Source organism: Streptomyces sp. NPDC006430 (assembly GCF_040612395.1).
Classification (GTDB): Bacteria; Actinomycetota; Actinomycetes; order Streptomycetales; family Streptomycetaceae; genus Streptomyces.
In genome coordinates this window covers 56,613-114,283 of record NZ_JBEXQA010000007.1, presented here as the reverse complement: position 1 = coordinate 114,283, position 57,671 = coordinate 56,613, and the positions used below count along the sequence as shown (strand labels likewise).

General features: G+C 70.3%; 42 protein-coding genes, 3 pseudogenes and 1 riboswitch (2 of these 46 cut by a window edge). Of the genes and pseudogenes, 27 read left to right on the top strand and 18 right to left on the bottom strand.

Annotated elements, in window-relative coordinates; genetic code table 11:
• The 11 genes from ABZZ20_RS13315 to ABZZ20_RS13265 all read left to right on the top strand — a co-directional run.
• Positions 1-412, top strand: partial view of an aldehyde dehydrogenase family protein gene (locus ABZZ20_RS13315; RefSeq protein WP_356869531.1) — the 3' end only. The gene continues 1,073 nt to the left of window position 1, outside the view; 412 of the gene's 1,485 nt are visible here — the last part of the coding sequence; its start codon lies off the left edge, out of view; it ends in the stop codon at positions 410-412.
• Between the two features lie 32 nt (positions 413-444).
• On the top strand, positions 445-1,059 hold the full coding sequence (locus ABZZ20_RS13310) for an NAD(P)-binding domain-containing protein (RefSeq protein WP_356869530.1): 615 nt from the start codon (positions 445-447) through the stop codon (positions 1,057-1,059).
• Complete coding sequence (locus ABZZ20_RS13305; RefSeq protein WP_356869529.1) at positions 1,044-1,604, top strand: (2Fe-2S)-binding protein; 561 nt, start codon at positions 1,044-1,046, stop codon at positions 1,602-1,604. Before ABZZ20_RS13310 ends, ABZZ20_RS13305 begins: the two co-directional genes overlap by 16 nt.
• A 5-nt stretch (positions 1,605-1,609) precedes the next feature.
• On the top strand, positions 1,610-4,015 hold the full coding sequence (locus ABZZ20_RS13300; RefSeq protein ID WP_356869528.1) for a xanthine dehydrogenase family protein molybdopterin-binding subunit: 2,406 nt from the start codon (positions 1,610-1,612) through the stop codon (positions 4,013-4,015).
• Entirely contained in the window at positions 4,012-4,836 is an 825-nt protein-coding gene (locus ABZZ20_RS13295) for an FAD binding domain-containing protein (protein WP_356869527.1), read from the top strand. The genes ABZZ20_RS13300 and ABZZ20_RS13295 overlap by 4 nt, the downstream gene beginning before the upstream one ends.
• Positions 4,837-4,861: 25 nt before the next feature.
• Entirely contained in the window at positions 4,862-6,139 is a 1,278-nt protein-coding gene (locus tag ABZZ20_RS13290; protein ID WP_356869526.1) for an MFS transporter, read from the top strand.
• The gene (locus ABZZ20_RS13285; protein ID WP_356869525.1) at positions 6,136-7,632 is read left to right on the top strand and encodes an ATP-binding protein; all 1,497 of its coding nucleotides are present in this window, start codon (positions 6,136-6,138) and stop codon (positions 7,630-7,632) included. The genes ABZZ20_RS13290 and ABZZ20_RS13285 overlap by 4 nt, the downstream gene beginning before the upstream one ends.
• 47 nt (positions 7,633-7,679) lie before the next feature.
• On the top strand, positions 7,680-8,021 hold the full coding sequence (locus tag ABZZ20_RS13280) for a nuclear transport factor 2 family protein (RefSeq protein ID WP_030656331.1): 342 nt from the start codon (positions 7,680-7,682) through the stop codon (positions 8,019-8,021).
• A 111-nt stretch (positions 8,022-8,132) separates the two neighbouring features.
• On the top strand, positions 8,133-8,780 hold the full coding sequence (locus ABZZ20_RS13275; protein WP_356869524.1) for a TMEM175 family protein: 648 nt from the start codon (positions 8,133-8,135) through the stop codon (positions 8,778-8,780).
• Positions 8,781-8,851: 71 nt separating this feature from the next.
• Positions 8,852-10,180, top strand: coding sequence for a transposase (locus ABZZ20_RS13270; protein ID WP_356869523.1), 1,329 nt, complete (start codon positions 8,852-8,854; stop codon positions 10,178-10,180).
• Complete coding sequence (locus tag ABZZ20_RS13265; RefSeq protein WP_356869522.1) at positions 10,180-11,337, top strand: XdhC family protein; 1,158 nt, start codon at positions 10,180-10,182, stop codon at positions 11,335-11,337. The genes ABZZ20_RS13270 and ABZZ20_RS13265 overlap by 1 nt, the downstream gene beginning before the upstream one ends.
• Positions 11,338-11,448: 111 nt before the next feature.
• On the opposite strand, the gene ABZZ20_RS13260 is transcribed toward ABZZ20_RS13265, so the two are convergent.
• Positions 11,449-11,814 carry a hypothetical protein gene (locus ABZZ20_RS13260; RefSeq protein WP_356869521.1) on the bottom strand — a complete coding sequence of 122 codons (366 nt, stop codon included), beginning with the start codon at positions 11,812-11,814 and terminating at the stop codon, positions 11,449-11,451.
• A gap of 236 nt (positions 11,815-12,050) precedes the next feature.
• Between ABZZ20_RS13260 and ABZZ20_RS13255 the strand changes: the two genes are divergently transcribed.
• Positions 12,051-13,493, top strand: a complete 1,443-nt coding sequence (locus ABZZ20_RS13255) for a GuaB1 family IMP dehydrogenase-related protein (RefSeq protein WP_356869520.1) — start codon at positions 12,051-12,053, stop codon at positions 13,491-13,493.
• 178 nt (positions 13,494-13,671) lie between these two features.
• On the opposite strand, the gene ABZZ20_RS13250 is transcribed toward ABZZ20_RS13255, so the two are convergent.
• The 6 genes from ABZZ20_RS13250 to ABZZ20_RS13225 form a co-directional block, all read right to left on the bottom strand.
• Positions 13,672-14,910, bottom strand: coding sequence for a histidine kinase (locus tag ABZZ20_RS13250; RefSeq protein ID WP_356869519.1), 1,239 nt, complete (start codon positions 14,908-14,910; stop codon positions 13,672-13,674).
• Positions 14,907-16,712, bottom strand: coding sequence for a cation acetate symporter (locus ABZZ20_RS13245; protein WP_356869518.1), 1,806 nt, complete (start codon positions 16,710-16,712; stop codon positions 14,907-14,909). The genes ABZZ20_RS13250 and ABZZ20_RS13245 overlap by 4 nt, the downstream gene beginning before the upstream one ends.
• 118 nt (positions 16,713-16,830) lie before the next feature.
• Positions 16,831-17,106: a hypothetical protein gene (locus tag ABZZ20_RS13240; protein WP_356869517.1), complete on the bottom strand. Its 276-nt coding sequence runs from the start codon at positions 17,104-17,106 to the stop codon at positions 16,831-16,833.
• Positions 17,107-17,300: 194 nt separating this feature from the next.
• Positions 17,301-18,122 (bottom strand): LytTR family DNA-binding domain-containing protein, encoded by an 822-nt coding sequence (locus ABZZ20_RS13235; protein ID WP_356869516.1) that lies wholly within the window; start codon positions 18,120-18,122, stop codon positions 17,301-17,303.
• A gap of 125 nt (positions 18,123-18,247) precedes the next feature.
• The gene (locus ABZZ20_RS13230; RefSeq protein WP_356869515.1) at positions 18,248-19,255 is read right to left on the bottom strand and encodes an SCO0930 family lipoprotein; all 1,008 of its coding nucleotides are present in this window, start codon (positions 19,253-19,255) and stop codon (positions 18,248-18,250) included.
• A gap of 109 nt (positions 19,256-19,364) precedes the next feature.
• Complete coding sequence (locus tag ABZZ20_RS13225) at positions 19,365-20,378, bottom strand: GDSL-type esterase/lipase family protein (protein WP_356869514.1); 1,014 nt, start codon at positions 20,376-20,378, stop codon at positions 19,365-19,367.
• A gap of 497 nt (positions 20,379-20,875) precedes the next feature.
• Between ABZZ20_RS13225 and ABZZ20_RS13220 the strand changes: the two genes are divergently transcribed.
• A complete protein-coding gene (locus ABZZ20_RS13220) occupies positions 20,876-22,333 on the top strand; it encodes an amino acid transporter (RefSeq protein WP_356869513.1) in 1,458 nt (485 codons plus the stop codon).
• A 10-nt stretch (positions 22,334-22,343) separates the two neighbouring features.
• Positions 22,344-22,799 carry an Lrp/AsnC family transcriptional regulator gene (locus tag ABZZ20_RS13215; protein ID WP_007262967.1) on the top strand — a complete coding sequence of 152 codons (456 nt, stop codon included), beginning with the start codon at positions 22,344-22,346 and terminating at the stop codon, positions 22,797-22,799.
• 460 nt (positions 22,800-23,259) lie between these two features.
• On the opposite strand, the gene ABZZ20_RS13210 is transcribed toward ABZZ20_RS13215, so the two are convergent.
• Positions 23,260-23,574 carry a WhiB family transcriptional regulator gene (locus tag ABZZ20_RS13210; RefSeq protein WP_356869512.1) on the bottom strand — a complete coding sequence of 105 codons (315 nt, stop codon included), beginning with the start codon at positions 23,572-23,574 and terminating at the stop codon, positions 23,260-23,262.
• Positions 23,575-23,758: 184 nt separating this feature from the next.
• Between ABZZ20_RS13210 and ABZZ20_RS13205 the strand changes: the two genes are divergently transcribed.
• Positions 23,759-24,913, top strand: coding sequence for an acyltransferase (locus tag ABZZ20_RS13205; RefSeq protein ID WP_356869511.1), 1,155 nt, complete (start codon positions 23,759-23,761; stop codon positions 24,911-24,913).
• A gap of 75 nt (positions 24,914-24,988) precedes the next feature.
• A pseudogene (locus tag ABZZ20_RS13200) lies at positions 24,989-25,200 on the top strand (tyrosine-type recombinase/integrase); the annotation flags it as partial.
• 85 nt (positions 25,201-25,285) lie between these two features.
• Here ABZZ20_RS13200 and ABZZ20_RS13195 read toward each other — a convergent pair.
• A complete protein-coding gene (locus ABZZ20_RS13195) occupies positions 25,286-25,621 on the bottom strand; it encodes a hypothetical protein (RefSeq protein WP_356869715.1) in 336 nt (111 codons plus the stop codon).
• 155 nt (positions 25,622-25,776) lie between these two features.
• Positions 25,777-27,024, bottom strand: a complete 1,248-nt coding sequence (locus tag ABZZ20_RS13190) for a helix-turn-helix domain-containing protein (RefSeq protein ID WP_356869510.1) — start codon at positions 27,022-27,024, stop codon at positions 25,777-25,779.
• A 554-nt stretch (positions 27,025-27,578) separates the two neighbouring features.
• Here ABZZ20_RS13190 and ABZZ20_RS13185 point away from each other — a divergent pair.
• Positions 27,579-27,764: pseudogene (locus tag ABZZ20_RS13185) on the top strand (helix-turn-helix domain-containing protein); the annotation flags it as partial.
• Positions 27,758-28,875: pseudogene (locus ABZZ20_RS13180) on the top strand (site-specific integrase); the annotation flags it as partial. The pseudogenes ABZZ20_RS13185 and ABZZ20_RS13180, both read left to right, overlap by 7 nt.
• A 202-nt stretch (positions 28,876-29,077) precedes the next feature.
• Here the strand turns inward: ABZZ20_RS13180 and ABZZ20_RS13175 are convergent.
• Positions 29,078-29,536, bottom strand: coding sequence for a hypothetical protein (locus ABZZ20_RS13175; protein ID WP_356869509.1), 459 nt, complete (start codon positions 29,534-29,536; stop codon positions 29,078-29,080).
• Positions 29,537-29,538: 2 nt separating this feature from the next.
• Entirely contained in the window at positions 29,539-36,180 is a 6,642-nt protein-coding gene (locus ABZZ20_RS13170; protein ID WP_356869508.1) for a polymorphic toxin-type HINT domain-containing protein, read from the bottom strand.
• A 513-nt stretch (positions 36,181-36,693) separates the two neighbouring features.
• On the opposite strand from ABZZ20_RS13170, the gene ABZZ20_RS13165 reads away from it, so the two are divergent.
• Positions 36,694-40,668 (top strand): FG-GAP-like repeat-containing protein, encoded by a 3,975-nt coding sequence (locus ABZZ20_RS13165; RefSeq protein ID WP_356869507.1) that lies wholly within the window; start codon positions 36,694-36,696, stop codon positions 40,666-40,668.
• 99 nt (positions 40,669-40,767) lie between these two features.
• On the opposite strand, the gene ABZZ20_RS13160 is transcribed toward ABZZ20_RS13165, so the two are convergent.
• Entirely contained in the window at positions 40,768-41,514 is a 747-nt protein-coding gene (locus ABZZ20_RS13160; protein ID WP_356869506.1) for a GNAT family N-acetyltransferase, read from the bottom strand.
• A gap of 471 nt (positions 41,515-41,985) precedes the next feature.
• On the opposite strand from ABZZ20_RS13160, the gene ABZZ20_RS13155 reads away from it, so the two are divergent.
• Together ABZZ20_RS13155 and ABZZ20_RS13150 are read left to right on the top strand one after the other, a co-directional pair.
• Positions 41,986-42,786, top strand: a complete 801-nt coding sequence (locus ABZZ20_RS13155; RefSeq protein ID WP_356869505.1) for a carbon-nitrogen hydrolase family protein — start codon at positions 41,986-41,988, stop codon at positions 42,784-42,786.
• A gap of 86 nt (positions 42,787-42,872) precedes the next feature.
• Positions 42,873-44,570 (top strand): NAD(P)/FAD-dependent oxidoreductase, encoded by a 1,698-nt coding sequence (locus ABZZ20_RS13150; protein ID WP_356869504.1) that lies wholly within the window; start codon positions 42,873-42,875, stop codon positions 44,568-44,570.
• Positions 44,571-44,725: 155 nt separating this feature from the next.
• Here ABZZ20_RS13150 and ABZZ20_RS13145 read toward each other — a convergent pair whose 3' ends face one another.
• From ABZZ20_RS13145 to ABZZ20_RS13135, 3 genes are all read right to left on the bottom strand, one after another.
• Positions 44,726-45,367 carry a DUF5995 family protein gene (locus tag ABZZ20_RS13145; RefSeq protein ID WP_356869503.1) on the bottom strand — a complete coding sequence of 214 codons (642 nt, stop codon included), beginning with the start codon at positions 45,365-45,367 and terminating at the stop codon, positions 44,726-44,728.
• A gap of 76 nt (positions 45,368-45,443) precedes the next feature.
• Complete coding sequence (locus ABZZ20_RS13140; protein WP_356869502.1) at positions 45,444-46,901, bottom strand: solute carrier family 23 protein; 1,458 nt, start codon at positions 46,899-46,901, stop codon at positions 45,444-45,446.
• 63 nt (positions 46,902-46,964) lie between these two features.
• A complete protein-coding gene (locus ABZZ20_RS13135; protein ID WP_356869501.1) occupies positions 46,965-48,179 on the bottom strand; it encodes an MFS transporter in 1,215 nt (404 codons plus the stop codon).
• Positions 48,180-48,235: 56 nt separating this feature from the next.
• On the opposite strand from ABZZ20_RS13135, the gene ABZZ20_RS13130 reads away from it, so the two are divergent.
• Together ABZZ20_RS13130 and ABZZ20_RS13125 are read left to right on the top strand one after the other, a co-directional pair.
• The gene (locus ABZZ20_RS13130) at positions 48,236-49,396 is read left to right on the top strand and encodes an ROK family transcriptional regulator (RefSeq protein ID WP_356869500.1); all 1,161 of its coding nucleotides are present in this window, start codon (positions 48,236-48,238) and stop codon (positions 49,394-49,396) included.
• A 200-nt stretch (positions 49,397-49,596) separates the two neighbouring features.
• Entirely contained in the window at positions 49,597-50,760 is a 1,164-nt protein-coding gene (locus ABZZ20_RS13125; protein WP_356869499.1) for a transposase, read from the top strand.
• 62 nt (positions 50,761-50,822) lie between these two features.
• Here ABZZ20_RS13125 and ABZZ20_RS13120 read toward each other — a convergent pair whose 3' ends face one another.
• Both ABZZ20_RS13120 and ABZZ20_RS13115 read right to left on the bottom strand, forming a co-directional pair.
• Positions 50,823-50,978 carry a sigma factor gene (locus ABZZ20_RS13120; RefSeq protein ID WP_356869498.1) on the bottom strand — a complete coding sequence of 52 codons (156 nt, stop codon included), beginning with the start codon at positions 50,976-50,978 and terminating at the stop codon, positions 50,823-50,825.
• 93 nt (positions 50,979-51,071) lie between these two features.
• Entirely contained in the window at positions 51,072-53,414 is a 2,343-nt protein-coding gene (locus ABZZ20_RS13115; protein WP_356869497.1) for a chitinase C-terminal domain-containing protein, read from the bottom strand.
• Between the two features lie 278 nt (positions 53,415-53,692).
• Positions 53,693-53,822: riboswitch (FMN riboswitch) on the top strand.
• A 217-nt stretch (positions 53,823-54,039) separates the two neighbouring features.
• Between ABZZ20_RS13115 and ribD the strand changes: the two genes are divergently transcribed.
• The 4 genes in view from ribD to ABZZ20_RS13095 are tightly spaced (each overlapping or abutting the next) and all read left to right on the top strand, a layout consistent with a single transcriptional unit that may run on beyond the window.
• A complete protein-coding gene (gene ribD / locus ABZZ20_RS13110) occupies positions 54,040-55,116 on the top strand; it encodes a bifunctional diaminohydroxyphosphoribosylaminopyrimidine deaminase/5-amino-6-(5-phosphoribosylamino)uracil reductase RibD (RefSeq protein ID WP_356869714.1) in 1,077 nt (358 codons plus the stop codon).
• Entirely contained in the window at positions 55,117-55,755 is a 639-nt protein-coding gene (locus tag ABZZ20_RS13105) for a riboflavin synthase (RefSeq protein ID WP_356869496.1), read from the top strand.
• A complete protein-coding gene (locus tag ABZZ20_RS13100) occupies positions 55,752-56,405 on the top strand; it encodes a nicotinamide mononucleotide transporter family protein (RefSeq protein ID WP_356869495.1) in 654 nt (217 codons plus the stop codon). The genes ABZZ20_RS13105 and ABZZ20_RS13100 overlap by 4 nt, the downstream gene beginning before the upstream one ends.
• Positions 56,402-57,671: the 5' portion of a bifunctional 3,4-dihydroxy-2-butanone-4-phosphate synthase/GTP cyclohydrolase II gene (locus tag ABZZ20_RS13095; protein WP_356869494.1), read on the top strand. It continues 29 nt past the right edge of the window; the window shows 1,270 of its 1,299 coding nt (coding positions 1-1,270); it begins with the start codon at positions 56,402-56,404; its stop codon lies off the right edge, out of view. Before ABZZ20_RS13100 ends, ABZZ20_RS13095 begins: the two co-directional genes overlap by 4 nt.

Here is a 57,671-nt window from a genome sequence, read left to right as displayed (position 1 = left end):
CGTCCTGCGCACCGGCGGCACCGGCTGGACCCCCGAGGGAGCCTCCAGCCAGGGCCTGTACTTCCTGCCGACCGTCTTCACCGGCGTCGACAACAGCATGCGGATCGCCCAGGAGGAGATCTTCGGCCCGGTCCTGTCGATCATCCCCTTCGACACCGAGGACGACGCGATCCGGATCGCCAACGACAGCGCGTACGGCCTCGCCGCCGGCGTCCACACCAAGGACCTGCGGCGCGCCCACCGGGTGGCCTCCCAGATCAAGGCCGGCACGGTCTGGGTGAACTGTTACAACCAGTACGACCCCTCCGTGCCCTACGGCGGCTACAAGGCCTCCGGATACGGACGCGAGTGCGGACCGGAATCCCTCGAAAGCTACACCCAGACCAAATCGGTCTGGATCGGCATGGACTGACGGACCGACCGACTGACCAAGGAGGAGCGGCAATGCGCACAGGCATCATCGGCACCGGGCGGATCGGATCCACCCTCGCGCGGATCCTGGTGGCGGCGGGGCACGAGGTCGTGCTCGCCAACGCCCGCGGCCCGCAGTCCATCGGCCCGTTAGTGGCCGAACTGGGCCCGGCGGCCTCGGCGGCGCACCCCGCCGAGGTCGCCGACCGGGGCGAACTCCTGGTGCTGATGGTGCCCTTCGCGACCGTCCGCGGTCTGCTCGCGCCAGCGGTCGTACAGGACAAGGTGCTGGTGGACGCCACGAACGCGTTCAGCGGCCCCGGCACGCCGGCGGATCTGGGCGGACGGAGCTCCAGCGAACTGGTTGCCGAGTGGTACCCGGGCGCCCGGATCGTGAAATCCCTGAACACCATGCATTTCGAGACGCTCGCCGTCGCCGGTACCGCGGGGGGCGAACGCCTGGCCCATTTCACGGCCGGCGACGACGAGAAAGCGAAGGAAATCGTCGCGGGAATCATCTCGGATCTGGGATTCGTCCCCGTCGACACCGGCCCGCTGCACTCCGGAGGAATTCTCCAGCAGCCCGGCGGGCCCCTCTTCAACCGGCCGCTCACGGAAGCGCAGGCGCTGGCATGGATCTCTCACTGAACGTGAATGGAAGACCCGAGCAGTTCGCGGCCCAGCCGAACGAACTGCTGGTGGAACGACTCCGTGACGGCCTCGGGCTGACCGGCACCAAGGTCGGCTGCGACACCGGCCAGTGCGGTACCTGTGTCGTCCAGCTCGACGGCCGGTCCGTCAAGAGCTGCCTGATCCTCACCGCCTCGGCCGCCGGCTCCCGGGTGACCACCATCGAGGGGGTCACCACGCGGGGTGGTGAACTCACCGGCCTCCAGGAGGCCCTGCGCCAGGAGCACGGAACCCAGTGCGGGTTCTGCACCCCCGGCATGGTGATGGCCCTCGGCGAACTCGTCGACAACACCGCGGACCGCGAGGCGCCCACCGAGTCCGAGATCCGCGAGTGGCTCACCGGCAACCTGTGCCGCTGCACCGGCTACCACAGCGTCGTACGGGGCGTGCAGCGCGCCTGCTCCGCCGCCCGGACCGAGCCGCCCGGGGAGAGTGTCGCCGCCTCCGCCTCCGCCTCCGCCTCCGCGTCCACGTCCGCGTCCACGTCCGGCCGGGAGGTGTGAGGGAGATGACCGCAGTGACGGGGGAGCACCCCCTCCAGGGTTCGGGCCCGCTCGGACAGCCGCTGGACAGCCGCGAGGACCCGCAGCTGCTGCGCGGCGAGGCGCAGTACGTGGCCGACATCGACCTGCCGGGCACCGCCCACATGGCCATCCTCGGCAGCCCGGTCGCCCACGCGAAGATCCTCTCCATCGAGACGAAGGCCGCCGAACAGCTGCCCGGCGTCCTGAAGGTGGCCACCGCAGCCGATTTCGCCGACGTGATGCCGCTGCCGTGCATCTGGGTACCCGGCGGCGTCGAGAGCCACTTCCCGCCCCACCCCTACGGACTTCCCGGCGCCCGACCGGTCCTCACCGGCGACACCGTCCGGCACGTCGGCGACCCGATCGCCGTGGTCGTCGCCGAGACCCCGCGCCAGGCCGCCGCCGCGCTGGCCGCCATCGCCGTCGAGTACGAGCCGCTGCCCGTGGTCACCCGGGCCGACGAAGCACTCGCCGAGGGCGCACCCCAACTGCACGAGGCCGTCCCGGGCAACCTGAACGCGTACTGGACCTGCGGCGACCAGGACCGCACCGACGCGGCCATCGCCGAGGCCGAGGTCACGGTCGAGCTGGACCTGGTCAACCAGCGCACGATCAACAGCCCGATCGAGCCGCGCGGCGCGGTCGGCGACTACAACGCCGCCACCGGCGAGTACACGCTCCACGCCTCCACGCAGGGCCCGCACAACCACCGCTTCCTGCTCTCCGCACTGGTCCTTGGCATCCCGTTCAACAAACTCCGGGTGATCGCCCCGACCGTGGGCGGCAGCTTCGGCACCAAGGGCTACCTCTACCCCGACATGGCACTGGTCCTGCTGCTCTCCAAGGCAATCGGCCGGCCCGTGAAGTGGGTGGACACCCGCACCGGCCTGATGAACTCCACCGTCCAGGGCCGCGACCACCGCCAACACGTCACCCTCGCCGGTACCCGCGACGGCCGTATCACCGCCGTGCGCGCCACCAGCTACGCCAACCTCGGCGCGTACCCCTCCACCATCGGCCCCGGTGTCGCCACTGCCCTGATGGGACGGTCCATCAGCGGCATGTACGACATCCCCGCCGCCTTCTGCGAGGTGTACGCCGCCTTCACCAACACCGTCCCGCTCGGCGCCCAGCGCGGCAGCGGGCGGGCCGAGGCCACCTTCCTGATGGAGCGGCTCGTCGACCGGTACGCCGCCGAGATCGGCATGGACCCGGCGGCCGTCCGGCGCAAGAACCTCGTGCCGAAGGAGAAGTTCCCGTACGACAACGGCCTCGGCTGGACGTACGACTCCGGGGACTACCAGCTGAACTTCGACCGTGCCGTGGAACGGTCGGGCTACGCCGACATGCCCGCCCGCAAGGCCGAAGCCCGCACCCGCGGCAAGCGCCTCGGCGTGGGCCTCGCCACCTACGTCGCCGTCTGCGGCGTCGGCCCCTCCACCAGGATGTCCAAGGAGGGCATGCTCGGCGGCACCTGGGAGAGCGCGAACATCCGCGTCCACCCGACCGGCGAGGTCACCGTCACCGTCGGCTCCGCCTCCACCGGCCAGAGCCACGGCACGGTCTTCGCACAGGTCGCCGCCGACGAGCTCGGCATCGACCCGGCCCAGGTCCAGGTGTACGAGGGCGACACGCTCAAGGCGCCGTACGGGCAGGGCACGTACGGCTCCCGCTCCTACAGCATGGCCGCGCCCGCGGTCGCCCTCACCGCCCAGAAGATCAAGCGGAAGCTGGTCAAGGCCGGGGCGGTGTTCCTGGGCGTTCCCGAGGAGCAGGTCGTCTACGCGGGCGGCGGCGTCCACGAAGAGGGCAACGAGGAGAACGCCAAGACCTTCGCCGAGCTGGCCATGGCCATGTGGTACGGCTGGGGCCTGCCCCCGGAGATCGAGCCCGCCCTCGACGAAACCACCCACTTCGACCCACCGGACTTCAACTTCCCCTTCGGGACGCACGTCGCCGTCGTCGAGGTCGACGAACTCACCGGCGAGATTGAGGTGGTGGCGTACACCGCCGTCGACGACGCGGGCCACATCGGCAACCCGAAGATCGTCCTCGGCCAGATCGAGGGCAGCATCGTGCACGGGCTCGGCCAGGCCCTGATGGAGCACGCCGAGTACGACGAGAACGGCCTTCTCGTCAGTTGCGACCTGGGCAACTACGCCCTGCCGCGCGCCGCCGACGCGCCGTTCTTCACGCTCGACAAGACCACCACGCCCTCGCCGCACAACCCGCTCGGCGCCAAGGGCGCGGGCGAGATCGCCACCGTGCCGCCCGCCGCGGCCGTCGTCAACGCGGTCGTCGACGCCCTCTCCGACCTGGGCGTACAACACATCGACATGCCCCTCACCCCCGAGAAGGTCTGGCGCCGCCTGAGAGGAGAGGCCCAGTGATCCTCACCGAGTTCGACTACGTCCGCCCCGTCGGCCTCGACGATGCGCTGGCGCTGCTCTCCGCCACCCCCGGTGCCAAGGTGCTGGCCGGCGGCCAGAGCCTGCTGCCCGCCCTGCGCGCGGGAGGGGAAACCGCCCGCCTGCTCGTCGACCTGCGCCACGTCGAGGAGCTCCGGGGCATCGAGCGGACCGGCGACGGCATCCGGATCGGCGCGCTGACCACGCTCGCCGAGCTCGCCGGACACGCGGTGGTGCTCGCGGCGGCCCCCGAACTGGCCGCCGCCGCCCGCGCCAACGGGGACCCACAGGTCCGCAACCTCGGCACCGCCGGCGGCAACCTCGCCGCCGGCGGACGCGCCACCGATCTGCCCGTCGCCGCCATCGCCGCGGACGCCCGCGTCGAACTGGCCGGACCCGGCGGACGGTCGACCGTGAGCGCCGAGGAGTTCGCGGACTCCGGGGCGCCCGCCGGAGCCGTGGTCACCGCACTGCTGGTGCCCGCCGGAGGGCGGGCCGCCGCCTTCGAGAAGACCGCCGACCGGGCCACGCGCTACCCGGTGTGCGCCAGCGCCGTACGGATCACCCCCGACGGGCCGCGCATCGCGGTCGCCGGCGCCACCGCCCGCCCGCTGCGGCTGCGCGGGGTCGAGGACCGGCTGCGCGGGGGCCCGTACCCGACCGAGGCCGTACTCGCGGCCTTCCGCGCCGAGCCCAGGGAACTGTTCGTCCCCGGGCGCGGCACATCGGCCGAGTACCTCGGCCACCTCGCGGGGGTGCTCACCGCCCGCGCGCTGCAGAGGGCAGCCAGGGCCCTCGCCTGACCGCCCACCAGGGGGAGTTGACGCAGTGCCCGATCTGTCCAGGACGACCAGGGGGGTTCCGTCGCAACCGGCCGCCCAGCCGGCCGCGGCCTCCAGAAGCTCCGGCTTCTGGGTGGTCGGCGCGGTCCTCGTCCTGCTGATGCTCTCCTCTTCCGTACCCTCCGCCCTCTACGTGCTCTACCAGCAGAGATGGGGACTGTCCTCCGGCACGATCACGGTGGTCTTCGCCCTGTACGCCGTCACCGTACTGATCGGACTCCTGCTGTTCGGATCCCTCTCGGACACCCTGGGCCGGCGTCCCGTCCTCGGCGCCGGCCTGGTCCTGGCGATCGTCTCCATGGGCCTGTTCGCCGGGGCCCAGGGGCTCGGTTTGCTGCTCGCCGCCCGCGCCGTGCAGGGGCTGGCGGTGGGCCTGGCCACCGGGGCGATGGGCGCAGCCCTGCTCGAACTCACCCCGCGCTCGCGACCGGCGCTCGGCGCCCAGGTCAACAGTGCGGGGCCGACGGTCGGGATCGGGTTGGGCGGGCTCGGAGCCGGACTGCTCGTCCAGTACGCGCCCGCCCCGACCGCCTTGAGCTACCTGCTCCTGATCGCCGCCTTCGCGATCACGCTGGTGGGGGTGGTCCGCATGCGGGAGAGCGCACCGGTCGGCCTCGGCGGCCCGTCCGGCGGCCGGATGCGGATGCGGATCACACCGCGCCGGATCCATGTGCCGGCCGCCGTGCGCGGCCGGTTCGCGATCCTCGTCCTGACCATCGTCGCCGTCTGGTCCGTCGGCGGCTTCTACCTCTCGCTCGGGCCGCACCTGGCCCTCGCCCTGCTCCAGAGCACCAACTACCTGGTCGGCGGGGCCACCGTGGCCCTGCTCGCCGGCGCGGCCACCGCGGCCCAGCTGCTGCTGGGCCGCACCGAGGCCCTGCGCACCGCCGTCCTGGGGCTGTGCGGGCTGCTCGCCGGGCTCGGTCTGGTCCTGCTCGCGCTCGGCCTCGGCTCGGCGCCCGTGTTCCTCGTGGGTACCGCCGTCCTCGGCAGCGGCTGGGGCGCGGCGTTCCTCGGCTCCTTCCGGGCGCTGAGCGCACTGGCCGACCCGGCGCACCGCGGCGAACTGACCGCCGGCGTCTACGTCTTCGCGTACCTCGCCATGAGCGTCCCGGCGGTGCTCGCCGGAATGCTCACCAACATCCACGGGCTGCAGCGCACCTCCGTCGGCTTCATGACCGCCGTCGCCGGGGTGTGCGCGCTGGCCCTGCTCGCCACGCTGAGGCTGGCAGCCCGCACCCGGACCGAAGGGAGTACGGCATGAACGCCGTGGACGTGAACGGCGTGGACCTGCGGTCCGCCCTGCGTGGGCTGGAGATCTTCGCCGGGCTCACCGAGGACCAGCTGGACTGGCTGGTCTCCGTCTCCGAGCCACGGGTGCTCCGCGACGGGGAAGTGCTCTTCCGTGACGGGGAGGAAGCCACGGGTTTCCACGTCCTGCTCGCCGGCGGGCTGGTCGTCACCAAGGTCGTCGACGGCCGGGAGGAGGTGCTCACCCGGCACTCCACCGAAGAGGAGAGCGCCGCCGCCGAGGAGCACGACGGCAAGCCGTCCGCCGCGCACCGGTTCACCGGCGAGCTGCCGCTGCTGACGGACGGCGCGTACGTGGCCACCGCCGCGGCGAGCGGGCCGACGACCACCGTCGTCGCCTACCCCAAGGCGGTGTTCTTCGAGATGCTGACCCGTTGTCACGGGGTGGCGGCGGTGCTGATCCCGGTACTGGCCTGGCGGATCAAGTCGTCCGAGGTGCAGGCCCGCAAGCGGGCCACGGTCGAGGCGCTCGGCACCCTGGCCGCCGGCCTCGCGCACGAGCTGAACAATCCGGCAGCCGCCGTGGCCCGGGCCGCACAGGAGCTGGCACCCGCCCTGGACCGGCTCACCCGGACCGCCCAGGCTTGGGGAGCCGCCGCGACCGGCGCGGAGCGTTCCGTACTCGACCGGCTGGCGGAGGAACTGGACAAGCTGCCGCCGCCGGTGACCACCGACCCGCTCGCCCAGGCCGACGCCGAGGAGGAGATAGCGGACTGGGCCGAGGAGGCGGGCACCGAGCGGCCCGCACTGCTCGGTTCCGGGATCTCGGACCTGGGGTTGGGACTGGGCTGGCTAGTGGAGCGGCTGGAAGGTGTCGGCGAGCCGGCCCTGCCCGCCGCCCTGGACCACCTGGCGGCCCTGCTGGAGATCCGCTCGCTGGCCGCGGAACTGCGTGCCGCCGGCCCGAGGATCTCCCAACTCGTCGCCGCGACCCGGGATTACGCCAATCTCGACCGGGCGCCCGAACAGCGCTTCGCGGTGGCCGACGGGATCGAGAACACGCTGGTCGTGCTACGTGCCAAGCTCTCCGGCATCACCATCGTGCGTGAGTACGAAGCCGGCCTGCCCGAACTGACGGGCTACCCGAGCGAGTTGAACCAGGTGTGGACCAACCTGGTCGACAACGCGGCCGAGGCGATGGAGGGCAGCGGCACCCTCACCCTGCGCGTGCGGGCCGAGGGCGTCTGTCTGGTCGTGGAGGTCGCCGACACCGGCCGGGGCATCCCCGAAGACTCGCTGCCGCGGATCTTCGAACCCTTCTACACCACCAAGGACGTGGGGAAGGGCACGGGCCTGGGGCTGCACCTGAGCTACCGCATCGTGACCCAGCGCCACCACGGCTCGATCACGGCCCGCTCGCGCCCCGGCGAGACCCGCATGGTCGTCCGGCTGCCGCTCGCCGAGGCCGCCGCCTGCGCCGAAACACCTGATGGACCCATCACCTGACGGACCCACCCGTGGCACCCACTTCCATCCGTTGAAACGGAGTCGACATGGCCAAGTACGACATCTCCAAGCTGCACCCGGTGTTCGTCCGCCAGATGGAGGCGCTGGCCGCCCTGGACATCGAGGCGGTGATGAAGAACTACACCGACGACGCCGTGCTGCTGCGCTTCGAGGGCGTCTCGGTCGGGATCGAGGCGGTGCGCGAGACGTTCACCGGCTACCTGACGGTCAAGCCCACGCTCGTGGAACTCCAGGAGTACATCGAGACCGAGGACACGATCTTCTACCGCGCGATCATGAATCTGAACGGCGAGCCGGAGCACGCGTTCGGGACACTGGTGGTCCGCGATGGCCGGATCTGGCGCCAGACCGCCGGTTTCGGCGGCTGACCACCGATATCTGGGTAGCGTGTGCGGGGAGGGCGGAGGCAGCGCCCTCCCCGCACGTGCAAGTCGCGCCGGCGATTGGGGCGGGCCAAGCGGAATGGCAAAGGGGAGGTCATGGAACGCGAAACCGGGCGTGTCGAGGCATTCAGTGACGGTGTATTCGCCATCGTCATCACGATTCTCGTCCTGGAGCTAAAGGTTCCGGAAGGAAAGGGATCGGACTTCTGGCACGGGGTGTGGGAACAGTGGCCGCACTATGCCGCATACGTGGTGAGTTTCCTCATCATCGGCGTGATGTGGGTGAATCACCACACCATCTTCAGTCACCTCAAGCGGGTGGACAGGCCGTTGTTGTTCCTGAATCTCCTGGTGCTGATGGTGGTATCGGTGATTCCGTACACCACCACTGTGCTCGCGGAGCACCTCGTCGAGGAGGGCGGCTCCGCCAACGCCGCCGCCGTTCTTTACAGTTCGGTCACCGTGGCCTACGCGCTCGCGTTCCTGGCCTTCTGGTGGTACGTCACCCGGGTCGGCCACCTGTTCCACGAACGGGTGGACAAGGACGGTGCCCGGGCCACCCGGATGCGCTTCGGACTCGGCGCCGTGGCGTACCCCTTGACCGTTCTCCTGTCCTTTTTCTCCGCACCGCTCACTCTCGTCGCACACTTCCTGATCGCGCTCTACTATGCGGCGAACCAGATCCCCATTCCCCTCGTGGTAGAGGAAGAGCGGCTCGAATCTGCGAGCGACCTCAGGAAGTAGCCGCCGGGGCCTACGGCCGTTCTGTGCGGTCAAGTAGGGTATTGGATCTAGTGGTCGCGGGGGAGGCCCAGATGGCTCGCGCAGTCCTGCCGGAGGAATCCACCAAGGAAATCTCCGAATTGATCGATGTACTGATCTCTCTCTTCTTTGAGTCCTTACCTCGGCGGGACCAGCGAAACTGGGCCCGCGTATATCTCAACGGCCTCGTGCGGACCAGCGGGAAGAAAACGATCCGTAACATCGCCGGAACAGGGGCCAGTTCCGTCGAGCAGAGCCTCCAGCAGTTCATCAGCAAGTCCCCCTGGGACTGGACCCCGGTACGCCGCTCCCTCGCCCAGTACCTCGAACGCACCGCCCAGCGCCCGCTGGCCTGGGTGGTCCAGCCCATGGTCATCGAGAAGGCGGGAGACCGCTCCGTCGGCGTCGGTCGACAGTTCGTTCCCCAGCTCGGCCGCACCGCCAACTGCCAGCAGGCCAGCGGAATCTGGCTCGCCTCCAGCGAGGCCAGCTTCCCCGTCGAATGGACCCTCACCCTCCCCGGACCCTGGACGAACGAGCTGCTGCGCCGCCGGCGGGCCGGCATCCCGGACACCGCTCGCTCGCTCACCCCCGCCCAGGACGCCGTACACGCCGTCCAGCGGATGGCCGCCACCTGGCAACTCCAGCGCCGGCCCGTGGTGATGGAGGTCGCCAACACCGACCTCCCGCAGAGCATCGAGTCCTTCACCCTCCAGGACATCCCCTTCGTCTTCAAGGTCGACGGGTCGCTGCCCGTCTCCTTCGGCGGTGCGGGCCGGCAGCGGCCCGGTCCGCACACCGCGCCCGCCCGCGAACTCATCGACTCCCTGCGCTCCCAGCGACGGGTGGTCGAATGGACCCGGCACGGCCGCGGCGAAGGAGCAGTGACCCTGCTGACCTCGGCCGCCATCCTCGCCACCCCCGGCGAGGACCGGCCCGTACCGCTGCCGCCCACGCCACTGCTCCTCGTCGGCGCCTGGTCCGAAGCCGCCCTGCTGCCCTCCGAGTTCTGGATCACCAACATCGGAGACCGCCCGCTCGCCCAGCTCTTCCTGCTCGCCAAACTCACCGACCGGGTATCCCTCGACTTCACCGAGACCTGCGAACCCGTAGGCATCCGTGATTTCGAGGGCCGCTCCTTCCGTGGCTGGCACCACCACGCCACGCTCGCGAGCGTCGCCCACGCATCGATGCTGCTCGGCGCACGCGGCAAGGTACCCACCGGGTATCCCGTGGCGGTGCGGCCCACCACCTCCGGTGTGCCCGGTTCCGGGATCGCCCGCGCCGGCGCGGGTCTCACGACCCGGACCGGCCCGCCGCCGGTGCTGCCGCCGCGCCCGCTGATCCCCGGCCAGAGCGCGAGACGCGAGTACATCCGCTGATGCTCGACATCGCCGAGGAACTCCGCGAGTGGTGCGCCGCGCACCGCGAATTCGCCCTCGCCACCGTGGTCACCGTCAGCGGCAGCGCGCCGCGCGGCCCGGGCGCCTCGCTCGCCGTCGACGCCGGCGGCACCGCGCTGGGCTCCATCTCCGGGGGCTGTGTGGAGTCCGCCGTGCACGAGCTGTGCCTCGACGCGATCGCCTCCGGAGAGGGCGGCCTACACCGCTTCGGCTACAGCGACGAAGACGCCTTCGCGGTGGGCTTGACCTGCGGCGGAGTCCTGGACGTGCTCGTCACGCCGGTGCGCGGCCACGACCCGGTGCGCCCCGTCATAGGCTCCGTGCTCGAAGCCGCCGCCGGCGGGACCCGGGCCGCGCTGGCCCGGGTGGTCTCCGGCCCGCCGCCGCAGCTCGGCCGGGCCCTCGCCGTCCGCGCCGACGGATCGTACGAGGGGTGCCTGGGCGGGGGAGCGGCCCTGGACCGGGCTGCCGCCGACCGGGTCCGGGACCTGCTCCTGGCCGGGCGCACGGGAACCGCCGAGCTGGGTACGGCGGGCGGCCTGTGCGGGCAGCCGCTGACCCTGCTGGTCGAGTCGGCCGCCGAGCCGCCCCGGCTGATCGTCTACGGGGCCATCGACTTCGCCGCCGCGCTGGTACGGATCGGAGCCTTCCTGGGGCACCGGGTCACGGTGTGCGACGCCCGGCCCGTCTTCGCGACGCGGGCCCGCTTCCCCGACGCCGACGAGGTGGTCGTCGACTGGCCGCACCGGCACCTGGCCGCGGAATGGGAGGCGGGCCGACTGGACCCGCGTACGGCGGTCTGCGTCCTCACCCACGACGCCAAGTTCGACGTACCGCTGCTGGCGCTCGCGCTGCGGCTGCCCCTGGGGTACGTGGGAGCCATGGGGTCGCGCCGCACCCACGCGGAACGGGAGCAGCGGCTGCGGGAGGAAGGGGTGCCGCGGGCCGCCCTGGCCCGGTTGCGCTCCCCGATCGGCCTCGACCTGGGCGGTGGCACCCCGGAGGAGACGGCCCTGTCCATCGCCGCCGAGTTCACGGCGGTCCGGTACGGCGGATCGGTCCTCCCGTTGGCACGGCGTCGGGGGCCGGTCCATCGACGTGCGGCCCCAGTCGCCCAACCGGCCGGGAGGGGATGAGGTCGACCGCGGTCGACCGGCGACCCGGGTCGGCCAGCCCGGGTCGGCCAGCCCGGGTCGGCCAGCCCGGGTCGGCCAACCCGGGCTGGCCGGATCAGGCTGGCGGCCCGGCTAGCCGGACTGGGCCTTCACGTGCGCGAGTACCGCACGGAGCTCTTCGGTCGGGGAGAAGTCGACGTACTCGGTGTCGGTGAGCGCCACCGGGACGTGGCCGGGCCCCCAGTAGAAGGCCTGCCCCTCCTCGTACACGGTGTCCCCGTCCTGCGAACGCATCAGCAGTCGGCCCTTGAGGAGATAGCCCCAGTGCGGGCACGGGCACGCGTCGCCCGGCAACCCCTTGACCGCCGCCGTCATGTCCGTGCCCTCGGGCAGGCGGAAGAACCCGACCGTGAAGTCTCCGCCGATCTCCTTCACCCGTACTTCCAGCCCACCGCCCTGGAGGGCGACGGGGGTCTCGTCCCGCGTCGTTGCGGCCATGGTCGCTCCGTCCTCTCGTCCCCGGGTTCCGTTACTTCACTTTCCGCCCGTCCGGCGCATCCCGCGCGCGCCCGGGACCGACGTTCCGTAGGAAAAGACCAGGTGGCCCGGTATGTCCTGGACGATCCGCCCGGGGGGCATTGATGCCAGGCCGTGGGAGAATGAAGTACGTGCGTTTCCTCGGCTGCCCTGCCAGGGCAAGCGGGCCCCTCCGACTCGACTGGGATGTTCAGCACGTGCGTTTCCTCAATGACCAGAAGCCGCCGTACGACCTGACGTACGACGACGTATTCATGGTGCCGAGCCGCTCCGCGGTCGGTTCCCGGCAGGGCGTCGACCTGTCGGCGCCCGACGGCACCGGCACCACCATTCCACTCGTCGTGGCGAACATGACCGCCATCGCGGGCCGCCGGATGGCCGAAACGGTCGCCCGCCGCGGCGGCATCGTGGTCATTCCGCAGGACATTCCGATCGACGTCGTCACCGACGTCATCTCCTGGGTGAAGACCCGCCACCTCGTGCTCGACACCCCGATCACGCTGGCACCCACCCAGACCGTCGCCGACGCGCTGTCCCTGCTCCCCAAGCGGGCCCACGGCGCCGGTGTCGTCGTCGACGCGGACGGCCGGCCGGTCGGAGTCGTCACCGAGCACGACCTGACCGGTGTGGACCGCTTCACCCAGCTCTCCGAGGTCATGTCGCGGGAGCTCCTGCTCATCGATGCCGACATCGACCCCCGCGAGGCCTTCAACAAGCTCGACGCCGGCCACCGCAAGCTGGCCCCGGCCGTCGACAAGGACGGCAGGCTCGTCGGCCTCCTGACCCGCAAGGGCGCGCTGCGCGCGACCCTGTACACCCCGGCCACGGACGCCAACGGCAAGCTGCGCATCGCGGCGGCCGTCGGCATCAACGGCGACTTCGCGGCCAAGGCCAAGCAGCTGCTCGACGCGGGCGTGGACACGCTCGTCATCGACACGGCCCACGGCCACCAGGAGTCGATGATCAACGCGATCAAGGCCGTGCGCGCGCTGGACCCGCAGGTCCCGATCGTGGCCGGCAACATCGTGGCCGCCGAGGGTGTCAAGGACCTCATCGACGCCGGCGCCGACATCATCAAGGTCGGTGTGGGCCCCGGCGCCATGTGCACCACCCGCATGATGACCGGCGTGGGCCGCCCGCAGTTCTCCGCGGTGCTGGAGTGCGCGGCGGAGGCGAAGAAGTACGGCAAGCACGTGTGGGCCGACGGCGGCGTCCGTCACCCGCGCGACGTGGCGATGGCACTGGCCGCCGGCGCGTCGAACGTGATGATCGGCTCGTGGTTCGCCGGGACGTACGAGTCCCCGGGCGACCTCCAGCAGGCTGCCGACGGCCGGTTCTACAAGGAGTCGTTCGGCATGGCCTCGGCCCGTGCCGTGCAGAACCGCACCTCCGAGGAGTCGGCGTACGACCGGGCGCGCAAGGGGCTCTTCGAGGAGGGCATCTCCACCTCGCGGATGTTCCTGGACCCGGCCCGTCCGGGCGTCGAGGACCTGATCGACTCGATCATCGCGGGCGTGCGGTCGTCCTGCACGTACGCGGGCGCGGGCTCCCTGGCGGAGTTCGAGGAGAAGGCCGTCGTGGGCGTCCAGTCGGCGGCGGGCTACGCCGAGGGCAAGCCGCTGCACGCCAGCTGGAGCTAAGCGCCACCCGTGGCCCCGGCCCTCCCGCGAGGGACGGCCGGGGCCACGGGCGTTCCCGCCACGGGTGCGGCGCTCCACTCGCTCCGCCGCCGGCAGCCGGTCCCGGAGACCGTTCGGCGTGCCGTACGACCGGTCGGCGCAGGTGGGGCGCGGGGCGCGGGGTACCGCGCCGTCGCCGTCAGTACCGGCGGCGGTGCTGTCCGGGCAGTGATGAACTGTGGACGCCGGCACGGTACTTGGGGATCCGCAGGGTGACCTTCATGCCCGCGCCGATGCCCGTCTCGATCACCGGGCCGTACGCGTCCCCGTACACCTGGCGGATCCGCTCGTCCACATTGGTCAGCCCGATGCCCGACGAGGAACCGCCCTGCTCCCCGGCCAGGACACGACGAAGGAGGGCCGGATCCATGCCGATCCCGTTGTCCTCGATCGTGATCACGGCTTCGGCTCCCGCGTCCCGGGCCGCGATCGTGATCAAGCACTCCTCGGTGGAATCCTCCAGCCCGTGCTTGACGGCGTTCTCGACCAGCGGCTGGAGGCACAGGAACGGCAGCGCCACCGGCAGCACCTCGGGCGCCACCTGGAGGGTGACCTTCAGCCGGTCCCCGAACCGGGCCCCGGCCAGCGCCAGGTACTGCTCGATGGACCGCAACTCCTCGGCGAGCGTGGTGAACTCGCCGTGCCGCCGGAAGGAGTACCGGGTGAAGTCGGCGAACTCCAGCAGCAGGTCCCGGGCCCGCTCCGGATCGGTACGCACGAACGAGGCGATCGCGGCGAGGGAGTTGAAGATGAAGTGCGGGGAGATCTGCGCCCGCAGCGCCTTGATCTCCGCCTCCATCAGCCGGGTCCGCGAACGGTCCAGCTCCGAGAGCTCCAGCTGTACGGAGACCCAGCGGGCGACCTCCGTCGCGGCCCGCACCAGCACCGCCGACTCCCGCGAACCGTAGGCCACCAGGGCGCCGAGCACCCCGTCCTCGCCGGTGAGCGGGGCGACCACCGCCCACTTCAGCGGGCAGTCGGGCCGCTGGCACGCGGTCCGCACGCTCTGGCTGCGGCCCGAGTCCAGCATGACGGCGACCCGGGCCATCGCACGCCGCTGGTGGTGGTCGGCGCCCGGGCCGTCCCAGGCCAGCACCGATTCCCGGTCGGTCAGGCACAGCGCCTCCGTGCCCAGCAACGAGCGCAGCCGCTTGGCGGCCTTGCGGGCCGCGTCCTCGGTGAGCCCGGCGCGCAGCGGCGGAGCGGCCAGCGAGGCGGTGTGCAGGGTGTGGAAGGTGGCCCGTTCCACCGGGGTCCCGAGATCCGGACCGGTCGCCCGTTCGCCGCGGCGGGCGTGCCACCGGCCGCCCGCCCAGCCCAGGGCCGGCAGCAGGACCGCGCCCGTCACCGCCAGGGCGGTGAGCACCGCTCCCGTCACGGAGCACCGCCCCGCCGGGTCTCGGCCCCGGACCCCGTGCAGGCCCCGGAACCCGCCCCAGCCGCACCGGGTCCCGTACCGGAACCCCCACCCGCCCCGGTCACGCTCTCCGGCAGGTGCAGCCGGGCCAGGGTCGCCGCCGTCCCCGCCGGAATCCGCGACCGGGTGACCAGCGACACGAGCACCATCGTCAGGAACCCCAGCGGCACCGACCACACCGCCGGCCACGCCAGCAACGTGTGCGGCCAGCCGGCCGGCGCCAGCCCGGTCCGGGTCGTCAGTACCGCGCCCAGCGCCGCCCCGCCCCCGACGACCAGCCCGGCCACCGCACCCGGCGGGGTCAGCCCGCGCCACCAGATGCCAAGCACCAGCAGGGGGCAGAACGACGAGGCCGACACCGCGAAGGCCAGCCCCACCGCGTCCGCCACCGGCACGTCGGTCAGGGCGGTGCTCCCAGCCAGGGGCACGAGCACCGCCACCAGCACCGCGATCCGGAACGTCCGCACTCCGCGCACCGGCAGCACGTCCTGGTGCAGCACCCCGGCCACCGCCATCGTCAGCCCCGAGGCCGTCGACAGGAATGCCGCGAACGCGCCCCCGGCCAGCAGTGCCCCCAACAGCTCGCCGAGCACCCCGCCCACCATCCGCTCCGGCAGCACCAGCACCGCCGCGTCGGCGTCCCCGGTCAGGGCGAGTTCGGGAGCGTAGGTCCGGCCGAGCACCCCGTACAGCGGCGGCAGCAGGTAGAAGAGGCCGAGCAGCCCGAGCACCACCAGGGTGGTGCGCCGCGCGTCCCGGCCGTTGGGGCTCGTGTAGAAGCGCACGGCGACGTGGGGCAGGCCCATGGTGCCGAGGAAGGTGGCCAGGACCAGCCCGTACGTCGCGTACAGCCCGAGGGCCGGGTGGCCCCCGTCCCCGGGCCCGGACCAGTGGGAGGCGTCCGGACCGGACGGCGACCGGGTCTGCGGAACCCGGGTGCCCGCGGTGAACTCCAGCCGCGCGCGGGCCCGTACGGAATGCTCCCCGGACTCCAGCGTCAACGGGGTCGCCGTGTACGTCTGCCCGTCCACCTGCCCGGTGACCGTGACGGTCAGCGGCGCGTCCAGGGACAGCCGCACGTCCTCGGCGAGCGTGACGGCGGTCTGCTCGCGGAACACCGCCGGGGCGTCGAAGGAGGCGCGCGGCGCGCCGTCCCCGGCCCACGCGGCGAGCAGGAAGAAGGCGGGCACCAGCAGCGCGGTGAGCTTGAGCCAGTACTGGAAGGCCTGCACGAAGGTGATGCTGCGCATCCCGCCGGCCGCGACGGTCGCGGTCACCACGAACGCGACGACGAACCCGCCCACCCAGTGCGGGGCGCCGGTCAGGATCTCAAGGGTTAGCCCGGCGCCCTGCAACTGCGGCAGCAGGTACAGCCAGCCGACCCCGACCACGAACAGCACGGCGGCCCGACGCACCGCCTGCGACTCCAAGCGGGCCTCGGCGAAGTCGGGCAGCGTGTACGCGCCCGAGCGCCGCAGCGGAGCCGCCACGAGCGCCAGCAGCACCAGGTAACCGGCGGTGTAGCCGAGCGGGTACCAGAGCATCTCGGGCCCCTGGAGCAGCACCAGTCCCGCCACGCCGAGGAAGGAGGCGGCGGAAAGGTACTCCCCGCTGATCGCCGCCGCGTTGAGCCGGGGCCCGACGGTGCGCGAGGCGACGTAGAAGTCCGAGGTGGTCCGCGATATCCGCAGTCCCAGCGCGCCGACCAGCACCGTGGCCGCGACGACGACGGTGACCGCGGTCAGCGCGTACGTCTGGTTCACCGGTCGTTCCTTCGGCACGGGGGAGGGGCACCGGAGTCTACGCACGGCCACCGACCGGGCAACAGGCGCGATCCGGGCCGATCGCGGCGACTCCCACCCGCCCGGCCGGAAAGCGGTGTCAGAGTGCGGGGTCGCGGTGTTCCGTGCAGTCCCGCAGGGCGATCTCCAGTTCCACGTACGAGTCCTCGGCACGTCGGAAGGCCAGCGTCAGCGCCGCCTCCGCGCGGGGCGGCAACTGCTCTCGCACGCCCTCGTTGGCCTCGTAGAGCACGTCGGCCCAGCGGGCCGCCGCGCTGCGCAGCCGGGCGATCAGCACCTCCGCCTCGGCGCGGCCGGCGGGCCGGGTCCGGGGCAGCACGGCCAGCGCGTCGAGCAGCGCCTGGATCTCGGCCATCCGCCCCCCGATCGTTGTGCCGCCCGCTCCTGCGCACCGGCGGCTCCACGATAGGCGCGGCGCGGGGCCGCGGCGGGCGTGGCAGCAGGCCCTGCGGCCGACGGCACCGGCGGGGCGCCGTACGTCCCCTGCGGTGCGACGAACGGCTCTCCCGCACGTCGGACGGGCTCGCCGCACGTCGGACGGTCGCCGCGCTAGCCGGTCGCCCGGCGTATCAGCAGGTCCCGCAGCTGGCGGGCGTGCCGACGGCTGACCTGAAGCTCGGCCGATCCGATGCGGACACTGGTGGTGCCGGCGTCCAGCCGGAGTTCGTCGATCCGGCTCAGCGCCACCAGGTGGCGGCGGTGGATGCGGACGAATCCGCGCGCCGCCCAGCGCTCCTCGAGCGTCGAGAGCGGGATGCGGACCAGGTGGCTGCCTCCGTCGGTGTGCAACCGGGCGTAGTCGCCCTGCGCCTCGACGTACGCGATGTCGGCGATCGCCACGAACCGGGTGACCCCGCCCAGTTCGACGGCGATCTGGTCCGGGGCGCGGTCGGCGACGGTGACCCCGGGGGCGGGGTGGCGCTGGACCGGGACGCTCGGACCGGCGGGTTCCGCCGGTTCCGACGGCTGTGCAGCGGTCCGACCGAGCTGGTCGCAGGCCCGCCGTACTGCTTCCGCGAGCCGCTCCGGACGGACCGGCTTGAGGACGTAGTCCACGGCCTTGAGGTCGAAGGCCTGTACGGCGAACCCCTCGTGGGCGGTGACGAACACGATCAGCGGCGGTCGCGCGAACCCGGCCAGCAGCCGGGCGATGTCGAGGCCGGTCAGCCCCGCCATGTGGATGTCGAGGAAGACCACGTCGATGCCGTCGGGCCCGTCCGGGCCGGTCTCCAGGGCCCGGGTGATCCGCCGCAGGGCCTCGGTGGCGTCCGATGCTCCTTCGGCGCTGCGGATGCGGGGGTCGGAGCGCAGCAGGTAGAGGAGTTCTTCGAGGAGCGGCTTCTCGTCGTCGACGGCCAGTACGCGCAGCATGCGGTGGAGTCTAGGGACGAGCGCGCCGCGGCGGAACGGTGCGCGGCCCGCCTGCCCGGGGGGAGGTGGGGCAGGGGGCCGCGCGGTTCGAGGGTGGGGGGGAGGTGGGGGGAGGGGATGCGGGATTACGAGGTGGTGATCAGCTTGCCCTCGGGGGAGACCGCGTACCAGGTGCCGCCGACACCCTGCCCGTTGACGTCGCCGGGCTTCTTGTCACCCGTGAAGGTGTAGACGGGCCAGCAGTCGACCGACTGCTGCTTCTTGCCGTCGGGGCGGTCCAGGACCGAGAAGCCCTTCTCCACGATGCCCTTGGCGTTCGCCTTGTCCACCGGCGGCACCACCGGCCACTTGGCCACGCAGTCACCGGTGCAGTTGGAGGCCATCGGCCAGGCGGTGTCCTTCTTGAACCGGTAGACGGTCATACCGTTCCCGTCGACGATGTGGTCGCCGAGCTTGGGGTCCTTGGCCACGGTCAGTGCGCCCGTGGCCTGACCCGCGCCGGCGGGAGCGGGAGCGGCAGCGGCCTTCGCGGCCTTCTTGCCGTCGGGGGCGAACGCGAACCAGGTGCCGCCGACGCCCTGACCGTTGGTCTCGCCCGCCTTGGTGTCCTTGCTGTAGCGGTACACCGGCCAGCCGGCCACCGTCAGCTGCTTGCTGCCGTCGGTGCGGACCACTTCGCCCAGCAGCGCCGCGTCCATGCCCGCGGCGGCGGTGGCATCGCCGGCCGGGACCGCGGGCCAGGTCTTCGCGCAGTCCCCGTCGCAGTTCGACTTGGGCGGCTTGGCAGTGTCCTTGTCGAAGCGGTACAGCGTGAAGCCGGCGCTGTCGGCGAGGACGGAGCCGATCTGTTCGCTCTGGGCGACCGCCAGTTGCCCGGCGCCCTTGGCGGCCGAACCCGCGCCCGCGTCCGCTCCCGAGCCTACGGCCGAGCCTGATCCCGAGCCGTAATCGGACCCGTAGTCGCCTGATCCGGCTCCGGAAGCGGAAGCGGGAGCCTGGGCCGCGGCCCCGGCCGGCGCCGCCGCGCCGGCCTTGGTGTCGTCCCCGCCGCAGGCCGTCGCGGTCAAGGCAACGACGACCGCCACGGCGGCCAGGGTGGTTCCGCGCTTGATGCCCATCTTGATCTCTCCCACGTGTGGTGTCTCCGTGTCCGCCGCCCGTCTCCGGTGCGTCGGCAACTGTGTGAAGGACACGCCCTGTTGGGGACGATCTGTTCAAGGCGATTCGTGTGGGCTGTTTCACTCACCCGGCGTTGAACCCGGCCCGCCGCAGGGCCGTGACCACAGCGAGGCCGAGCATCTGGTGCCCGGCGTCATTGGGGTGCAGTCCGTCCGCCAACAGCTCGGGACCCAACAGGTCCCGGCCCGGCAGCACGGCCAGCCGGTCGTCGCCGGCGCCGATCCGGTCCCGGGCGGCCCGCTCCATCGCATCGCGCAGGGCGCCCAGGGTCGCGCCGAGCCGGTTGGGGGTGCGCTCGGCGTCCGGTCGCAGCAACGGGGAGACCAGCAGGAGCGGGGTGCGCGGGTGGCCCTGGCGCACCAGGTCGAGGAAGGCGCGCGTGGTCTCGTACAGCAGCGGTACCGAAAAGGGCACGCGCGACCAGCAGTTGGTGCCGAAGGCGAGGGTGAGGACATCGGCGGGAAGGCCGGCGAGCTGCTCGGCGGTGGCGAGCTCCCCGCGCGCGGCTCCCGCGTAGCCGAGATTGATCGTGTCCCAACCCAGCATCCGGCCGGCGACCGAGGGCCAGCCGTGGGCGGGACGGGTGGACCACCAGCCCTCCGTGATCGAGTCGCCGTGCACCACCCAGCGCGGGGCGGGCGGCGCCGGGGCCACGCCGCCGCCGATCCCGCGCAGCCCGAGGACCAGCGGGGACTGCCCCTCGGGCGGGTGGAGGACGAACGGTCCGGGTCCTCCGGGGAGCTCGATGCGTACGACGGCCTCGGCGGCCGGTTCGGTCCAGACCTCGCGGACCACACCGTGGCGGTCCCACAGCGCGAAGCCGTGCGCGAGATCGCGCAGCGCGTCGGTGGGGCCGGGCACGGTCGCCCGGTAGTGGACCTCCACGGCGTGCGCCCGCTGCACGGTGAATTCCAGCCGCACCCCTATCGGCAGGGTGGCCCGCTCACCGGTGTCCCAGGGCAGCCGCATGCTGTCCGCCGGGTCGGCCCGTACCGGGCGCCCCTGGTCCAGCCAGGCCACTCCGCGCAGGAACGGGCCCGGGTCCAGCCAGTGCGCGGCGGTGCTCTCGGCGTCCACTGCTCGTCTCCGATCCTCGGGTGCGCGGCGATCCGCGGGCCCACATCACCCGGCGCCCTCCCGTTCACCCGTACCCGCGCGGGCCCGGCTCCACCCGGTTCCATCCGGGGCGGCACTGTGCGACAGATCTGACGAGGCGTCAAGAAAAGGGACGCGGGAGGGGTGGGGGCGGTCTGTCGACGGAGCTGCCCACGGGCTGCGGAGGGGGCGGGGGCGGGGGCGCGAACGAGGGCGCGGAGGGGGCTGCGCATCGATCGATCATCCGCGCGCAACAAAGGACCATCCAGGACAGATCCGCGCAACGATCGTACGGCAATGTGCAAGGATGGTGCATTACGGGCGGTATCACTCAGCTCGTAGGCTCACTCGCTGTACGTGGAGTGGCGCGGACCGCCTGCTCGGCGGTCCCCCCATGCCCAGGCTCATGTCTGTGTCCTGCTCCGGACCGCTGCGGTCGATGCCTCAGTCCCCATCCGCAGTGTCAAAGGAGTCCCCTCGTGCTCGACCACGGCCAGGCGCCACCGCTCGCCAGCGAGACCCGCAAGCCCGCGCATCCGTTGCTGCGCCGCAAGCCGGTCGAGCAGCTCGTCGCCGAGGGCGGTCAGGGCGAGGGCGGCATCCTGCGCCGCTCGCTCACCATGTGGCAGCTGACCATGATCAGCATCGGCGCCACCCTGGGCACCGGCATCTTCGTCGTCCTCGGCGAGGCGGCTCCCAAGGCCGGCCCGGCCGTGACGATCTCCTTCATCATCGCGGGCCTGACCGCGCTGTTCTCGGCGCTCTCCTACGCGGAGCTGGCCGGGTCGGTGCCGGTCTCCGGCTCCTCGTACTCGTACTCGTACGCCACCATGGGTGAATTCATCGCCTGGATCTGCGGCTGGTGCCTGGTCCTGGAGTACGCCGTGTCGGTCGCGGCCGTCGCCGTCGGCTGGGGCGAGTACCTCAACGAGCTGCTCGACGGGACCATAGGCATCACCATCCCCGAGAAGCTCTCCGCCGCCCCGCTGGGCGACGGCGGCTGGATCAACCTGCCCTCGCTGGTCGTCGTCCTGCTCTCCATGGTCTTCCTGATGCGCGGCGCCAAGGAGAGCGCCCGGATCAACTCGATCATGGTCGGGGTGAAGATCGTCACCCTGCTGCTGTTCATCGGCATCGGCGTCATGGGCATCAAGTCCGGCAACTACACCCCGCTCGCCCCGCTCGGCGTCACCGGCATCAGCGCCGCCGCCTCCACCCTGTTCTTCTCGTACATCGGCTTCGACGCCGCCTCCACCGCCGGTGAGGAAGCCAAGAACCCGAAGAAGGACCTGCCGCGCGCGATCATGCTCTCGCTGGGCATCGTCACCGTCCTGTACTGCCTCGTTGCCTTCGTCGCCGTCGGCGCACTGCCCTGGAAGGACTTCGAGGGCACCGAGGCCGCGCTCGCCCAGATCATGACCAACGTGACCGGTGACAGCTTCTGGGGCGTCGTCCTCGCCGCCGGCGCCGTCGTCGCGATCTTCTCCGTCGTCTTCGCCGTCCTCTACGGCCAGACCCGCATCCTCTTCGCGATGTCCCGCGACGGCCTCGTTCCCAAGGTCTTCGCCAAGGTCGACGAGAAGACCGGCGCCCCCCGCGCCAACGTGGTGATCGTCTCCGTCTTCTGCGGCGCCCTCGCGGCCTTCATCCCCCTGGGTGAGCTCGCCAACGCGACCAGCATCGGCACCCTCTTCGCCTTCGCCCTGGTCAACGTCGCCGTCGTGATCCTGCGCCGCACCAAGCCCGACATGCCGCGCACCTTCAAGGTGGCGCTCTTCCCGATCACGCCGATCCTCGGCTTCATCGCCTGCGCCTACATGATGTACAGCCTCCCGGGCGCCACGTGGGTCGCTTTCGGTGTGTGGATGGCCATCGGCCTCGTGGTCTACTTCCTGTACGGCATCCGCCGCTCCGAATTGGCCACAGCAGAAAAGTGATCCACCCGCAGTGCGACTGAACGATCTCGACGAACGCATCGTGCACGCCCTCGCCGAGGATGCCCGCCGTTCCTACGCGGACATCGGCTCCGAGGTCGGGCTCTCGGCCCCGGCCGTGAAACGGCGCGTGGACCGGCTGCGGGCCGAGGGAGCCATCACCGGCTTCACCGTCCGGGTCGACCCCGCCGCGATGGGCTGGGAGACCGAGGGCTTCATCGAGATCTACTGCCGCCACAACACCTCGCCGGACGACATCCGGCGGGGGTTGGAGCGGTACCCGGAGGTGGTGTCCGCCTCGACCGTCACCGGCGACGCGGACGCCCTCGTCCAGGTCTTCGCCTCCGACATGCGCCACTTCGAGCGCGTACTGGAACGCATCGCGGGGGAGCCGTTCGTGGAACGCACCAAGTCGGTCCTGGTGCTCTCCCCCCTCCTCCGCCGCTTCACCTCGGGAGCCCCGGCCTAACCCGCCCCCGGACACCCCTGCGCCCCGACATCACCGATGCCGGGGCGCAGCCGCGTCCGGGGCCGTACGGGCCGGCCCGGCGGCGTCGCCCCGCGGGACGGGCACGGCGGAACCGCCGAGGGGGCCGGCGGGGCGGGCCGGCATGGAGCCCGCCCGGGCGGAGCCGCACGGTGCCCGACACGCGGCGGGTCCTGTACGGAGGTCCCGCATGGCAAGTGAATGGCGGACCTTACGCGTGCCCCGCACGCCAGGCCGCACGCCAGGCCGCACGCCCGGGCCCGCAGGCCCGGCGTTCAGGGCGGGCCTGCATCCGAGTTCCGTGCCGCAGGACGGGACGGAACGGTAGCCCGGCACGGGGCCGGTGGGGCCACAGCGCTGGGCCGCGTCGCAGGCCATAGCGCAGGCTTTTCCGCAGGACCGGCGTACCCCAGGCGGCGCCCCCGGGACCCGCGGGCCGATTTCAGCGGTGTCCGGCGCTCATGCGGGCCGCATCGGTGCGGCTGGCCGGGCCCTGCAGGGAACGGCGCTCCTCCTCGGTCAGCCCGCCCCACACCCCGAAGGGCTCGCGGGTCCGCAGGGCGTGCTCCAGGCACGCGGCGCGCACCGGGCAGACCGCGCAGACCCGCTTCGCGGCCGCATCCCGGTCCTCCCGGTCCTCGCCCCGCTCGCCGGTCGGATGGTAGAAGCGGCCGGGCCCCAGGTTCCGGCAGGCCGCGCGCATCTGCCACTGCCAGTGATGGTGCGCGGAGCCGGGCAGCCTCGAGACGTCGGTCATGGCAGTTCCTTTCCGTGGGTTGTCCACGCGTCTGACCACTCCCCGCCCCGCCAAACCCCCTGCCGCGCCGCAACCGCCCCGCTCCGCGACTCCGGCCACCGGCCCGAGCCCCGAACAACCCCAAACCGGACGCTCCCCGGATGCGGGCCGCTGCCACGAGATGGCGTTGAGTAGCATTTGCCGAATGCTGAACCACCTCGTTCCCAACCCGAGGCGCGAGGTTGCTCCGCCCACCGAATCCGCCCCGGTCCGCCGACGGCTGGAAGCCTTGGACGGGCTGCGCCTCATAGCCGCGCTCATGGTGGTCTTCCACCACTACGTGGGGTTCGGCGGCAGTCCCGAAGCATCCAAGAACGCCTGGGCCAAGCCGGTCGACGTGGTCTTCCCCACCGCCTCCTGGCTTGCCTCGTACACCTGGACCGGCGTCGAGTTCTTCTTCATCATCAGCGGCTTCGTGATCTGCATGAGTAGTTGGGGGCGGAGCCTGGGCGACTTCTTCACGTCCCGGGTGGTTCGGCTCTACCCCGCGTACTGGTTCGCCGTACTGGCCACCACCGCAGTGGTCACGCTCTGGCCGGTGGTCCTGCACCCGCTGGGCATGAAGGACGTACTGCTCAACCTCACCATGCTGCAGGAGCCGTTCCGGGTCAGCTCGGTGGACGCCGTGTACTGGACGCTCTGGGTCGAGATCCGTTTCTACCTGCTGTTCGCCCTGGTGGTCTGGAAGGGCGTGACCTACCGCCGGGTGGTCCTGTTCTGCGCGCTGTGGACCGTAGCCTCGGTGCTGGTCACGGCCGGGCGGGCGCCGTTCCTCGACTACCTGGTGATGCCCGAGTACTCGCCGTACTTCATCGGCGGTGTGGCGATGTTCCTGATGCACCGCTTCCGGCCGACCGTGCTGCTGTGGGGCATCGTGGCCATCTCGTGGTTGTTCTCGGTCCGCCAGGTCACCCTGTACAGCGACGGCCTCGCCGTCAGCCTCGGGCGCACGATGGACGCCAAGCCGGCCATCGCCCTGATGACCCTCGGCTACCTGGTGATGCTCGCCCTCGCCCTCGGCTGGCTGAACTGGGTGCGGGGCAAGTGGCTCACCGTGGCCGGCGCGACCACGTACCCCCTGTACCTGCTCCACGAGCACATCGGCTGGACCGGCATCCGCCTGCTCCGCCACCACCTCTCCCCGTGGGCGCTGGTAGCCGCCATGACCCTCGGCATGCTCCTCGCCGCCTGGCTGGTCCACCGCCTCGTGGAGCGCCCCCTCTCCACCCTCCTCAAGCGCGGCCTCACCCACGCCCTGGCCTCGGCCCGCCACCAGGCCACCTCATCGATAGGCCGATAGTGTCCTGCGCCAGTAGTTGATCGTTTGTTGTTATGTGAGTTCTGCCGCTGGTGCGTCTGTTCCTCGTGGGGGGGTGTGCGCGAGGAAGAGATCCCTCGCAACGTCGCCCGCAACGTCCGCACCGGCACTCCACGCCCTCGACGCTTCGAACCCTCACCGCAGACGAAGCCCGCCAGTTCCTCACCGCCGTGCGCGGTCACCGGCTGCACGCCTTGTTCGAACTCGCCCTCCACACCGGGCTCCGTAAGGGCGAACTCCTCGGACTGCGCTGGGAAGACCTCGATGTCTGACCTGTATTTATGCAGGTCAGTGGCGGTTCAAGGGTCCGTGGTCATGTGCCTGGATCCGTGGTTGTTGCCGTCGCTACTGCCGTCAGGTGCCGGGGCTCTCGGGCGAAGCGGGGATTCGGTCGCCGCGTGATTCGGCGACTCGGAGTGCGTCGGTGAGGGCTTCGGTCAGCCGGCAGGCGAGCCACCGGTATTCGACGGCCGAGAGCATGGTGGCTCCGGGGGCCACGACTCCGCGGGCGTACTCCAGGAGTTCCTCGCCCATGTCGAGCTGTACCTCTTCGATGCTGTCGGCGAGTGAGGAGAGGTAGCCCCTGCCGTCGGTGCTGAGGTAGCAGGGGTTTCCGTCCTGAGTGGTCCATGGCAGTAAGCGGGGACCGGTCACGCCTGCCGCTGCGTCGTGCAGATCTCTGCGGCGCATACGGTCCGCGTCGGTCCTGGATGTGCTCACCGTGAACCCCCACCTGGGTCGCCGAATCGAATACGGCGACCGTAGGGGCCGACTGTCTGTCACTCCATCGCCGAGGCATGCCAGTTGGCGACGCATCGTGTCGGAAGTATCGCGTTGCGTGGTAGCTATCCGGCGACGCCCAGGTAGTCGGCCATCTCTCGCATCTCCGTCGTGAGGGTGCGCTTGCGCTTGCCCAGGATCTCCTGCATGGTCTCGGCAGCCATGTTCTGGTGCCGCATCCACTCCGGGGCCGCCTCCCGGGCGCGGGTCAGTTCATCCATGGCGGCCGACAGGTCGCCTGTGCGTGTGTGGGCACGGGCCACGTCGAGGGTGAAGCGGTTCCCGTCGTTCGTGCTGGGCCTGCCCAGGCGCTTCCACGCCTTGGGTGACAACTCCTCCTGTTCGCCGGCCTTGCGCACCACGGCGCGCGCGTCGCCTACGACCATGGAGTCTTCAAGGGCCTTCATGGCCGCTGTGACAGGCCCGAAGACGGACCAGTGCCGCGAGACGTTGCGGTGCGACGTACCGACGGCGGCTGCCGCCACGCGGGCGGCCTTCCGGTATTCTTTGGCCGCGTCCGGGCGGTTGTTGCGGGCGGCTGCGGCTGCGGCCTCCATTGCCAATCCGCCCCACACCGCGTAGTGGTCCGGTTCGGCTCCGGTGATCTTCGGTTCCACGGCGTCCATGCTCTGGGTTGCGATCCGCTCCGCCTCGTCCAGCCGGCCCTGCCGCACCAGGAGCCAGCACATACCGCCGACTCCCGAGCCTGCCGCGAGCATGTCCCCGGCCCGGCGGGCATCCGCGATCGCGCCGGCCAGGGCGGTGTAGGCGATGTCGTACTGCCGGACCTGGGTGAGGTAAGTGCCGGCCAGACGCAGTGCCTCTGCGCGGGCCAGTAGGGCCTGCTGGTGCTCGTCGCCGCTGTCGTAGTAGGCAACGGCCCTTGCCGCGTCGCGCAGCAGGTCCGGCAGTTGAGCGGCGACGCTCTTGTAGCTGTCGGAGAAGTACAGGACCCGTGCGTCTCCCACAGTCCGGCTGAAGGCACGCAGGTTGGGTTCTTCGCCCAGCACCTCGGCGTCTTGGTCTACGAGCCCGACAGCTGGGGTGAGCACGGCGCGAAGCTGGATCAGGTTGACCCGGTTCGGCTCCTCCGTGCGGCCCACGGGTTCGGGGGCGTCGGACGCCATCAATGCGGCGGTGGTCACGCTCAGAGCGCGGGCCAGGACGTGAAGGGTTTCCATGCGGACCGTTCCGCCCTGCTCGACCTTGCGTACCGTGCCAGGCGAGACGCCTGCGACGTGAGCCAGTCCTTCCTGGCTCATCCCGGACCGACGCCGGTACTTACGGACGTTGTCAGCCAGTTCCGTAGTCATCAGCTCACCACCTCCAGCGCCACGGTACGCCGGAAGGGCGTATCAACCGGGGGCTTATCCGGCAGATACCCGCCTGGAGCGGTAACTCACCGCTGTGTACGGGGTTGGGCGCCTGTGGTCGGCCGGAATCGCGCGCCTCCGGTGACCGGGCGACGAGGGACCCCTCCCGCGACCTTCGACCACTCACCACGACGAACCCGCACCCGTACTCGGCCCCCTGCCCCTCGGAGGGAGGGCCGGGGCCTGGGACAGAGCCCCAGAACAGTCTGCCGCTGCGGGTTGTTGCGCGCCCGGACCGGCGGGGCCGTCGGCAAGCGGGGCGGAGACAGGAGCGGGCGGCGGCCCCGCAGGGCCGGAGCGCGCGCGGCCCGCGTCAGCGGGTCGCCTTGATCAAGTAAAGAAACTCTGAACAGCTCACCCATCGGTCGAGCTGTCCGGTCCCGGTAGATGCTTGACACTTCGATCCCAGCTGATGGTTGACGGTGGCCGTGATCGGCTTTGCTGTGCGCGTTGTTTCGGCGCGTGTGGGGAGGCCGGGATTGGCTCTGGTGGAGTTGTCGGTTGTCGAGCAGAGATACCGGGCTGTACTTGCGGTCCTGGCGGGTGCGACGGTGACGGAGGTCGCCGCTCATCTGGACGTTTCGCGGCAGACGGTCAGCGAGTGGAAGTCGCGCTATGAGGCTTCGGGCCTGGCGGGACTGGCGGACCGTTCGCGTAGGCCGGCCTCGTGTCCTCATCGAAGATCGCCGCCAGCAACCGCGGCCTCCCCGTCCCGTCCTCGCAGGGCGGCCTGGCGGCGTACCTGACGTACTGGCTGGAGAACGTCGCCGTCCACCACCTCCGCGAGACCACCCACACCCGATACACCGCCTGCGTCGACCGCTACCTCATCCCCGGTCTCGGCAAGAAGAAGCTCGCCAAGCTCACTGCCAAGGACGTCCGCACCTGGCTCAACGAACTCCGTACCAGCTGCCAGTGCTGCGCACGCGGCATCGACCTCGACCGCGATCAGCCCCGATGCTGCACCACCGGAGCGTGCTGCTCCAAGCATCTCTCCCCGCTGACGCTCGCGTACATCCATTCCGTCCTCAAGTCCGCCCTGGAGCACGCCGTCCGAGAAGAGGAGATCCCCCGTAACGTGGCCCGAAACGTCCGCACTGGTACACCCCGCCCCCGCCGCTTCGAACCACTCACCGCCGACGAAGCCCACCGGTTTCTCGCCGCCGTCAAGGGCACCCGTCTGCACGCACTGTACGAACTCGCCCTCCACACTGGCCTAAGCAAGGGTGAGCTCCTCGGCCTCCCTGGGAAGACCTCGACCTCAACGCGGGCACCGCATGCATCCGCCGGACGCTGCAGCGCACGAACGCAGGCGGCCTCACCACGCTGCCCGCCAAGACCCGGACCTCCGAGCGTCGCATCGCACTCCCCGCCCGCTGCCTCCAGTCGCTCAAACACCACCGCGAACAGCAGCAGCAGGAACGGAACACTGCGGGCGCCGAGTGGCAGCAGAGCGCGTACTTGTTCGCCACCCCTCAGGGCAGACCGATCGACCCGGCCAACCTCACCCGGACCTTCACCACGCTCCTCCGCAAGGCAGGCCTCCGCCATCCGCTTCCACGACTTCGACACTCGACCGCGACCCTCCTGCTGGAACAGGGAGTCGAACTCGTCGTCATCAAGGAACTTCTCGGCCACGCCCACATCGGCGTCACCGCCACCGTTTATGCCCACGTAAGGCTCCGCCTCCAGCGAGACGCCATCGACCTCCTCGGCCACGCCCTCCGCGACTCCGCCGGCCAACCCGAAGACCGCGACGACCCACCGCTCTGCGCAGTCCCCGTCCCCTGACGTTGCCGTCAACTACTGCCGTCAGACACCTCTGAGGCCCCATCAGTCACAACTGATGGGGCCTCAGATTTGTGCTTAGAAATTCATGCGGCTCGGATGAAGATCCCATTTTCGATAGGACCAGGCCGCCGGATTGCTCAGCAGGGGAATCTATCCGTCTCCAGCAACCTGGCAGTGAATCCTTTCCATCGCGATCAGCAAATCACGAAATGGAGGAACTATTGACGCTCGACCAATAACTGCGAGCTGCCTCGACAATCGGATCATACTCGGCAGATGTCACGACGGCGACCAGCGTAGGGCCCGTCAAAGATCCATCCTCGTCACCTCGCGCCACCACAACGACGTTCCCCTTGTATACGTATCCGTGAATCAACCAGTCGTCCAACGACTCGGCGATAGACAGGGTTGTGTGGTCGTGGAGCTCCTCCTCAGTCAGCAACGCCGAGAGCACGGCATCCCTGTCCGAGAACAAGAGACTAAGCCGATCGTCCTCCAGATGCGTCAGGTCACCCAGCCTGGCCATGGCTGTGCCCAGAATGCACGGTTCGGTGTCACCGATCAATTGACTGTCGATGATGAGCTGGAACCGGAACATTCCGCAGCCCTTCAAAGGGGCGACAAGAATTCCGAATCGACCGTCGTCGGTCAAGAACCTCACGTTTAGCCTCTCCTGACCTGAATGGGAACACGACTCATCGGAATCGGAACTGGAGTACCCGACTTCGTCACACCGCTGGTGCTACCACTCCAGTGCCACTTACCGTTGCCGTCATCGAAGTAACGGTAGTACTCGGCACTCTTGCCGGAACCGACCTTAGTCCACCTGGTGCCGTCGACGAGGACGCTCTTGCCGAATTGCTCCGCAGCGTCACCCGGCAGCACTGCCTTCTTCGGAACATACGGGTTCGGACCACCCGTCGGATCATGGTGCCCGGGGTTTTCATACTCAGGGCATGTGCTGTTGTGAACCAGTACCGGCGTCTGACCAGCGAGTACATAGTACGTGTGGAAGTCTTCGACCGTGAAGTTGTACGTCTTCGCCTGCTCGGTGAATGCCCTGTTGGCTGTAACGAGAACGGTGCTCTCGCCGTCGGTCGCGAGGGTCATGCCGGGGCGGAGGTCGGCGGCGACGATCCAAGTGCGCTCGGAAGGTGACCAGAACGGGTGCTCGTGAGTTGCCGTGATCTCACTGATTCCGTCGGGTGTTGCAACGGAGAGCGTATTCAGCTCCCGCACACCTTCCGATCGAATGAGCTTTGCGACGGGGCGAGCTTCAGTCTCTCCCGACCTTGGGTCGGTGGCAAGAACGCTGTCGCCGACCTCTACATCCTCGATCTTCTTGGTGGTGCCGTCAGCCAGAACGATGAGTGTTCCGGCAAGGAAGCAGTTGCCCCTGGGGCGACCTCTGCCCAGTCCCGGGCCTTCACCACCTCCGGCTCTCCCGTGAGCATAGAGCTCGCTAAGGAACCCAGGGATCTGATATGCGTCGGTCTCGGTGTCGACGCCTTGGTTCAAGAGCCAGTTGTCGAAATCCCCACCGTAGTCACATCCCGGTGTTCCGGGCCCACCGTCACCCCGGCAGTCCGAATCAAACGGCCATCCGAAGAGTGACGAGGCGTGGACCACGCTGCTGATCGAACCGTAGAATGCCTGGTCAAACCAGGTCGACGTGTGAGTGTCCGGCTTCTTCGAGACGCGAGTACTTCCACTTCCACCTTTCCTGCCAGATGAGCCTCTGCAATCCGGGTCATGCTGGCAGGAGTAGTTCTTGCGGCGAACGTACTCGGGTGAGAGGGTGCCTCCGTTTGAGGCGACGATCTTTTCGTAGTTCTGGCCGTAGTCGATGACGTCAGTGCCGGAGCCATTGCACGTGTACATGCCGCTGGCGCACTCTTCGAGTTTCCGGCCAGTGGGGTCCCAGAACGTGAAGGGGTTCTGGTTCGAGTACGTGTATCCGTGGAGCTGCTGCGAGTCGCTCAGGTCCATCACCGGGTCGACCGAGACGAAGCGGCCGATGATCGGGTCGTACTCGCGGGCGCCGATGTGGGTGAGGCCGGTGTCGGCGTCCTTGGTTCCACCGACGAAGCCCTTGTCGCCCGTCCAGCCGGTGGGCTGGGTGCCGCGTGCCTCGCCGAAGAGTCCCGTCTTGCGGCGGGTGACGGTCTGGGTGGCGTCCGCGGTGATCTGGGTGGTGCCGGTGTTGTGGTGGTCGGCGAGGGTGAAGGTGAGCTTGCCGGCCTCGCGCATGGCGACGCCGCCGTAGTAGCGGGTGCCGGTGATCGTGCCGGCCTTGTCGAGGTGGAGTTCGTTGCCACCGGGCAGGTAGAGCGTCGTGCTCTTGGTGTCCTTGCGGAGCAGGCGCTGGCCGGCGGTGTCGTAGAGGAAGGAGTTGCTGGTGGTGCCCTGGTTGAGGGTCTTCAGGTGTCCTTCGACGTCCCAGTCGAGGTACTGGGTTTCACCGGTGCCGCTCTTGCGGGTCTTGGTGTTGCCGCTCTCGTCGTAGGTGAAGGTCTCGTCGTGCGGGTCGGTGCCGGTCTGGGTGACCTTGGTCAGGTCGTGCTTCCCGGCGGTCGGCGCCGCGTAGGTGCGGATCGTGTCCGCGGTCGGGCCCGAGGCCGTCATGTGCTTGGTCTCGGTCTTGCGGTTGCCGACCGCGTCGTAGGTGTAGGTGGTCCAGTACGGGTCCTCGCCGCCGATGACGGTGGCCGACGGGGAGTTCGCGCAGGTCTCGCCCTTGTTCGTCCAGGCCTGCGTGATGCGCCGCAGGGCGTCGAGCTCGACGCACTGGGTGTCGGTCGTACGGGCGGTGTCCTGGCCGTACGCGGTGGCGATGGACTTGAGGTTGCCCGCGGGGTCGTTGGTGTACTTGGTGTCCTCGATCCGCTGGGGTGCGAGGTCACGGTCGGTGTACGCGCGGCTGACGGCACCGGTGTGCTCGTCGTACTCGGTGGAGCGGTACAGGCGCTGGCCGAGGGCTCCGAGTTCCTGGCGGGTGTTACGGCCGTAGTGGTCGTACGTCATCGCCGTGACCAGGCGGCTGTTACCGGCGCTCATGCTGTTGAGGAGACCGGAGACCGACTTGTAGGTGCTGCCGACCGTTTCGGCCGGGAGGTTGCCCATGGCCGGGTGCTTGGTCGTCAGGAGCTGACCGGCGATGTTGTAGGTGTTCGTCCACTGGTAGGTGCCCGCCAGCGCCCCGGTGTCCGGGGTGGAGGGGATGGTCACCTTCGTGGTGAGCGGCTGGTAGAGGGAGTTGTAGAAGAGGACTTCCGACTCGTACGCCTTGCCGTCCACGAAGCGCGTCGACTTTGTCAGCTGGCCCTTGGCGACTGTGTCGTAGGTCTGCGAGGTCAGCGTTGTCGCGCCCTGCTTGGTGGCGGTGGGCCGGCCGAGGTCGTCGTAGTCGGTGTGCAGCGTGACACCGCGGGCATCAGTGACGTCCGTGGTGCGGTCACCGGCGTCGTAGGCGGACTTGCTGATGCCCTTGTCCGGGTCGTTCGACTCGATCTGACGGCCGCGGATGTCGTAGGTGTACGTCCACTTGGCGCCCGCCGGGTCGGTGACCTGGGCCAACTGGCCCAGCTTGTTGTAGCTGTACAGCGTCGACTGCGAGGTGGTGCGGCCGGCGTCGGTGTACTGCTTGAGCTCGGTCGTGCGGCCCTGCGCGTCGACGATCGTGGTCGTCGAGGTTGCGCCCTGGGGCGGGATCACCGTGGTGGTGTCACCGGTGTAGCTGCTGGTGGCGCGCTTGGTCTCGGTGCCGAACTTCTTGGAGATCACCGCGGTCGGCCGTCCGGCGCCGTCGAAGACGGTGTCGGTGGACGCGGGGTAGTTGAGCTCCTGGCCGGTCACCAGGTCAGGCGAGGGAGCGCCGTCGGCGTAGTAGGTGCCGGAGTTGCGCCAGGCCAGGCCGCGGGTGTCGTAGAACGTCTCCGTGATCAGACGCCCCGCCAGGTCGGGGGACTGCGTCTGCGTCTGGCGCTCGCGCAGCAGGCCGTCCTGGATGGAGTAGACGGTGGAGTACTTGTAGTCGTGCGTCAGCGTCTTGGAGGTGACGACGTTCGGGCCGTCGTTGCGGACCGTGTAGTCGAACACCCGGCTCGGGGTGTTGGGGTTGTCGACCGCCGTCCAGTTCGGGAGCCAGACCTTCGTCGTACGCCCGAGGGCGTCGTACGCCGTGCTGGTGACCTTGCCGTTGGGGTCGGTCACCTTCGTCGGCAGCCCGCGCAGCGGGTCCACCTCGGAAGTGGTGGTGTGCGCGAGCGGGTTCGTCACGACCATGGACGTCGGGACCTCGCCCGTGGCGGGGGTGTAGGCGGTCGTGCTGACCTTGTTGTACGCGTTGGTGCCGGCCAGGGCTCGGCCGTAGACGTCGTAGCAGAGCTCGTTCTTGGCGGCGCCGCAGGTCGACGGCACGGTGGAGACGACGTCGTAGCCGTCGCCCTTGCCGTTGATCTTCTCGGTCTTCGTCACCAGACCCGAACCGGGAACGGTGCCGAGCGTGCCGTTGTCGAAGTAGGTACGGACGTCGCCGATGACGTCAGCAGGACGGCTGACCGGCGAGCCGCACGGCACGGCCACGGTCTCGACGCGGCTGTGCTTGTCCAGGATCCAGCTCGTGGTGTTGCGGGCGTACGTGGTCGTGGTGCAGGCCTCGTCACCCGCCTTGGCCGTGTCGCCCGTCGAGGACTCCCAGTCGACCATGCCGTACTCGTCGAAGTGGCGGCTCGTCTCGGTCGTGCGCGTACCGCCGGTGACGGTGGTACGGGTGGCTTCCTTCTCCGTTCCCGTCTTGTAGGAGACGAGGTCGGGCAGGCCCGACCGGAGACGCTTGGCCACGAGGTCCGAGCGCCAGGGCGTCTTGGAGGTGGCGCTGATCAGTTTGGTGGTGTCGTCGCCCTCGTACGAGGCCGACTCGCGCACCATGCCGGCGAACTCGGGCCGGTCGGTGACCGCGACGCCCGCGGAGTCCTTGGCCTCCTTGCCGTCGAGACCCCGGAAGTAGCGGGTCTCCGACAGCGTCTTGGGGTCGGTCGCTGCGCCCGTGCGGGTCTGGACCAGCCCGTAGCCGCGGGCCACGGAGTGCACGCGGTCCTCGGCCTTGGTGAGTTCGTCGGTGTTCTTGTCCCAGGCCGCCCCGCCGAGGTAGGTGTACGAGGTCACCTTGTCCGGGGTGCTGGCCAGGTTGTCGCCCTCGACGATCTGCGTGGCGACGTACGTGTTGAACCAGTCGACCTTGGAAGTCTCGCCCTCCCAGGCCCACTTGACCGGGTAGCAGCGCGTCGTGTTCGTCTCGTCCGGCTTCGGCAGGGTCGTGGGCGTGCAGTCGGGCTGGGAGTAGGTGACACCGATGGTGCCGCCGGTCTCCGTGGTCACCTGGGACATGCGCAGCCGCACGAACGGTGCGAGGCCGTCGCCGAGGGCATCCACGCGGTTGGGCCGCTGCTCACCCGTGAAGGTGACCGGCGGGAGCGGGACGTCCGTGGCTGCGCCCGACTTGCCGGTACGGGTGATGGACTTCAGCCACAGCGGGGTGGAGATGCCGTCACCGGCCGGCGGGAAGTTCTGCTCCAGGGTCCAGGAGTCGACGTCCTGGTACGCGCCACCGGTGAGGACTTTGGTGTTGATGCCGGTCAGGCGCTTGCGCGACCAGAACGTGGGTGAGTACTGGCCCTTGCACTCAGTGGACCCGTCCTTGCAGAACAGGTCGAACGGCGAGTCGGGCCAGTTCTTGGCGTTGGTCTCGTCGAAGGTGCCGCAGTTGCTCAGGCAGCGTTCGGAGACGTCGAAGGTGACCTGGCCCATCGCCTTGGCCGTGTACACGCTGTCCGCGCGCAGGCCGTAGTCGATGTGGTCGAGCCAGCCCCCGCGGATGTACGGGGTGACCGTGGCCTTGCCAGTGGTCTCAGAGACGTTGCGGCCGTAGTTGTTGGTCTCGGTCTTCCAGTAGTACGCCGTGGCGCTGCCGCCGGGGGCGACGACGTAGTCGAGCTGCCAGCGCCAGGCCTGCTGGCACCACGCGCTCGCGAAGGAGGCGTTGTAGCAGGGCTCGCCCGCCTGGTTGCCGAAGACCGGGACCGTCCAGGCGGAGTTCGTCGTCGGTGTCGAGGCGTCCTTCCAGTCGGGGAGGCGGTTCAGGCCGAAGAAGTACTGCGTACCGTCGGTCGTGGTGATCTTCCAGTGCTCACCGTCGTTGTCGCCGTTGTTGGCGCCGGTGAGCTTCTCGACCTTCTCGCCCGAGTCGGAGGCCGGGTGCCAGCCCTTGCCCTGCTCGAAGACCAGCTCGGTCGACTTCCCGCCCAGCGAGAGCGTGGCGTTGTCGTTGAACCAGCACTGGTCACCCACCTTGGTGGTGTTGGTGCCGCCGGTCTTGTCGTCGTTGCACGCCTTGTACTTGCGCTCGATGAAGCCCGGCTCCCAGTTCCAGCCGTCACCGATCCACGACGCCTGGCTGTTCGACGCCCCCATGCGGCCGTCGACCGACTGCGAGCTGTAGCTGAGCCCGATCTGCGGAGCCTGCCCGCCCGGTACGGCGGGAACGCTGATGCCGTACGACCAGGAGAAGGCGCCCGTTGACCCACCGGAACTCCACGAGCCCGAGGGCTGTAGCGAGGTCGCCTTGTAGTCACCCGTCGGGCCGGCGTCACCCGCCGTCGCCGCGAGGACCGTCGCACCCGCAGCCCCGGACGGCGCCGACTGGGCACCCGTCGCCTTCGCGCCCACACCGGGGGTCGTGACCTGCGCCGACAGCTTGCCAGCACGCGTGTCGTTGCGCGTCTGCAGAGACTTCTGCGTACGGCACTCCGCGCGCTGCGGCGTCGTCAGCGCACACGCCGGGAGCTCCACCAGGTGCAGGCGCGAGGCGTAGTCGGCGCCGTAAGCGCCGCGGAAGGCGTTGTAGTCCACCTCGACCTTCGCCGAAGCGGCTTGTGCGGAGCCGTCTGAGCGGCCCACCGACAGCAGCACGCCGTCGACACCGGCCTTGCGCGCCGCGTCCTTGCCCGCGACCGAAACCTTCACCTTCGACGGCGCCTCGGCCGCCTTGCCCGGAGCCACGTACACCGCGACCGGGAGCTTGCCCGCCTTCTGCGAGCCGGATCCGATGGTCGGAGCCTGGGCCGAACCCGTCAGGAACGACTTCGACACGGGACCCGAAGCCGTAGCCGCAGTCAGGTCCACCTCCGCGGAACCCGCCGCCGGCCAGGAGACCTTGGGAGCCTTCCACGGCGTCGCCGCGTCATCGGCCTTCTTCGCCCCGCCCGCGCGGACCGGCTTGACCGGTACCGCCTTCGGCTGCTTCAACTCCGGCAACGACGGACGGACTTTGCTGTCCGCTACGGCAATCGCGCCCGGCAGCATGCCGGAGAGGACTGTTGTGGCCAATGCCACAGAAAGCCCTCGCATGCGAAATCTTCTCACACCCCACCCCATGTTTCTATGAAAATTTATCGGGCCAGGATAATGCTCGGAATTTGTCGATGAGGCGCCAGGTAGTGGCTTGAAATAGACCTTCCGATGCGTCGGCTGGCCCATAATGGAAGTTGTGCCCCAAAAGGGACTCTACGCCTAAGATCGGCATAAAAATCGCAGGTCAGAGTGTTGAGTTGTGTCGGTGGCCAGTAGAGTTTTCGCCAATAGTCGACGGTTGGAGTTTGTGTGAGAAGAAGAGAGGCCCTCTCCGGCGTGCCGGGAGGGCGGGGGGTTTCACGGGTCATTTCCGTGGCGCTGATAAGCGGAATTGTTGCTACCGGATTGGGTGTAATAGGCTCCGCAGAAACCGCAGTCGCCGCAACCGACCCGGTCGCTGACGGCTCCATGAGCGCGGCCGACTTCGCGCTCGCCAAGGCCAAGGAGACCGGCCAGCCGTACGAGTTGACGTCCGCCCGGACGGAGACCTCGGACACCTGGGCGCTGCCCACCGGCAAGTGGTCGGTCAAGCGCTACGGCACGACGGTGCGCGTACGGCGTGCCGGGGGGTGGGTCACGACCGACCCGACGCTGCAGTTCGCGGCCGACGGGAAGGTGACGCCGAAGGCCGCGGCCGTCCAGGTCTCCTTCTCCGGGGGCGGGACCGGGCCGCTGCTGACCGGTGTGCGCGATGGCCGGACTTTGGCGCTGACCTGGCCGAAGGCGCTGCCGACGCCGACGCTCGCCGCGAACGTGGCCACGTACGCCAACGTCCTGCCGGACGTGGACCTCCAGCTGAAGGCCGACGTCGAGGGCTTTTCCCAGCTGCTGGTCGTCAAGACTGCCGAAGCGGCCAAGCACCCCGACCTGGCCACGCTGAAGTTCAAGCTCGACACCGTGGGCCTGAACGTCACCACGGACGCGACGACGGGTCTACTGAGCGCGGTCAACCCAGCCGGGCAGAACGTGTTCACCGCCTCCGCCCCCATGATGTGGGACTCCACCACCACCGGCGCCGCTGCTACGACAGCCAAGACGGCGGCCCGTACGCTCGCTGCTGCCGACGGGACCGAGCCCGCACCCGCTGACGTGTTCGTGCCGCCGTCCGGGGCCAAGGACGCGCAGATGCCCACCACCGTGGCCGCCGGCACCCTGGAGATCAAGCCCGACCAGGCGCTCCTGACCGGTGCCGCCACGAAGTACCCGGTCTTCATCGACCCGTCGGTGGCCTGGGGCGAGCGCCAGAACTGGGCCTGGGCGTACCGGAGCTGGGCGAACAACTCGTACTGGAACACCAAGCAGGACGTCCGCGTCGGCTACGAGAGCGAGACGAACGGGCTCTCGCGCTCCTTCTTCCAGCTCGACACGTCCAACATCAAGGGTGCCCAGGTCAGCAAGTCGACCTTCCGCATCAAGGAGACCTGGGCATGGTCTTGTACGCCCACCCCCGTGGAGCTGTGGAGCACCGGTCCCATCTCACCCGCGACGACCTGGAACAACCAGCCCGGCAAGGGCAGCCGGATCGCGACCGTGTCCGCGGCCAAGGGGCGCCCCGGCTGCGAGGCGGGCAATCTGGAGTTCGACGCCACCGCGGCGGCCAGGGAATCCGCGGCCAAGGGCTGGGCGAGCGTGACGCTGGGCCTGTACGCGTCCAATGAGGGCGACGTGTACCAGTGGAAGCGGTTCGACCCCAAGACGATCACGCTGGAGACGGAGTACAACAATCCGCCCGGGACCCCCACCGGTCTGGGGACCTCGCCCTGGGTGCCCTGCGTCCAGGGCGGGGCGATCGGCAATGCCACCGTCAGCCTCTACGCGACGATCTCCGACCCCGACGCCGGAAACCTGAGCGCCGAGTACCAGATCTTCAAGGCCGGCCAGAGCACCCCCGTCGCCACGCAGACCGTTCCCGCCAACAACGGCAAGATCGCTGCCTGGAACGTTCCGGACGCCAGCCTGCCCGACGGCAGCTACACCTGGAAGGTCCGCGCCACCGACCAGGACAATGCCACCTCCGCCTGGTCGCAGACGTGCGCGTTCTCCGTGGACCGCGCCCGGCCGACCGATGCCCCCAAGATCAGCTCGACCGACTTCCCCAAGGGTGACGCCGGATGGCCGACCGTCACCGGCAAGGCCCGCACCCCCGGCACCTTCACCCTTGCCGCCAATGGCGTGAAGGACGTGACCTGGTACGGCTACTACACGGACTGGGACCCGGAGGTGAAGAGCGTCACCGTGGCCCCGGAAGGCTCGATCGACATCAAGCTCACCCCGCCCGGCGCCGGACCGCACTTCGTCTACGCCCTCAGTCAGGACCCGGCGGGCAACCGCTCCGACACCACGGCCTACCCCTTCTACGCCGCCCGTTCCGCGGCCGTGGACATCCCGGGTGACCTCAACGGCGACGGCAACCGCGACATCTGGAGCAACGACCTCTTCGGCAACCTGCTCACCTACGCCGGCCAGGGCAACGGGAAGTTCACCGCCGCGACCCGAGCGGGCAGCTCCTTCACCGGCTCCCAGGTCAGTACGCTCGGCGACTGGGACGGCGACGGTTACAACGACCTGATCGAACTCCAACAGCCGTCCGGTGCGGCGAAGAAGAAGCTCTTCGTCCACTCCAACAACGGCCAGGGCACCTCCGTCACCAACCCCATCGAGATGACGGTGGCCTGCGCCGTCAAGAACCCCACCGAGGGCTGTGACTACGGTCCCGACTGGAACGGCAACGACCACTGGTACGACGCCGAGCAGGTCATCGCGCCCGGTGACCTCAACGGCGACGGCGTCCCCGAGATCCTGATCAAGCAGGGCAAGCAGCTCTGGGCGTACTACGGAACCGTCAGCGGCAGCCTCAACAGCGACCTCACCGTCAACAGCGAGCCCGTGCTCGTCGGCGACGCCGACTGGGACAAGTACACCGTCATCGCCCCCGGCGACCTCAACGGCGACAAGGTCCCCGACCTGTGGCTGCGCGACAACGCCAGCGGCGACATCCTGCGCACCTACGGCAAGAAGAGCCTGGACGGCAATATCGTCGACCTCGCCACCTGGGGCACCCAGACCCGCACCAAGGTGGGCTCCGGCGTGACCCAGGCCGCCTACCCGCAGATCGGCTCGGCGGGCGACCTGGGCGGCGACGGTGTGAGCGACCTGTGGGCCCGCCAGGCCGACAACACCGTGGTCGGCTGGAACGGCGTCGCCTCCGGCGGCACCGTGACCGCCTTCACCTCCCAGTTCCAGATCGACGGCGTCCCCGGCGCGAAGATCCCCGCGGGCACCACCCTCACCTCCGGCGAGGAGTTCACCTCCGGCAACTCCAAGCTGGTCATGCAGACCGACGGAAACCTCGTCCTCTACACCAAGGACAACAAGCCCGTCTGGTCCACCCACACCAGCGGCAACGCGGGCGCCGTCGCCCGGATGCAGACCGACGGCAACCTCGTCGTCTACGCCGCCAACGGCACCACCGCGCTCTGGAGCACCAAGACCAGCACCCCGTACTCATACGCCGTACTGCACAGCCGCGGCGTCCTCGTGCTCTACAACGCCTCCGGCCAGAGCCTGTGGACCAGCGGCTCGCAGAACCGGCCGGACTACAACGGTGACGGCTTCACCGACGTCATCACGCGTGATGCCAACGGTGACATGTGGGCGTACCCCGGTACCGGCGGCACCGGCACCAGCACTCTCGGAAACCGTTACCTGGTGGGTTCCGGCTGGTGGCGGGACTACTGGACCATCGTCCGCACCACCGACCTCAACAACGACGGCTACACGGACATCGTCGCCCGCCACCTCAACGGCGACCTCTACTTCTACCAGGGAACCGGAAGGACCGGCACGAACACCCTGGCCAACCCGATCGTGATCGGCAACGGCTGGAACATCTACGACACCCTGATCTTCGGCGACGTCAACGGCGACGGACGTACCGACGTCATCGCCCGGGACGCCAACGGCGACCTGTGGGTCTACCCCCACGCGGGCGGCACCGGCACGAGCACGCTCGGGAACCGCTACCTCATCGGCGCAGGCTGGTCGCAGGACTACTGGACCGACATCTCCACCGCCGACTTCAACAACGACGGTCTGATGGACGTCGTCACGCGAAACCGGGACGGGCAGCTCTACCTTTACCCCGGAACCGGGAAGACCGGCACGAACACCCTGGGTGCCTCGGTGCTCATCGGTATCGGCTGGACCTCGTACGACGCTCTCAGCTTCGGCGACGTCAATGGTGACGGTCGTGCCGACGCCAGTGTCCGCGACGCCAACGGCGCCATGTGGGTCTACCCCCACACCGGCGGCACCGGCACCGGCACGCTCGGGAACCGCTACCTCATCGGCACCGGCTGGACGGGGTACGACGTCATCCTCTGACGTCTGACCGGTCCGGCCCGGGGTGGGGTTCCGTACGGAGCCCCACCCCACGTGTGTCGTACGGGGCGAACCGCGGCCCCGTCGGCCCCATCGGCCCCGTCAGGCCCGTTCGTCCGGGGTGCGCACCCCGATGAAGTACGGGCGGCGGCGCAGGGTGAAGCCCATCGACTCGTAGAGGGCGATGGCTCCCGTGTTGTCCGCCGCCGCGTGCAGGAACGGGCGGTCGCCCCGCTCCACGATCGCCGCCACCACCGCACGGATCAGGCGGCCGGCCAGGCCGCGGCCGCGGTGGTCCGGGTGCGTGCAGACGGCGCTGATCTCCGACCAGCCCGGCGGGCGCATCCGTTCCCCCGCCATCGCGACGAGTCGGCCCTCGTGCCGGATCCCGAGGTACGTGCCCAGCTCGACGGTGCGCGGCAGGAACGGCCCCGGCTTCGTCAGGTCCACGAGCTTCTGCATCTCCGGTACGTCGGCGGGCCCCAGCAGCACCGCATCGGGCGCGGCCTCGGCCCGCACCGCCCCGCCGTCCAGCTGCACGCCCGGTATGGAGGCCTCGGTCGTCCACCCCTCGGGCGGGGTGGGCAGCCCGGTGACCCAGACGGTCGCGCCCGGACCGGCCAGTGCAGCCAGGTCGGCCCAGGCGCGCGGGTCCTCCGGGTCCGCGAGTGCGGCGAACGGCGATGCGTCCGCGACGTAGCGGGCGGCCAGGCCCTGCGGCCCGGTCTCGGCGAAGGTGCTGCTCGATCCGGTCAGGGCGGCCCAGACCGGATTGTCGAGCACGTGCACGTTGAGGGGGGCGTTGAGGGGGGTGTGGAGGGGGACGGCCGTGTCGGTGTCGGGCGACATGGGGTACGGAACTCCTTCCCTCGGGTGGCCACGGGCCGCCCACCACCTTCTCGACGGCCCCGCGCACCGCCACGAGACTGCTGAGGACGACGGTCATGAGGGTCAGCATCGCTCGGGGGCCCGTTTATGCCCCGCATCCGAGGCCGCCGCCCACCAGGGCGACGGCACCCTGGCCGTGACCGCCCTCGGTGACCCGTGAGGGCGGTCGCCCGGGAGCGGTCGCACCGTCGGCAACGACACTCCCGATACCCTGGACGACCTGCGGCGACTGCGCGCCCGCCCGGGCCTCTGCGGCGACTCGTAGCCCCGAGCAGGGGAACCACGGGCACCCCCGCGCAACGAATCTCCGCGCACCCCCCGAAACACGCAACGAATCGATGCGCTGAGCGCAACGGTCACGGCTTGTCGGGGTCGAACGCGCGAACGTACCTTCAATAGGACCCCCACCCCTCCTGCCACAGAGGTTCGCCCATGCCCCCGCTGCGCACCGCCCTCCTCCAGAGCTCCGGAGTGCTCGGCGACACCGCCGAGAACCTGAAGGCGCTCGACGAGGCCGCGGCCCGCGCCGCACAGGCGGGGGCCGGACTCCTCGTGACCTCGGAGATGTTCCTGACCGGCTACGCGCTGGAGGTACAGGACATCGCCGGCCTCGCCGAACCGGCCGACGGCGAATCCGCCCACGCCATCGGCGGGATCGCCCGCCGCCACGGCGTCGCCGTGCTGTACGGCTACCCCGAGCGGGACGGCGACACGGTCTACAACGCGGCGCAGCTCGTCGGCCCGGACGGGGCCCGACTGGCGAACTACCGCAAGACCCACCTCTTCGGCTGCTTCGAGCAGGAGGCCTTCACGCCGGGCGACACCTCCGTCGTCCAGGCGGATCTGAACGGCCTCCGCATCGGCATCATGATCTGCTACGACGTGGAGTTCCCGGAGAACGTCCGGGCCCATGCGCTGGCCGGCACCGACCTCCTCCTGGTACCGACCGCGCAGATGCACCCGTTCCAGTTCGTCGCCGAACAGCTCGTCCCCGTACGGGCCTTCGAGAACCAGATGTACATCGCGTACGTCAACCGCACCGGCCCGGAAGGCGAGTTCGAGTTCGTCGGACTCAGCTGCCTGGCGAGCCCCGACGGGGCGACCCGCACGCGGGCCGGCCGCGGTGAGGAGCTGGTGTTCGGCGAGGCCGATCCCGAACTGCTGCGCGCGTCGCGCGAGACCAACCCCTACCTGCGCGATCGCCGCCCCGGGCTCTACAGCTCCCTCGTCTGAGCCCCGCCCCGCCCCGCCCCCCTGCGCCTTCGCCCCCCCCTGCGCCTTCGCCCCCCCTGCCCCACCCCCGCAAGGAGTCGTACCCCATGACGTCCACGGTGCCCACCACTGCCGTCCCGCACAGCGATGGACAGCCGCCGATCACCATGTTCGGTCCGGACTTCCCGTACGCGTACGACGACTTCCTCGCCCACCCCGCGGGCCTGGGCCAGATACCGGCGACCGAGCACGGCACCGAGGTGGCCGTCATCGGCGGCGGTCTGTCCGGCATCATCTCCGCGTACGAGCTGATGAAGATGGGCCTCAAGCCCGTCGTCTACGAGGCGGACCAGATCGGCGGCCGACTGCGGACCGTAGGCTTCGAGGGCACCGGCACCGAGGGCCTGACGGCGGAGATGGGCGCCATGCGCTTCCCGCCCTCCTCCACGGCGCTCCAGCACTACATCGACCTCGTCGGCCTGGTGACCGAGCCCTTCCCGAACCCGCTCGCCGAGGCGACCCCCTCGACGGTCGTGGACCTCAAGGGCGAGACCCACTACGCGGAGACGATCGCCGACCTCCCGCAGATCTACCGTGACGTCGCCGAGGCGTGGAACGCGTGCCTCGACGAGGGCGCCGACTTCTCCGACATGAACCAGGCGATGCGCGAGCGGGACGTCCCGCGGATCCGCGAGATCTGGGCCAAGCTCGTGGAGAAGCTCGACAACCAGACCTTCTACGGGTTCCTGTGCGAGTCGGAGGCCTTCCAGTCCTTCCGCAAGCGCGAGATCTTCGGCCAGGTCGGCTTCGGCACGGGCGGCTGGGACACCGACTTCCCGAACTCCATCCTGGAGATCCTCCGCGTCGTCTACACCGAGGCGGACGACCACCACCGCGGCATCGTCGGCGGCTCGCAGCAGCTGCCGGTGCGCCTGTGGGAGCGCGAGCCCGAGAAGATCGTCCACTGGGCCCAGGGCACCTCGCTCTCCTCCCTCCACGAGGGCACCCCGCGCCCCGCCGTGACCCGCCTGCACCGTACGGCCGGGAACCGGATCACGGTCACCGACGCCTCCGGCGACATCCGTACGTACCGCGCCGCGATCTTCACGGCCCAGTCCTGGATGCTGCTCTCCAAGATCGAGTGCGACGACTCGCTGTTCCCGATCGACCACTGGACGGCGATGGAGCGCACCCACTACATGGAGAGCTCGAAGCTCTTCATCCCGGTGGACCGCCCGTTCTGGCTGGACAAGGACGAGGAGACCGGCCGCGACGTCATGTCGATGACGCTGACGGACCGGATGACCCGCGGCACCTACCTGCTGGACAACGGCCCGGACCAGCCGGCCGTCATCTGCCTGTCCTACACCTGGTGCGACGACAGCCTGAAGTGGCTGCCGCTGTCCGCGAACGAGCGGATGGAGGTCATGCTGAAGTCCCTCGGCGAGATCTACCCCAAGGTCGACATCCGCCGTCACATCATCGGCAACCCGGTCACGGTGTCGTGGGAGAACGAGCCCTACTTCATGGGCGCGTTCAAGGCCAACCTGCCGGGCCACTACCGCTACCAGCGGCGCCTGTTCACCCACTTCATGCAGGACCGCCTCCCCGAGGACAAGCGTGGCATCTTCCTCGCGGGCGACGACATCTCGTGGACGGCCGGCTGGGCCGAGGGCGCGGTGCAGACGGCGCTGAACGCGGTTTGGGGCGTCATGCACCACCTCGGCGGCTCCACGGACGCCACCAACCCGGGCCCGGGCGACGTCTACGACGAGATCGCCCCGGTCGAGCTCCCGGAGGACTGACCTCCCGGACCCCGTGACCACGGGCCGCCCCCGCGCACACAGCGCGGCGGCGGCCCGTTCTCATGCCGGGGGAGCGGAAGGGAGGGGTGGGGAGGGGACGGGAGGGGATTGCCCGGCCGCGCCCCGGCCGGCCCGGGCGGGGCGGGCGCGGTCCGTCAGGACGTCGGCGTCAGTAGGCAGCGGCCGACCAGGCCCACCCCGGCGTCCAGGGAGTCGGTGAACTCCTCCGCCAGCTCGGGGGAGCGCCGCAGGGTCCACAGCAGGCGGGCCGCCGACCACGCGGCACCCCGCGCGCGGTCCAGGCTCCACGAGCCGAGCAGGTGCGTGAGCGGGTCGGCGATCTCCAGCAGGTCCGGGCCCGGCATCAGGTCCTCCCGGATGTGCTCCTCCAGGGAGACCAGCGTGTCGCCGACCCGGTCGAAGTCCCCTTCGAGGGCGGCGGGTTCGCAGCCCAGGGACCGGCAGGTGGACACCACGGCGAGTGCGAGGTCGTGCCCGATGTGGGCGTTGATCCCGGCCAGGGCGTGTTGCAGCGGACGGATTCCCGGGTGGCGGCGGTACTGCAGCAACGGCCGCCAGCACGCGGGGGCCCGGTCCGCCTCCACGGCCGCCAGGTACCGCTCCGCGAACCGCACGCTCAGTGTCTGCGCCCGCCGCGGCGCCGGGAACTCCCCCTGGGTGATGCGCGCGTGCAGTGTCTCCGTCACCGTCAAGTAGACCCGGTTGAAGACGGCGACGCCGTCCTGCGCGGGGAGCCGCTCGTTCAGGGCGCGCATCCGCGCGAGCACCGCTTCCATGGGAGGCAGCGTCCCAGCCGGCGGCGCCGATCCGGGGAACTTGGCCGTGTGCTTCGCCGGTTCGGGCGAACCCGGCTCAGGAACGCGTGTCCGGCGTGCCTTCTGCGTCCCGCTCGCCGCCCCGGCGACCGCCCTCGCCCGCGGTGCCGGCACTGCCCGCGTCTTCCTCGTCGTACGCCGAGGTGCCCGAGTCGAGCAGCGGTTCCTGCTCCTTGAGGTGCGCGGGCGCGAAGTACCTCAGCGTGTGGTAGCCCGTGATCACCACGATCGTGCCGAGTGCGATCCCGCCGAGCTCGAAGCTGTCCGTGACCTGCAGCTTCACCCCGCCGATGCCGATGATGATGCCCGCCGCGGCCGGCACCAGGTTCAGCGGATTGCGCAGGTCCACCCCGCCGTTGATCCAGATCTGGGCGCCGAGCAGGCCGATCATCCCGTAGAGGATGACGGTGATCCCGCCGAGCACCCCGCCGGGGATCGCCGCCACGACCGCGCCGAACTTCGGGCACAGGCCGAAGAGCAGCGCGAAGCCCGCCGCCGCCCAGTAGGCCGCCGTGGAGTAGACGCGGGTGGCCGCCATCACGCCGATGTTCTCGGAGTACGTGGTGTTCGGCGGGCCACCGACGGCCGTGGAGAGCATGGAGGCGGCGCCGTCGGCCGCGATCGCCGTGCCGAGCGTGTCGTCGAGCGGGTCGCCGGTCATCTCGCCGACGGCCTTGACGTGCCCGGCGTTCTCCGCGATCAGGGCGATCACCACCGGCAGGGCGATGAGGATCGCCGACCACTCGAAGGACGGCGCGTGGAAGGACGGCAGCCCGATCCAGTCGGCCTCGGCCACCTTCGACAGGTCCAGCCGCCAGTGGTCCACGGCCTCGGGCCCGCCCACCGTCGAGTGGATCTTCCCGAAGAGTAGGTCGAACAGCGCGGAGATCCCGTACCCGAAGACCAGTCCCAGGAAGATCGCGATGCGGGACCAGAACCCGCGCAGGCAGACCACGGCGAGCCCCGTGAACAGCATGGTCAGCAGCGCCGTCCACTGGTCCTGCGGCCAGTACGTGGAAGCCGTCACCGGCGCCAGGTTGAAGCCGATCAGCATCACCACCGCGCCCGTCACCACCGGCGGCATCGCTGCGTGGATGATCCGCGCGCCGAAGCGCTGCACCGCGAGCCCGGCCAGGAACAGTGCGGCGCCGACCACGAACACGGCGCCGGTGACCACCGCGCTGTCCCCGCCCGAGGCGCGGATAGCCGCCGCGACGCCCACGAACGAGAGCGAGCACCCCAGGTACGAGGGCACCCGGCCGCGGGTCGCAAGCAGGAAGATGGCCGTCGCGACGCCCGACATCATGATGGCCAGGTTCGGGTCCAGGCCCATCAGGACCGGCGCGACGAAACTCGCGCCGAACATGGCCACGACGTGCTGGGCACCCAGCCCGGCGGTCCGCGGCCACGACAGCCGCTCGTCCGGCCGCACCACCGCGCCGGGGGCGGGGGTCCGCCCGTCTCCGTGCAGGGTCCAGCGCACGCCGAGGCCCATGATCTACCACTTCCGTCGAGCCGTTGTGTCAAGCAACCGGGCCGCCGAGCGGCCAGCGACATATTACGGCTGGATTCCGGCGGGTTCGTCCCGATGGGCGGTCACGGAGGCCCTGACCGAAGGCTTCTGCCGCAGCACGGCGGCTCCCCCGACCAGCGCGAACGCCAGCAGGGTGACCAGTGCGAAGGAGACCACGAGTGAGGTCGCGTCCGCCACCGCGCCGATCGCCGACGGTGCGATCAGCCCCGAGGTGTACGTGATCGTCGCCACACCGGCGATGGCCTGCGCCGGGGCCGGCCCGCTGCGCGCGGCGGCTGCGAAGGCCAGCGGGACCACCACCGCGATGCCGAGCCCGATCAGCCCGAAGCCCGCCAGCGCCGCCGCAGGCTGGTGGACCGTCACCACGAGCAGGCCGCCGGCGGTGGCCGTCGCCCCGCCCGCCCGGACCGTGCGGACCGCCCCGAACCGATCCACCACCCGGTCCCCGACGAGCCGGGCGACGGCCATGGTGAGCGCGAAGGCGGTGGTGGAGGCGGCCGCGAGCCCGGCGTCCGTGTGCAGCACGTCCCGCAGGTAGACGGCCGACCAGTCCAGGCTCGCGCCTTCCGCGAAGACCGCGCAGAACCCGATCGCGCCGATCAGCAGCGCGGACTTCGGCGGCAGTGCGAAGTGCGGCGGCGCCGGCGCCTCCGCATCGCTGTGCAGGTCGAGCACCCCTCGTACGGCGACCAGCCCCGCCGCGGTCAGGGCGAGCGCGGCGATCAGGTGGTGCAGTTGCGCGTCGGTCCCGGCGTGGGCGGCGACCGTGCCCGCCGCCGAGCCCATGAGCGCGCCCGCGCTCCACATGCCGTGCAGCGAGGACATGATCGAGCGGCCGATCCGGTTCTCGGTCTCCACCCCGAGCGCGTTCATCGCCACGTCCGACATCCCGGAGGTGGCCCCGTAGACGAGGAGCGCGAAGCACAGCGTGACCAGGTTCGGGGCCAGGCTCGGAAGGATCAGCGAGAGGGTCCACAGGGTCAGCAGTGCGCGCAGCGCGGCGCGGGCCCCGAAACGGTGGTTGATGCGCCCGGCCAGCGGCATCGCGAGGGCCGCGCCCAGTGCGGGGAAGGCGAGGGCGAGGCCCAGGGTGCCCGCGCTGAGCTGTGCGTGGTCCTGGATCCAGGGGATGCGGGTGGCGAAGGAGCCGGTGACGGCGCCGTGGGCGCAGAAGACGGCGGCGATGGCGAAGCGGGCATGGCGCAGGCGCGCCGGGCTGAGGTCGGTTTCCCCTGTCATGACTATTAAACTATCAGGGACCCTGCCTGATAGTTAGTCTCGTGGAGCTACCTAAGATGAGCGCCGTGACTCCTGCCAAGGCCCTGACCCCTGCTGCTCCGTCGCCCGCCTCGCCGAGCACGGCCCGGGCCATCAACGACCGGCTCGCGCTGCGACTCCTCCAGGAGGAAGGGGCGCTGACGGCCACTCAGCTCAAGTCGATGACCGGCCTGTCCCGCCCCTCGGTCGCCGACCTCGTCGAGCGGCTGACCGAAGCCGGGCTGATCGAGGTTGTGGGGGAGTCGGGCGAACAACGCCGCGGCCCCAACGCCCGGTTGTACGGGATCGTCGCGCGCCGCGCGTACCTGGCGGCCCTGGACGTACGCACGGACAGCGCGACCGCGGTGGTCGCCGACCTCCTCGGCCGCCCCCTGGCCCAGGCGGCGCTCCCGGTGGACGCGGTCGACGAGGCCGTGGACGCGCTGGAGGGGCTCGCGCACGAGGCCGGCGCAGACCGGCTGCACACGGTGGTGGTCGGCGCCCCGGGGCTGGTGGCCCCGTCCAGCGGAGAACTGCGCAGCACGGCCGGCCTGCCGGCCTGGCACCGGGACCTGGTGGCGGCCCTCCAGTTGCGGCTGCCGGCCACGGTGGTCGTCGAGAACGAGACCAACCTCGCAGCCCTGGCCGAGCAGCGCGTGGGCGCGGCGCAGGACCTGGACTCCTTCGTCCTGCTGTGGCTGGGCGCGGGCGTCGGCGCGGCGGTGGTCCTCGACGGCCGGCTGCGCCGGGGGGCGTCCGGAGGGGCGGGCGAGATCGGCTTCCTCCCGGTCCCGGGCACGGGCGCGCTGCCCTCCGCCACGGACTGCGGGGGCGGGTTCCACGCGCTCGTGGGGCGGGAGGCGGTGGCGGCGCTGGCCGCGGAACACGGTTTCACCGGGCCGGTGGAGGAGGCGGTGGCAGGTGCCGCCGGCGGGGCCTTCCTCGACGCCCTGGCGGAACGGCTCGCCCTGGGCGCGGCGGCCGTCGCGGCGGTGCTGGACCCCGGGTGCGTGGTCCTGGGCGGCGAGCTCGGCAGGGCGGGCGGCGCCGACCTGGCAGGCCGGGTCGCCCACCGGCTGACGACGCTCACACCGGTGCCCGTGCAGGTCCGGGCCGGTGTCCTCGGCGACCCGGGCGTCCTCGTGGGCGCCCGCCTGGCCGCCCGCGAAGCGGCGCAGTCGACCTTGTTCGGCGCCTGACCCCGAGCAGCCCTCGGGTGCGCCCGCAGCCGCGCGGCGCCGATCGGCGACGCCCTCGCCCTGCCCCGCCTCGTCCCGCCGCGGGCGGGACCGCTGCTCGGAGCCGTGCTCCCGGCGTTGCCCGAGGGGCGGGCCGCGCGGTTCCGGGACGGCATTGGGGTTTGGCTCCCAGCGTGGTGACATAGATCAACGCTACGATCATGGGGGTGAAGCTCGTGGCGCAGGTGAAGCTGTTGCCGGAGGCCGAGCAGGCCGCCGCGCTGCGCTCCACCCTGCGCACGGTCAACGAGGCCGCGTGCTGGGTGTCCGGTGTGGCGTTCGAGCACGGTGTGCCGCGTGAGTACGAGCTGCGCAAACACACCTACGCCGAGTTGAAGGCGCGCGGGCTCGGGGCGCAAGCCGCTCAGCACGTCATCAAGAAGACCCGTGACGCCTACACCACGTTGAAGGCGAACATCACGGCCGGGAACCTGGGCAAGCCAGGATCGAAGCGCAGGGTCAAGGCGGAGTCGAAGCCGATCACGTTCCGGCCCCAGGCCGCGCAGCCGTACGACGACCGGTGTTTGAGTTGGCAGTACGACGCCGCAACCGTGTCGATCTGGACGACGGCCGGACGGCTCAAAAGCGTTCGCTTCGCCTGCTCCCCGGACGCGCTCAAGATGCTCCGCGAGCACCGCAAGGGCGAGTCCGACCTGATCGAACGCGACGGCGTGTTCTACCTGATCGCCGTCTGCGACATCCCCGAGGCCGAGCAGTACGAGCCTGACGGGTTCATCGGAGTCGACCTCGGCATCGCCAACATCGCCACCACCTCCACCGGCTACCGGGCCGCCGGTCGCGGCTTGAACCGGCACCGCAAACGACAGCTCGATCTGCGCAGGACGTTGCAGGCCAAGGGCACCAAGTCCGCCAAGCGCCTCCTCAAGAAGCGCTCCCGCAAGGAAGCCCGGCACACCGCCAACGTCAACCACATCGTCTCCAAGACCATCGTCACCACCGCTGAACGCACCGGCTCCGGTATCGCCCTGGAAGACCTCACGGGCATCCGAAGCCGGGTACGGCTGCGCAAGGACCAGCGGACCTCCCTGCACTCGTGGAGCTTCCACCAGCTCGCCGCCTTCGTTGAGTACAAGGCGAAGCGGGCCGGGGTGCCGCTGGTGTACGTCGATCCGGCGTACACCAGCCAGCAATGCTCCGAGTGCGGCCACATCGACCGGCGCAACCGCGTCGATCAAGCGACGTTCGCGTGCCGGTCCTGCGGGGCCCTCATGCACGCGGACGCCAACGCGTCCCACAACATCCGCCGCAAGGGCGAGACCGTGTGGACAGCGGGGCGTGAGTCACGCGTCCCTGCCACCCCATAGGGGTGTCTGGACGGAGGAGCCAACCCAGCAGCCAGTTGGGCGCTACCCCCAAACCCGGCCCTTCAGGACCGGGTCAAGTTGACGCACAGGTGGGTGACCACCTTGGCGAGCCAGGCCCCGAGGTGCTCGATGTCGTCGCGCTCGGCGGAGCTCCAGCGCAGGTAGGCGTCCTGGACGGTGTCCTCGGCCTCGGCGGAGGCGGTGACGGGTGTGATCACCGGGGAAGCGTACGAGGGGATCGGGCGGTGCACGCGCGGGGACCCGGTGGCCGCCGGGCCACCGGGTCCCCGTGTTCCTTCACCTGGGGGGTGTCAGCAGGCGCCCTGGTCCTTCCAGACGCCCCAGTCGCCGGTGGTGCCGGGTTCCTCGTTCTGCGTCCACCACTGCGCCTTCCAGTTGTGGCCCTTGTGGGAGACGGTCTGGCCGCCCGTATACACCGTGCCCGCCACGTACGCCGGGTTGCTGCACGTACCGCCCGGGGGCGGGGTCGTGGTCGGCGGGGTCGTCGCACCGCCCGGTTCCACCACCGTCACACCGCGCGCCAGGTCGCCGGCGATGCCGTACGTGTTCCCGCCGAAGCTCACCGTCCAGTTGGACGGGGTCGAGGTCGGGAGGTAGTAGACGAAGTCCAGCTCCACCGAGGCGCCCGGGGCCAGCGACTGCCAGGACGGCAGTTTGAGCGAGACCCGGTTGTAGTCGCCCTTGAGGCCGCCCACGTTGCTGCCCGTGTGGTCGCTGCGGATGATGGTGGTGTTCCAGCCGGACTGGTCCTTGGCGTTGCCCGGTGCCGAGGAGGAGTAGTCGAACTGGAACTCCGTACCGCCGGGCAGGGCCGCCGTCGTGTTGTTGGTGATCTTCAGCTTGGGGCTGATCGGGTAGTTGGAGTCGCCCAGCGGGAACTGCCCGAAGTCGACGTCCACCTTGATCGCCTGGCTCGGCATGCCGATGGTGGCGCGCTTGGCCCCGTACGGCGCGGCCGACTTGAACTTCTCGTACATCGTCGTGGTGAGGGTGTCGCCCATCTCGTACTGGCCCTTGGCCGTGTTGTACGCGTAGTCGCCCGCCAGCTCCCAGACCATGGTGCCGCCGATGCCCTTGTTCACCACGTAGTCGGCCTTGGCGGCGACGGACTGCTCGTCCTCCGTCGACAGGAAGACCTTCTTCTGGTCGTTCCACAGCCACGGCGCCACCAGTGTGGAGTCGTACTTGCGGACGTAGGTGCCGGTCAGGGTGGTGTTCGCCGGGAACCCGTACCGGGTGACGTAGTCGCCGACGACGCCCTTCTCCAGGTTCTTGGCGTGCCACATCGGGTTGGAGCCCGCCGGGGACTCGACGCCGTTGGTGTCCAGGTCGTGCCACAGGTTGTCGATGCCGACCGCGCCGTCACCGCACTTGGTCAGGCCCGCACCGGCCGGGCACGTGGTGGCCGGGGCCTTGCCCCACAGGCCGTCCGTGCCGCCCTGCACGTTCTTGAAGCCGCGGGTGTAGTACGGCAGGCCCATGTTGATGCGGCCCGACGGCATGGAACCGCGGAAGTAGTGGTACGCCCAGTCGGAGTTGAGGTAGCCGATGCCGCCGTACTGGGAGGTGGAGTAGACGCCGGCGGCGGCCAGTTCGCCGTCCTTGCCGTCGTCGAAGAGCGAGGCGTTCGGGCCGACGTACTCGTTCCAGGCGCCGTGCAGGTCGTAGGACATGATGTTGACGTAGTCCAGGTACTTCTGCATCTGGAACGTCTCCATGCCCCGCAGCAGGTAGCCGGAGGAAGGGGCGGCGACGGAGAGCAGGTAGTGCTTGCCGTCGGCGGCGCCCGCACGGTCGAGCTTCTCGCGCAGCGACTTCATCAGCGCGGCGTAGCCCTTGACCAGCCCGGCCCGGCGGGCGTTCGAGAGCTGCCAGTCGAGCGGGTTGCCCGCGTCCTTCATGGTGGTCGGGTACTCGTAGTCGATGTCCACGCCGTTGAACCCGTACGTGCGGATGAACTGGACCGAGGAGTCGGCGAAGGTGTCGATGCCGGCCTGGTTGACCGAGCCGTCGGCGTTGGTGGCCATCGAGTAGAAGCCGCCGGACGCCACTCGGTTGCCGTCGTCGCCGAAGTAGCCGCCGGTCTCGGCCCAGCCGCCGACCGAGATCAGCGTCTTGACGTCGGGGTACTGCTTCTTGAACTTGTTCAGCAGGTTGAAGTGGCCCTTGTACGGGAGGGCGGGATCCATCTCGGCGCCCGCGACACCCGGCCAGGTCATCCCGGTGGCGGCGTTGTTCGCGTTGTCCGTTCCCACCGAGATCTTGTTGTCGCTGCCCACGTGGGCGAAGGCGTAGTTCAGGTGGGTGACCTTGGACCACGGGACGTTGTTGGCGAGGTAGGCGGGGGTGCCGTCCTTGCCGGTCCGCCAGCCCGTGAAGTATCCGATGACGCGGCGCTGGTGGTCGGCGCCCATCTTCTCGCGGCCCTCGGAGTCGTAGACCGAGCAGTACGGGACGTCGACGCCGGCCGTCTTGTAGAGCCCGTCGGGTCGACAGCTCTCTTCCCCGGACTCCGCCTGGGGGGACCCCCAGGCTGCATGCGAAAACGTCGTCGACAGCGCCGGTAGCAGCAGTCCGGCGATCGCGGCGCCGGATGCCAGGAGCATCGCTCTCGTACGTGTGGGGGACGGCATGGTGCCTCCTGGGGAGGGGAGGATGGCGGGACACGAAGGACACAACAGGCGGAGAAGTGGTGCGTGTTGGCCCGTGACGTGCGCACATCTGACGGGCTGTCTCCCAGGGAGGGTGAAGGGAACGTTAAGAGGACTAGACCACCCAGTCAATAGGTCTGGACCAACCTCGGACGGACTTGACGGACTCCCGCACAGTCGCCCCTCTGTGACCCAGGCCACAGCCCCCGGCTCGCGTGGCCGTCGATCGCCCGTGGCAAACTGGCTCCAGTACCAGTAAGCAGCGCACTCCGGGGTCGGTGTAATTCCGAACCGGCGGTATAGTCCGCGACCCGTCCGCAGCCAGCGGCCGGTTGACCAGGTGAAATTCCTGGACCGACGGTGAAAGTCCGGATGGGAGGCAGTGCGCGGCGGGCCAGTCACCGGTACGCCGCCGTCGGCGGTTCATCGGCGCATCCCTGTGGATGCGTCCGAGCGGACCGTTTCTCCGGCCTCGGCGTCCCCGCGTGAGCTGTACCGCTTCATCTGTCGTATCCCGACAGGCCCCGGAGTCCGTGCCCGATGGAGGCAGGAGGACCCGGTGGCGACCCACGCCGCGCACGCACCGCACGACGCCGACGCGCAGGCCATGCGCCGCGCCATCGAGCTCGCGGCCCGTGGACTCGGTTCCACCAGCCCCAACCCGGTCGTCGGCTGCGTCATCACCGACGCCGCGGGCACCATCGTCGGCGAGGGCTGGCACGAGCGCGCCGGCGGCCCGCACGCCGAGGTCCACGCCCTGCGCGCGGCCGGCGGAGCGGCCCGCGGCGGCACCGCCTACGTCACCCTCGAACCCTGCAACCACACGGGTCGTACGGGCCCCTGCGCCCAGGCCCTCGTCGAGGCCGGCATCACCCGCGTGGTCTACGCCGTCGCCGACCCGAACCCGCAAGCCAGCGGTGGTGCCGTCACCTTGCGCGCCGCCGGGATCACGACCGAGGGCGGAGTGCTGGAGGCCGAGGCCGAGGCGGGCAACACCGCCTGGCTCACCTCCGTACGGCTGGGTCGCCCGCACGTGACCTGGAAGTACGCCGCTACCCTCGACGGCCGCAGCGCCGCCGCGGACGGCAGCAGCCGCTGGATCACCTGCCCGGAGTCCCGCGCCGACGTCCACCGGCTGCGCGCCGAGGCCGACGCCGTCCTCGTCGGCGGCGGCACCCTGCGGGCCGATGACCCGCACCTGGCCGTGCGCGGGATCGAGGGCGCCACCCAGCCGCTGCGCGTCGTCCTGGACACCCGCGCCGCACTCCTGCCCAGTGCCCGCGTCCTCGACGACGCGGCGCCCACGCTGCTCGTCGTCGGCGAGGACGCCGACGCCCGGCACCTGCCGGGCGTCGAACTGCTCCGGCTGCCCCTGCACGACGGGCGCATCGCCGTCCCCGACCTGCTCGCGCAGCTGTACGCCCGCGGCGTGCGTTCCGTCTTCCTGGAAGGCGGCCCCACCCTGGCTGGTGCCTTCCTCGCGGCGGGCGCCGTCGACCGGGTCATCGGCTACCTCGCCCCGGCGCTCCTGGGCTCCGGCCCCGCCGCTCTCGCCGACGCAGGCATCACCACCATCGCCCGCGCGGTCCGCCTCGACATCACCGAGGCCGTCCGCGTCGGCGCCGATCTCCGCATCACCGCCGTCCCCGAAGCCGCCCCCACCACCGCCCCCAAGGAGCACTGAGTGTTCACCGGAATCGTCGAAGAACTGGGCGAGGTCACCGCCGTCGAGCAGCTCTCGGAGGCCTCCCGCTTCCGCCTGCGCGGCCCCGTCGTCACTGACGGCGCCAAGCACGGTGACTCCATCGCCGTCAACGGCGTCTGCCTGACCGTCGTGGAGACCGCCGACGGCGAGTTCACCGCCGACGTCATGCAGGAGACCCTGAACCGCTCCAGCCTCGGCGCCCTCCAGAAGGGCTCGCGGGTCAACCTGGAGCGTCCGATGGCCCTCGGCGGACGACTCGGCGGCCACCTGGTCCAGGGGCACGTGGACGGCACCGGCGAGATCCTCTCCCGGACTCCCTCGGAGCACTGGGAGATCGTGAAGGTCTCGCTCCCGCAGAACCTTTCGAGGTACGTCGTGGAGAAGGGCTCCATCACGGTGGACGGCGTCAGCCTCACCGTGGTCGAGGCCGCCGCCGACTACTTCACCATCAGTCTCATCCCCACCACCCTCGCGCTGACCACGCTCGGCATCAAGCAGCCCGGCGACCCGGTCAACCTTGAGGTCGACGTCCTCGCGAAATACGTCGAACGCCTGCTGGCCGCCGGCGTCGACCCGCTGACCGCGACGTCCGACGACCGGCAGGAGGAGACCCGGTGAGCGCCCTCAGCTGGCTCAACACGGAGGCCTTCACGGTCTTCGAACAGAAGGTCATCTGGTCCGACATGATCGGCAACCTGATCGGCCTGGCCGCCCTCGCCCTCGGCTGGCGCCGCTCCCTGTGGACCTGGCCCGCCCAGCTGCTGTCCGGCCTGATCCTGATAGCCGCCTACGCCTCGGCCCACCTCGCCGGCGGCGTCGGCAAGCAGCTCCTCGTCATCGGCGTGGCCGTGTGGGGCTGGCGTGCCTGGCAGCTCGGCAAGCGGCAGGCCCAGGACGGAACCCTCGCGGTGCGCACCGCCACCTGGACGGAGCGCGGGCTGCTGCTCGCCGGCGCGGCCCTCGGCACGCTCGCCGTCGGCGGCCTGTTCACGCTCTTCCCGAACCTGTCGTGGAGCCCGTGGGCCGACGCCTACATCTTCGTCGGCACGATCGTCGCGATGGTCGCCCAGGCCCGCGGCCTGGTCGAGTTCTGGTTCGCCTGGCTCCTGGTCGACCTGGTCGGCGTCCCGCTCGCCTTCACCAACGGACTGGCCTTCTCCGGGCTCGTCTACGTCGTCTACTTCGCACTCGTCCTGTGGGGTGCCCACGACTGGTACCAGCGCTCGCGCACCACTCCCGCCCCGGCCCTGGAAGGAGCAACGGCATGAACACCCTCAAGCCCGTGCCCGACATCGACGCCGTCCTCGACGCGACCTTCCGGCTCGACCCCGTCGAGCAGGCCATCCGTGACATCGCGGCCGGCCGCCCCGTCGTCGTCGTCGACGACGAGGACCGCGAGAACGAGGGCGACCTCGTCGTCGCCGCCGAGAAGGCCACCCCCGAGATCGTCGCGTTCATGATGAGCGAGTGCCGCGGCCTGATCTGCGCCCCCATGGAGGGCCCCGAGCTGGAGCGGCTCGAACTGCCGCAGATGGTCCAGAGGAACACCGAGTCGATGCAGACGGCCTTCACCGTCTCCGTCGATGCGAGCGCCGCCCACGGCGTCTCCACCGGCATCTCCGCCGCAGACCGCGCCACCACCCTGCGGATGCTCGCCGACGGCGTCTCCGAGCCCTCGGACTTCGTGCGCCCCGGCCACGTCTTCCCGCTGCGCGCCAAGCCCGGCGGCGTGCTGGTCCGCAACGGCCACACCGAGGCCGCCGTGGACCTCGCCCGCCTCGCGGGCCTGCGTCCGGTCGGTGCGATCGTGGAGATCGCCGGCGAGGACGGCGTCATGCTGCGCCTCCCGGAGCTGATCCCGTTCGCCCGCAAGCACGGCCTGACGATCATCTCCATCGAGGACCTGATCGCCTACCGCCGCTCCGCCGAGCCCACCGTGCGCCGCGAGGCCCAGGTCACCCTGCCGACGGCCCACGGAGACTTCACCGCGTACGGCTACCGTTCCACCGTGGACGGGGTCGAGCACGTCGCCCTCGTCCACGGCGAGATCGGTGACGGCACTGACGTCGTGGTCCGGGTCCACTCCGAATGCCTGACCGGCGACATCTTCCACTCCCTGCGCTGCGACTGCGGCCCCCAGCTGCACGCCTCCATGGCCCGCATCAAGGCCGAGGGCCGCGGCGTGGTCGTCTACCTGCGCGGTCACGAGGGCCGCGGAATCGGACTGGTGTCCAAGCTGCGCGCGTACGAGCTCCAGGAGCGGGGTCGCGACACCCTGGACGCCAACCTGGAGCTCGGTCTGCCGGCCGATGCCCGCGACTACGCCGCCGGCGCGCAGATCCTCGCCGACCTCGGCGTCAAGAGCGTCCGGCTGCTGACCAACAACCCCGACAAGTCCGCAGCCCTCGTACGGCACGGCATCACGGTCTCCGACCGGGAGGCCATGCCGGTGGAGGCGGGCGAGCACAACCTGCGGTACCTGCGCACCAAGCGGGACCGGATGGGCCACGACCTGCCGTGGCTGGACGGGGTCG

Bases quoted from the DNA above. Each gene is read 5' to 3' on its own strand.
- ABZZ20_RS13310 (WP_356869530.1), top strand. From the start codon at position 445: ATGCGCACAGGCATCATCGGCACCGGGCGGATCGGATCCACCCTCGCG.
- ABZZ20_RS13305 (WP_356869529.1), top strand. From the start codon at position 1,044: ATGGATCTCTCACTGAACGTGAATGGAAGACCCGAGCAGTTCGCGGCC.
- ABZZ20_RS13300 (WP_356869528.1), top strand. From the start codon at position 1,610: ATGACCGCAGTGACGGGGGAGCACCCCCTCCAGGGTTCGGGCCCGCTC.
- ABZZ20_RS13285 (WP_356869525.1), top strand. From the start codon at position 6,136: ATGAACGCCGTGGACGTGAACGGCGTGGACCTGCGGTCCGCCCTGCGT.
- ABZZ20_RS13280 (WP_030656331.1), top strand. From the start codon at position 7,680: ATGGCCAAGTACGACATCTCCAAGCTGCACCCGGTGTTCGTCCGCCAG.
- ABZZ20_RS13275 (WP_356869524.1), top strand. From the start codon at position 8,133: ATGGAACGCGAAACCGGGCGTGTCGAGGCATTCAGTGACGGTGTATTC.
- ABZZ20_RS13270 (WP_356869523.1), top strand. From the start codon at position 8,852: ATGGCTCGCGCAGTCCTGCCGGAGGAATCCACCAAGGAAATCTCCGAA.
- ABZZ20_RS13265 (WP_356869522.1), top strand. From the start codon at position 10,180: ATGCTCGACATCGCCGAGGAACTCCGCGAGTGGTGCGCCGCGCACCGC.
- ABZZ20_RS13260 (WP_356869521.1), bottom strand. From the start codon at position 11,814: ATGGCCGCAACGACGCGGGACGAGACCCCCGTCGCCCTCCAGGGCGGT.
- ABZZ20_RS13240 (WP_356869517.1), bottom strand. From the start codon at position 17,106: ATGGCCGAGATCCAGGCGCTGCTCGACGCGCTGGCCGTGCTGCCCCGG.
- ABZZ20_RS13235 (WP_356869516.1), bottom strand. From the start codon at position 18,122: ATGCTGCGCGTACTGGCCGTCGACGACGAGAAGCCGCTCCTCGAAGAA.
- ABZZ20_RS13210 (WP_356869512.1), bottom strand. From the start codon at position 23,574: ATGACCGACGTCTCGAGGCTGCCCGGCTCCGCGCACCATCACTGGCAG.
- ABZZ20_RS13205 (WP_356869511.1), top strand. From the start codon at position 23,759: ATGCTGAACCACCTCGTTCCCAACCCGAGGCGCGAGGTTGCTCCGCCC.
- ABZZ20_RS13195 (WP_356869715.1), bottom strand. From the start codon at position 25,621: ATGCGCCGCAGAGATCTGCACGACGCAGCGGCAGGCGTGACCGGTCCC.
- ABZZ20_RS13190 (WP_356869510.1), bottom strand. From the start codon at position 27,024: ATGACTACGGAACTGGCTGACAACGTCCGTAAGTACCGGCGTCGGTCC.
- ABZZ20_RS13165 (WP_356869507.1), top strand. From the start codon at position 36,694: ATGAGCGCGGCCGACTTCGCGCTCGCCAAGGCCAAGGAGACCGGCCAG.
- ABZZ20_RS13160 (WP_356869506.1), bottom strand. From the start codon at position 41,514: ATGTCGCCCGACACCGACACGGCCGTCCCCCTCCACACCCCCCTCAAC.
- ABZZ20_RS13155 (WP_356869505.1), top strand. From the start codon at position 41,986: ATGCCCCCGCTGCGCACCGCCCTCCTCCAGAGCTCCGGAGTGCTCGGC.
- ABZZ20_RS13150 (WP_356869504.1), top strand. From the start codon at position 42,873: ATGACGTCCACGGTGCCCACCACTGCCGTCCCGCACAGCGATGGACAG.
- ABZZ20_RS13145 (WP_356869503.1), bottom strand. From the start codon at position 45,367: ATGGAAGCGGTGCTCGCGCGGATGCGCGCCCTGAACGAGCGGCTCCCC.
- ABZZ20_RS13140 (WP_356869502.1), bottom strand. From the start codon at position 46,901: ATGGGCCTCGGCGTGCGCTGGACCCTGCACGGAGACGGGCGGACCCCC.
- ABZZ20_RS13135 (WP_356869501.1), bottom strand. From the start codon at position 48,179: ATGACAGGGGAAACCGACCTCAGCCCGGCGCGCCTGCGCCATGCCCGC.
- ABZZ20_RS13130 (WP_356869500.1), top strand. From the start codon at position 48,236: ATGAGCGCCGTGACTCCTGCCAAGGCCCTGACCCCTGCTGCTCCGTCG.
- ABZZ20_RS13125 (WP_356869499.1), top strand. From the start codon at position 49,597: ATGGGGGTGAAGCTCGTGGCGCAGGTGAAGCTGTTGCCGGAGGCCGAG.
- ABZZ20_RS13115 (WP_356869497.1), bottom strand. From the start codon at position 53,414: ATGCCGTCCCCCACACGTACGAGAGCGATGCTCCTGGCATCCGGCGCC.
- ribD (WP_356869714.1), top strand. From the start codon at position 54,040: ATGCGCCGCGCCATCGAGCTCGCGGCCCGTGGACTCGGTTCCACCAGC.